Source organism: Candidatus Accumulibacter necessarius, assembly GCF_036625085.1.
Genome location: NZ_JAZKUM010000008.1, coordinates 170,252 through 226,372 on the forward strand (window position 1 = coordinate 170,252; position 56,121 = coordinate 226,372).

Below are 56,121 nucleotides of genomic sequence, written 5' to 3' on the forward strand. Positions count from 1 at the left end.
ACGCGTCAAGCAGGAACGGCGCAGCCCGGTAGCGAATGCCAAGATCATCATCGGCCTGGTACCGTGCAATGTCATCGCCGAGGAAATCCTCAGCGACCACCCGAAACGCTACCGTGCCATGCTGGTGCAAAGCGGAAACCCTGCGCATTCGCTGGCCGACAGCCAGAAGTTTCGCGAGGCGATGCGGACGCTGGAACTCTCCGTCGTGGTCGATGTGGCGATGACCGAAACCGCGCGCCAAGCCGACTACGTGCTGCCCGCGTGCAGTCAGTTTGAAAAGGCCGAGGCGACCTTTTTCAATCTGGAGTTCCCCGGCAACGTGTTTCACCTGCGCGCGCCACTGTTCACGCCGCTGGAAGGCACACTGCCCGAAGCAGAAATCTATGCGCGCCTGGTCGAGGCAATGGGTGAGACGGGCGAGGCCGACTACGCCCCACTGCGCCGCGCCCTGCGCCTGGGCAAGACTGCCTTCGCGCTGGCCTTCTTTGCCGCCGCCGCGCGCAAGCCCAAGGTGATGAAGTACGCGCCCGTCATTCTTTACCGCGTGCTCGGCGCGACCCTGCCCGAGGGTATGGCCGCTGCCGCCGGTTTGTGGGGCGTGGCGCAGCTGTATGTGCGCGCCAATCCCGGGGCAGCGGCGCGCGCGGGCTTCAGCGGCCTGTCCATCTTTGCGGGCGAGAAGCTGTTTCGCGCCCTGCTCGAACGTCACTCGGGCACCGTGTTCGGCATCGCCGACGAGCACGCCGCCTGGGCGGGCATACGCCACGCCGAACAACGCATCGCGCTCGCCATTCCCGAACTCATTTCCGAGCTGGACAAACTCGCCTCGGGCCCGCCCGCAACGGCAAGCGACTTCCCGCTCGTGCTCTCGGCAGGCGAGCGACGCACCGAGACTTCCAACACGGCAGTGCGCAATGCCGCTTGGCACCGCAAGGGCGTGCTCGGTGCCCTGCGCATCAGCCCACAGGACGCTGCCGCCCTAGGCTGCGCAGACGGCGAAGAGGTTCGCCTGAGCACCCGCCGCGCCAGCGTCAAGGTGCCGGTGGAAATCAGCGACGGCCTGCAACCCGGCCACATCTCGCTGCCCAATGGCCTGGGTGTCGACTACGCCGACAACCCGGGCAGCAATGCGGCGCAGTCGTCACTCCGACGTCGTGGCGTTGCCCCCAACGAACTCACCGACCTCCGCGAGCGTGACTTCCTCGCTGGCACGCCCTGGCACAAGTTCGTCCCCGCGCGGGTGGAGCGCATCACCGCTTCTTGAAGACGCGACAACCGCAAACGGCCTTGTCTTCATGCTTGCGCCGCCTGCCTGTGCGAGCACAGTCCCGGATGCAGCGCCTCGGCCCATATCGGAGCGGTCGCCTTCATCCACCGCTTCGGCTTATCTCGATGGCCGCTGTACTCCGATAAGCCCCCGCTGAATATCGATGCCTCACAATATCGCATTGGCATGGCTTTGATCACCGCCCGAGAAGCTTGAATGGCCGTTGTCAGTCTGTTGCTGACGTAGCCCATGAAAGCATGATCGACTGGTTGTGGCCGGCTGCCGACCCACACCATCCTAGACCCACTGACTGCTTTCCGGAGCGCAGCGGTCGGTCACCCGAGGACAGTGACATCCCCAGCCGAAGGGCCGCTTACCGCTGGTGGCTTCAGGTCCAGGTCGGCGTTGGAGAAGGGTCGCCACCGACAACGGCGCCCAGTTATCGACTGTTGCCGACAGATCCTCGGCACTCGGCGACGGGGGTTACTGCGTAACAGCGACGTGGTGACCAAGGGGTCCCCCTGTTGCTGGCGGCGGTCAGATCGGGATGAGGCAGCGCACTGCCGGCAGAGAGCCAGGCTTTCCTTGTTGGCTTGGATTCGGATTGCTGGCATCTGGCTACGGCTACATGGTGGCTACACAGACCCGAGCATACCTGTGACTTGTGGCTGGAATTCGCCAAGTCCTTGATTATCTGGTGCCCCCAGTCGGAATCGAACCAACGCCTGATGATTACAAATCAACTGCACGACCTTCATGCTACGGGGGCACGCTCTGTGTTGCACGGCTTGATTATAGCTCAAGCGCACGCATCGGTACCACCTTGCCGCCTTCCCGGCAAGAGCCACGGCGCACTTCCAGCAAACGCATCGCAGCAACAGGCTTCGGCAGGGCATGCCGCGGAATCATCCGGGAAAGGTCAACTGCTCTGCCACTGGCCAATCGGCGGCGCAGACCGTCCGGCGCATTCTTTCGCTGTGGTGGACCGCCTGTTAGAATCCCCCTGACTGTCATTTCGATGGAAAACCATGCCAAGCTTCTCGAACCCTTCGGAGATTGCCCGCGAAGCTCTGCGTCTGCTCGCTGTCAGGCGACTGTCGCCTTCACCCGCGAACTACCGGGCCTTGTATAACGAGATCGCGGGCATCGCAGGCGAACCCGCGGAAGCGTTTCCGGAGCAAGGGCTGAAGGCCGTGCTGGGACCGCTGCCCAAGGAAACGGCTGGTCAGCAAAAGCTCGCGAAGCGCTTCGAGCAGGCGCTCTCGGGCAGGAACTGGGAGGAACTCAGGGAGGGTGTGTCGGAGTTGGTCAGGCAGCTCGGCAAGGAACAGGACCTGCCATGGAGCGAACTTTTCAGCGACCTTCTCCGCCAATGGGAGAACAAGCAGGCCGGGCTGACCGTCGCGCGCAAGCGTGAGGCGTTTGAGCGCGTGCTCGCTGGCAGCTCGGGCAATAGCGAGTTGTTGTTCTCGCGATTGCAGGGATTGGTGAAATCGTGGTCTCTCAATGCGCCGGTGGCCGAGGAGGATCCCCTGACCGAGACCGGGGAAGCGGCCGCGGAAGCCGGCATGTTGCCGCTCAATGAAGTCGCAGCGCAAGGTGCCCTCCGCACGAGGGAATTGACGACCGAGCTACGCGATCTGTTCGCCTACACCCTTGAATCGGTTATCGCTACCCAGCTTGCCAATGAACCGGAACTCGCCGCCGACGCCAGGACGCTGGTACACAAGATTCGCACCGCCAGTTCACGCGACTCGCTGGAAGGCCTGTTGGCCGGTATCAAGCGCTTCGCATTCCGGCTGGAGATCCTCGCAGAAGATCGTGCCGAACTCCGCGCGGGTTTGCTCAACTTGCTGCAACTGCTGATCGAGAACGTCGGCGAACTGGTCATCGAGGACCGCTGGCTGGCTGGCCAGATCGAGATCGTCCGTGACATCGTCTCCGGCCCCTTGAACATCCGTTCGATTGGCGACGCCGAAACCCGGCTCAAGGAGGTGATTTTCAAGCAGAGCCAGCTCAAGCACAGCCTCAACGAAGCCAGGGAAAGCCTCAAGCAGATGCTGGCGGGCTTCGTGGACCATCTGGCCGAATTTGCCGATTCGACCTCGGATTATCACGACAAGATCGAAGTCTGTGCCGACAGGATCGGCAAGGCCGAGGACATCACCCAGCTCGAAGACGTACTCGCCGAGGTGATCCGGGAGACGAAAATCATCCAGCTCAATGCGCAGCGTTCGCGTGACGACCTGCGGGCCGCGAGAGCGCGCGTTGGCGAAACGGAGAAGCGCATTGCCGAGCTGCAGGTGGAACTGGACAAGGCCAGCACGCTGGTTCGGCACGACCAGTTGACCGGTGCGCTCAATCGCCGGGGTCTTGAGGAGGCGTTCGACAAGGAGTCCGCGCGTGCTCAGCGCCGCAAGTCTCCCCTCTGCGTTGCCCTGCTCGACATTGACAACTTCAAGAAGCTCAACGACTCCATGGGCCATGATGCGGGCGACGCAGCGCTGATTCACCTGGCGACGGTCATCCGCGAGACGATGCGTCCGCAGGATACGGTCGCCCGCTTTGGCGGCGAGGAGTTCATCATTCTGTTGCCGGAAACACCGGCCGAAGATGCGAAGACCGCCATCGTCCGCCTGCAGCGCGAACTGACCCGGCGCATCTTTTTGCACGACAACAACCGGCAACTGATCACCTTCAGCGCCGGCGTCACCGATTTGCGCCCCGGCGATACGCAGGCATCGGTCACCAAGCGGGCAGACGAGGCGATGTATGCGGCCAAACAGGCGGGGAAGAATCGGGTAACGATTGGCTAGAGCGAGAGGGGTCGCGGCATCGCGCGAACCGGATCCTTCCTCCCGACTCAGTCCGGATGGCCGGCCAGATGCCTGAGCACTTCACCGGCAGCCAGCAAACCGAAGACTGCCGTCACACACACCGACGAACCAAAGCCTGCACAGTTGAGGCCGGTCAGCGGCACGGGCTGCTGGCAAGCATTGGCGGGTGGCGGATAGCGTAATGGCTCGCCGGAAAACACGGCCGGGATACCGAATTTCTTCTTCGCTTCTCTGGTGAAACCGTAGTCCTTCCGCAACAAGGAACGCACTTTCGCGAGCAGCGGATCCTGGATGGTCAGAGCAAGGTCGGCAATCTGGATCCGGCTCCCGTCGATCTGGCCGCCGGCGCCACCGGCGGTGATCAAGGGGGTCGCAGATCGCTTCGACCAGGCGATCATCGCCGCCTTGGTGCGTACCTGGTCAATGGCGTCGATCACGTAATCGACTGCCCCGCCAAGAATCGCCTCGACGTTCTCCGGTGTCACGAAGTCCTCGATTTCTCTGACCTCGCACGCCGGGTTGATGGCCCGGATCCTGTGCGCCATGGCGCTCACCTTGGCCTTGCCGAACTCGCCGTCGAGGGCGTGTACCTGACGGTTGACATTGGACTCGGCGATCATGTCCAGATCGATGAGGGTGATCCTGCCGATCGCCGAACGCGCCAGTGCCTCGGCCGCCCAGCAACCGACTCCGCCAATCCCGACGACCGTGACGTGCGCCTGCTGGAAGCGCTGAAGCGCATCCGCTCCGTAGAGTCGTGCGATACCGCCAAAGCGACGCGCCAGGTCGGTAGAAGTTTCGCTCATGATGGTTTCAGGGTCCGCCTCTCCGGCAAGTGTTGCCGCACAGTTTAGCGGAAAGCCATGCGGCTGGCGGTCCAGCCGGGTGCCGCCAAGGCAACTCACGGGGAACCAGCCTGTTTGTGTCGAGGGGATCTTCCTTCAGGCATGGTCGTCGCGGCGTACCCACCCGATTCATGCCGCTGGCCGTTGGGCGCCATGCTGGGCTAAACTTCGCTTTTTTTGTTCACGAGGAGCTCCAATGCCCATTGTCACCACACCGAGCGGTCTGCAAATCGAAGACATCATTGCTGGTAGCGGTCCGACCGCCAGCGTTGGTCAGCACGTCATCGTGCATTACACGGGCTGGCTGGCCGATGGCAAGAAGTTCGATTCAAGCGTCGACCGCAATGAGCCCTTCCGCTTTCCGCTTGACGGACGACACGTCATCGCCGGCTGGGAAGAGGGTGTTCCCGGGATGAGCGTGGGTGGCGTCCGCAAGCTCACCATTCCCGCTGATCTGGCTTACGGCGCGCGTGGGGCCGGGAAAATGATTCCACCGCACGCAAAGCTGGTATTCGAGATCGAGTTGCTTGATATTGCCTGAGCGATGCCCGAGCGGCCACGCAAGACCCTGGGCCGGTCACCCGCGACACCGCTGGCCGACGCTGCAGTCGCTAGCGGTCGCTCGGCGGTCAGTGACCGGCTGACCAGGGCCAGGCCGGTCGCAGCTCCCGCTCCCGGCAATGCGCGGTCCTCGCTCGAGCTCGGAGCGGCGCCACCAGGGCGCCCCGCCGCGCGCAGTTTCCACGCGGCAACGGCGCCGACGCTGCGTGCTGGAACCTCGGCGGAAGCCGTCGGCCCGGCGAGCAGTGCAGCACCTGTCGGTGTACGTATTTCCAAGTTGATGGCCGAGCGTGGCCTTTGCTCGCGCCGCGATGCCGACGAGTACATTGCCCGTGGCTGGGTCTTCGTTGATGGGCAACGGGTCAGCGAACTCGGTACCCGTGCGGATCCGGCAGCGGTGATTGTGCTTGACCATCAAGCGCAAGCGAACCAGCAAAGCCGGATGACGATTCTGCTGCACAAGCCCGTTGGCTATGTCTCCGGTCAGCCAGAGCCCGGCTTCACGCCGGCGGTGACGCTGATCCAGCCGAACACGCAGCACCGTACGCCCGGCGCGCCGGTCTTCCATCCTTCCTGTCTGAAGGGGCTGGCACCTGCCGGCCGGCTCGACATTGACTCGACCGGCCTACTGGTACTGACGCAGGATGGGCGGGTGGCGCGCCAGCTGGTTGGAGAGAACTCGACGATTGACAAGGAATACCTGGTACGCGTTGAAGGCCACCTCGACGCCAGGGGTCTTGCTCTTCTCAACCACGGACTCAGCCTCGATGACCGCAAGCTGAAGCCGGCGAAGGTCGAGTGGCTCAACGACGATCAACTTCGCTTCGTTCTGCGTGAAGGGCGAAAGCGGCAGATCCGGCGAATGTGCGACCTGGTCGGGCTACGTGTCACCGGGCTCAAGCGGGTCCGCATTGGTGCGGTCCGGCTCGGCGACCTGCCGCTTGGCCAGTGGCGCTTCCTGCGCCCGGACGAGGCCTTCTGACGAACGCCAGGCCCGAAACGGTTCGCGTTCGTCGTCGGCGAGTCAGAGGATCACCGGCTCCGGCGTCAGTTCCACGCCAAAGCGCGCGCGAACATCGGCCTGAACAGCTCTGGCCAGGGCGATCACCTCAGCACCTTGCGCGCCACCGCGATTGACCAGCACCAGCGCCTGTTTCTCGTACATCCCGACACAGCCGAGGTCACGGCCTTTCCATCCACTCTGCTCGATCAGCCAGCCGGCAGCGAGCTTGACGCTGCCATCGGGCTGCGGGTAGCAGGGAAGATCGGGATGAGTCCTGCGTAGTCGCTCGGCGACTACTCCATCGACCAGAGGATTATGAAAGAAGCTGCCGGCGTTGGGGACGACCGCTGGATCCGGCAGCTTGCGGCTGCGAACCGCGATCACTGCTGCGGCAATCTGCTGCGCAGTCGGGCGGGTGGTCTGCTGGCGGTCGAGCTCGGCCGCCAGGTCAGTGTAAGCCGTCAGCGGGTGCCAGGCCTTCGGCAGGCGGAAGGTGACGCGGGTGATCACGCGGCAGGCGTCGAGGTGCCAGCCCTGCTGCTTGAAGACGCTGTCGCGATAGGCAAAACGGCAGGCTGTTCGATCCAGCCGCAGTAACCTGCCGCTTGGCATGTCGAGTGCTTCGAGGGACAGGAAGCGATCAGCAACTTCCAGTCCATAGGCGCCGATATTCTGGATGGGCGCTGCGCCGACTGTGCCGGGGATCAGCGCCAGGTTCTCGAGTCCCGGCCAGCCCTGCTCCAGCGTCCAGGTGACCAGCTGATGCCAGTTTTCACCGGCACCGGCGCGGACGTACCACGCGTCGTCGTCCTCGCCGATCAGTTCGCGGCCGCCGATCGCCATGTGCAGCAACAGGCCGTCAAAGTCGCCGCTGAACACCAGATTGCTGCCGGAACCGAGGACGAAGCGACGCAGGGCGCTGCTGCCGACGACCTGCCGGAGTTGATCGACGTTGCTGATCTCGGCCCAGAACGCCGCCTTGCCGGGCAGGGCCAGCGTCGTTCGCGAAGCCAGCTCGACGTCACGCCGCACGAATTCGGGAAGTTGCACGCCGGTCATTGTCTCTTCATGCGCTGGCTCAGAGCAGAGGCGCCAGCCAGCGCTGGGCCTCGGCAATACTGAAGCCGGCCCGCTGCGCCCAGTCTTCGAGCTGGTCACGAGCAATCTTGCTGACGGCGAAATAGCGTGCTTGCGGGTGCGCCAGATAGAAGCCGGAAACCGCTGCCGCCGGCGTCATGGCGAAGGACTCGGTCAAGCCCATGCCAGCGTTGCGCGGCGCCTCGAGCAACTCGAACAGCGCGCGCTTGGCCGTATGATCGGGGCAGGCCGGATAACCGGGCGCTGGCCTGATGCCGCGGTATTCCTCTCGGATCAGCGCCTTGCGCTCCAGTACTTCGTCGCTGGCGTAACCCCAGTAGTCTCGTCGTACCTGCGCGTGCAGCCACTCGGCACAGGCTTCGGCCAGGCGGTCGGCGATCGCTTTCAACATGATCGCATGGTAATCGTCATGGGCGGCGGCGAACTCCGCGAGCTTCGCCTCGATGCCAAAACCCGCGCCGACGGCAAAGGCACCGATCCAGTCCGGCGTACCGCGTTCGGCGATGAAATCGCTCAGGCAATAGTGCGGCTTGCCTGCCGGCCGCTCCTGTTGCTGGCGAAGGTTGTGCCAGATCATTAGCTGCTCGTTGCGGCTTTCCTCGGCGTAGATTTCGATGTCGTCACCGACGGCATTGGCCGGGAAGAGACCGAACACGGCGTTGGCGCTCAACCACGTCTCGCTGACCACTCTTTGCAGCATCGCCTGCGCGTCGCTGAACACGGAACGAGCAGTCGGACCGACAACGGCATCGTCGAGGATCTTCGGGTAACTGCCGGCAAGATCCCAGGTCTGGAAAAAAGGCCCCCAGTCGATGTATTCGGTCAGGGTCGCCAGATCAACCTCACGTAGCACATGGATGCCAGGCTTGCGCGGTGCGCTGGGTCGGTAGGCGGGATCGCCGTTCCAGGCAAAGCGGTTGCCCCGAGCAAGGGCGAGCGGCACGAGTGCGATGCCCTTCTTGTTTGCGTGTTGGGCGCGCACCTTCTCGTGATCGGCGGCCAACTCGGCCCGGAAACCATCGGCGTGGTCGATCGACAGCAGACGGGTGACGACGCCAACCGCCCGCGAGGCATCCGGGACATAGACCACCGGTCCGGAGTAGTTCGGCGCGATCTTGATCGCCGTATGGGCGCGGCTGGTTGTGGCGCCGCCGATCAGCAGGGGCACCGGCGGGCCGCCATCGGCGCCGCTGGCAAAGCCCAGACGTTCCATCTCGGCCGCCACGTGGCTCATTTCCTCCAGCGACGGCGTGATCAGGCCGGACAGGCCAACCGCCTGAGCGCCCTGTTCCCTCGCCGCCTGCAGAATCTTGTCACAAGCGACCATCACGCCCAGATCGATCACCTCGTAGCCGTTGCAGCCGAGCACCACGCCGACGATGTTCTTGCCGATATCGTGGACGTCGCCCTTGACTGTGGCGATGACGATCCGGCCCTTGCTGCTGACACCGGTACGCAGCTTCTCGGCCTCGATGAAAGGAATCAGGTGCGCCACGGCCTGCTTCATCACCCGTGCCGACTTGACCACCTGTGGCAGGAACATCTTGCCGGCGCCGAAGAGATCGCCAACGACGTTCATGCCGTTCATCAGTGGACCTTCAATCACCGACAGGGGCGGCTTGCCGGCCGTGGCCAACGCGGCGCGGCATTCCTCCGTATCGGCGACGACGAAGTCGGTGATTCCCTTGACCAGGGCATGCGTCAGGCGTTCCTCGACTGGCAGTTCGCGCCAGCTGAGATCGGGGCCGCTGTCCCTTGCCTTGCCCTCGCGGACGGTCTGGGCAAATTCGACCAGAGCTTCGCCGGCGTCGGGGCGGCGGTTGAGCACCACATCCTCGACCTTGTCGCGCAGGATCGGGTCCAGCTCGTCATAGACGCCGAGCATGCCGGCGTTGACGATGCCCATCGACAACCCTGCCTGTATCGCGTGGTAGAGGAACACGGTGTGAATTGCTTCGCGCACCGGATCGTTGCCGCGGAAGGAGAAGGAGACGTTGGAGACGCCACCGGAAATCTGCGTTTCCGGCAACCTGGCGCGGATCCAGGCACAGGCGTCAATGAAGTCGACCGCATAGTTGTTGTGCTCTTCGATGCCGGTGGCAATGGCGAAGATGTTCGGGTCGAAGATGATGTCCTCGGGTGGGAAAGCCGCCTGCTCCGTAAGCAACTGGTAGGCGCGCGCGCAGATCTCCGTCTTGCGGGCATAGGTATCGGCTTGGCCCGCCTCGTCAAAGGCCATCACCACTACCGCCGCACCATAGCGCCTCGCCAGCCTGGCCTGGCGAAGAAACTCGGCCTCGCCTTCCTTCATCGAAATCGAGTTCACGATGCCCTTGCCCTGGATGCACTTGAGGCCAGTCTCGATGATCTCCCACTTCGACGAGTCGATCATGATCGGCACCCGCGAGATGTCCGGCTCGCTGGCGATCAGCTTGAGGAAGCGATCCATCGCCGCCTTCGAATCGAGCATCGCCTCGTCCATGTTGATGTCGATCACCTGCGCGCCGTTTTCCACCTGCTGGCGGGCAACCGCCAGTGCATCGTCGAAGCGGCCTTCGAGAACCATCCGGGCGAAAGCCCGCGAGCCGGTGACGTTGGTCCGCTCGCCGACGTTGACGAACAGCGAGTCGCGGCCAACGTTGAACGGCTCGAGACCGGACAGACGCAGTTTCCTCTCCGGCAGCGGTACGCGGCGGGGCCTGACGCCGGCAACACCATCGGCAATGGCGGCGATGTGTGCCGGTGAGGTGCCACAACAGCCACCGACGATATTGACGAATCCCTTCCTTGCCCAGTCGGCGATTTCTGCCGCCAGTTGCTCCGGCGTTTCGTCGTAGCCGCCGAAAGCGTTGGGCAGGCCGGCATTCGGGTGTGCCGAGACAAAACAATCGCAGAGATGCGACAACTCCTCGACGTACTGGCGTAGTTCGCCGGCACCAAGGGCGCAGTTGAGGCCGAAGCTCAGCGGCCGGATGTGGTTCAGCGAGTTCCAGAAAGCTTCGGCGGTCTGCCCCGACAGCGTCCGTCCGGAGGCATCGGTGATCGTGCCGGAAATCATCACCGGCCAGCGCCGACCGACCGCCTCGAAATGCTGTGCGATGGCGAACAGCGCCGCCTTGGCGTTCAGCGTGTCGAAGACGGTTTCAACCAGCAGCATGTCGGCGCCGCCTTCGCAGAGCCCGCAGATGGCTTCGGCGTAGGTGGCAACCAGTTCGTCGAAACTCGTGTTGCGGTAGCCCGGGTCGTTGACGTCCGGTGAGATCGACGCGGTGCGCGAGGTCGGCCCGAGAACGCCGGCGACATAGCGGGGCTTGCCGGGATTGCGGGCGGTGAACTCATCGCAGACCGCCCGCGCCAGTTGGGCGCCGGCAAAGTTGAGTTCATGGACAATGGCCTCAAGGTGGTAATCGACCTGCGAAACCCTGGTCGAGTTGAAGGTGTTTGTTTCGATGATGTCCGCACCGGCTGCCAGATATTCGGCATGGATCGCCTGGATGATGTCGGGACGGGTCAGCAGCAATAGGTCGTTGTTGCCCTTGAGGTCATGCGCGTGGCTGGCGAAGCGGCTGCCGCGGTAATCGCGCTCCTGCAGACCACGGCGCTGGATCATCGTGCCCATTGCCCCGTCGAGCACCAGGATGTGTTGTTCGAGACGGTCTTTGAGTTCGGCGGTACGGTCAGGCTGCATGGATAGTCCTTTACTTCTACACTCGTCTGGTGTGGCTTTTGCAAAACAAAAAACCCGTCGGCGCAAAGCTCGACGGGTCTTGGTGGGGGCCTCGCTTTAGCGGAATTTCTAACGCGCCCGCAATCGTGATGTCAAATCGGCGCCCACCCCGGGCCAGTCCGGGGCAAGCGCGCGAATCTACTCGCCAGGGACTCCATTGTCAAGGCAGCCTGGCGTCTGGAGCGCCTCTACCGCCTTCGTCAATCGTGCGGCGCGTTGGCGTAGGCTGCGTCGCGGGTCTCGATGTGCCTGACCAGGAAGGCCAGCATGCTGCGTGCCTGCCCAGGAATAAGTTCCGTTCGGCCGACCCGATGGGTGTCGACCATGGCGGCAAGTGCGTCCAGCATGTCGGCGTGATCCTCGACGTGTTGGTCGAAACCATCGTAGCTGTCGAGCCGCATCAACAGTTCTTCGGACAGAAAATGCGCCTTGCTGTAATCCACCAGCCGCTCCAGGATCCGGCCAATCTCCTCGCCAGTGGCACGGTCCTCGACAACAGCGCACAGGGCATTGATCAAGGCCACCTGAACGCGGTGCTCGCCGTCCAGGGCGGGATTCGCACTGGGGGTGGGTGGGGCAAAAGGCGACATGACATCCTCCAGTCAAGAACGGCGCTGACAACCCTGACCGACAGCATAACACGGCGGCGAAAGCGCGCCTGCTCTCAGCCCTCGCCGATCACCAGGCGGCTGTCGCCCTCCAGCCGATACGCCGGTATCACCAGATTGGCTGGCGCCGGACCGGCTCGGAAAACGCGGCCGGCAAGGTCGAACTTCGAGGTGTGGCAGGGGCACAGGAACTCGCGGTGGGCCCCCGCCCCGCCTCGTAGCTGCGGGGTGCAGCCCTGGTGGGTGCATTGTCCGATGGCGACAAAGATGTCGGGACGCAGCGCACGATGACGGTTGCGACAGTTCTCCGGTTGCAGCGAATGCTCGGAGTGTGGATCGATGAGCCCGCTTTCGTGGTCAGCCAACGCCATCACTTCCTCGGCTGTTCGCCGCAGGATCCAAAGCGTGCGCCCCTGCCAATCGATGACACGGAGTTTTCCCGGCGGCAGGTCCGAGAACTCCGCGCTAACCGGATTGCCGGCCGGCGGCCCGGGACTTTCAGTCAGGTAGCGAGCGGCGCCGACGCCGGCGCCGAGCAGGCAGAGACCCACCAGCACCTGGCGGCGTCGCCGGTCTGGATCGCTGATCGAATCATCACTCATGATGGGTTCTCCTGGGCTCTGGACTCCGCGGGCGGCGCGGGTGTCGACCCCTGCCCTCTGACCATTCAGTCCGCTTTCCTCGGTATCGCTCCCGAGAAGCTGTGGCGAACGGCTGCCGCGCCGGGAACGATAACATCAGCACTCCCTGCTGCAAAATCGGCGCCTTGTCCTATGTGGGATGCGCCTGAGCGACGGGCGTGTTTCCACCAAGTCTGGAAACTCGAAAGCCCCGGCATGTGCCGGGGCTTTCTTGACCGAAGAAACTGGCTGACCTGATCAGAACTTCAATGTCAGGCCGATGTAAATCGAGCGACCCTGCATGGGGGACCGCGGTTCCCCATGCAGGGTTGCCTCTCCCCGGGTTAAGCTCCATTGTTGTTCCTTGACCCACGTAGGCGCCTCCCAGCGGCAGCGAATAGAACTTGTCGAACAGGTTGTCGACGCCAAGGTCGAATCGCACCTGCTTCCAGGTGTAGCTGCCGCGCAGGTTGATCAGCCCGTAACCCGCTGTCTTGGTTTCGTTGCGCACGTCGGACACGTCGTCTTTCGCCGCAACCGCGACCTCGCCTTTTCAGCCACCTAGCGCGAGCTTGCGATTGAGCGGCATGATGTTGTAGAGGTTGTCGCCGTGAGTGTAGGAGAGCACGCCAACGAGGCCGAAGTCGCCAAAGCCTGACGAGGCGCGCGGCATACGCGCGGAAACGTCCAGACCGTAAAGCTCGGCCGACTGGTTGGCGTACGGGAGCATGACGAACTGATTGGTCGTCGTCCGGTTGGCCGGCGCGCAGGATGCGCCCACCGGGCAGCGAATGGCATCGATGTGATCGGTAACGCGCGTGTAGTAGGGCGTGACGTGCAATTATTCCCAGCGGCGGTCGGCGGCATGCAGGTCCAAGGTGGCGGAAATCGTGTGCGCCTGTTCCGGTTTGAGATTGATATTGCCGAAGTAGCCATTGCCTTCACCGACCAAGTTTTTCATGACGGCCGCCATCGACCAGGTATAGCGCTCGTAGAGGTTGGGCGAGCGCTGTCAGCTCCCGGTTGTTGTCGGTACGTTCGCGGTCTTGGGCGTTGAACGCGGCGGCATCCTTCTTCTGGTTGTTCACCATCATTCCCATGCCATTCGTGCTCTGGTCGTAGCCCCGAACATTGCCAGCGTCCGTCTTGACCCGTTCACAGCGCGCACCGGGCAGGGTCAGCCATTGCGTGTTGATGCGCGACTCCCACTCGCCGAACAGCGCGAGGCGGTCGCGCGTGCCATCGTTGATGTTGTCGAAGGTGCCGGGCCACATCATCGCACCTGACGGTGGCCACCAGTCGTCGAAGTTATCGCTCTGATAGAGAGCGCCGGCGTGGCCCAGGTTCTGCTCGTCGAGATTGACCTCCGCCTCGACGTTCACGCCGGTGTTGCTGCTTTTGGTGTACATCGGCATGCCGGACGCGCATCCGACCATGGCGCCGTTCACCGTGCCGGCTCCGCAATCGGGGAACATGTCGAACAGTTGACCGCGTGGTCACCTCCGGAACCTGCCGGCAGCGCGCCAGGGCCGTACCAAAACCGCTTGTCGGGGCCGAAATCCATGAAAAGCGGCTTGACCTTCTCGTCATAGGCACGCGCCTCGAAAAGACCCCAGTCGTACTGGCCGAGATAGCGCAGGTTGAACGTCTTCTCAACGACTCGGGCTACGCGTTGAACTTGGTTTTGGAGACGCGGTACCATTGGGCATTACTGGCAGTTCCAGACAGGCCAGGTCCTTTTATCCAAGAGCCGAAAACCCTGTTTTCTAAACAGTTGTCGGGCAACGCCAACCAGCTGTTACCTCCAACATTGCACAAAGGATTGAGTCATGATCAAAACCAAAGCCTACGCAGCCCAAAGCTCGACGAGCGACCTTGCCCCTTTCGAACTGGACCGCCGAAGCCCCGGTGCGGAAGATGTGCAGATCGAGATCTTGTATTGCGGCGTTTGTCACTCGGATTTGCACACGGCTCGCGGGGAGTGGCGCAACACTTTGTATCCTTCAGTCCCTGGACACGAAATCGTTGGGCGAGTGGTCGCCGTGGGCGACAAGGTTCACAACTTCAAGGCAGGAGACCTGGCTGGCGTGGGCTGCATGGTCGACAGTTGTGGGCATTGCTATTCTTGCCATGCGGGCGAAGAGCAATACTGCGAGAGTGGTTTCACCGGAACTTACAATGGCCCGGTTTTTGGCGGTGAGAATACCTACGGCGGTTATTCCCAAACCATCGTCGTCAAAGAATCCTTTGTCTTGCACATCAAACACGCAGAAAAGGATCTGGCGAGTGTGGCGCCCTTGTTGTGTGCTGGAATCACCACGTACTCTCCGTTGCGTCATTGGGGTGCAGGGCCAGGCCAGACGGTTGGGATTGTCGGTCTTGGAGGCCTTGGACACATGGGCGTCAAGATCGCCCACGCCATGGGAGCCCACGTGGTGCTGTTCACCACCTCTTCAAGCAAGGTCGCAGACGGCAAGCGGCTTGGTGCTGATGAAGTATGTATTTCCACCAATCCCGAGCAAATGGCTGAGTATGCAAACCAGCTCGATTTCATCCTGAACACCGTGGCAGCCTCCCACAACCTGGATGCCTATCTCCAACTGCTCAAGCGCGACGGCACGATGACCCTGGTAGGCGCTCCTGCAGAGCCGCACCCGTCACCCAATGTCTTCAATCTGATCTTCAAGCGCCGCCAGATAGCGGGTTCGCTCATCGGCGGGATCCGTGAAACGCAGGACATGCTGGATTTTTGCGCCAAACATGACATCGTTTCTGACATTGAGATGATCCCCATGGATTACATCAATACTGCCTATGAGCGCATGCTGAAAAGCGATGTGAAATACAGATTCGTCATTGATATGGCGAGTCTCAGGTAAGGCACGCCGAACGAATGACCGCAACGATCGAAGTGTGGAGTTCGTGATGCGTTCGTGAGCGTCCGTCGACGTCATAGATTCTCCACAAAACGGTCGAGTTGCTGGTCAAGCGCTTCAATGTTGGCAAGATCGGGCAGGGGGGCGTAAATCGCTCCACCCAGGTCGGCGGGCATCTTCGCGCTTCTCTTCCCACCTGACTCCCGAATAACCAAGACGCGCCGGTGGCCCTTCGCATGTACGAAGTAACCCGCCTCGAAGACGACGTTGTCTCGTGGTGCAGCCATTCCCGTGTCGCCTTCCAGGGCGTCGTCCGCCGTAAACAAGAACACTCCGCCAGTGCAGCAGGCTGCCGCCTTCGTGATCTGTTCGAGGATCGTCCCGGGCCCGAAATCCTGCCAGTCGAGGACCCTCGCTCCCTTCGTCACGAACACTCGCTTCAGGTTCTTCGCGGTACCCTGTGACTGACTCGAATAGCCGAGAAATATGTCAAAGCGTGCGTCGACTTCGCGCTGCCAAGGACTGAAGCACTGTTCGAAGTACGAACTCGCCAGCCACGACTCATTGGCGTCTGTCGGTACCTCGCAGATCTGAGCAGAACTCTGATCGAAGGCGCCGCGCCATCGAATCCCCTGTTCGAGCACCATCAACATCGGAATTCCCGTGGTGTGGGCTACGCCGGCCTCGTAGTGCGTAAACTCGCTCGCATGAGCGTCGTCGCCGTACTTCCACCGCGGGTATCCGATCATCACGGCCCCAACCGCTCCACCTACAGCCTCCCTGACCTTGTCTGCCGTCCAGGGGACTTCGCGATGAACCGTTGCCGCAAAGCGAGAAGGGACGGCTGGGAAGAACATGTGGGGTTCGTAGCCGGCATCGATCACGCGCTGGACGATCCCCCATTTGACGCTGTTCTGCCGATCATCCAAGTACGTGTCGTGTGTCAGGCTGATGAACACCCTTCGCCTTACACTCATAGCGATATCTCCCATGTTCCGGAATGGACGCAACTCACGATTAGCGGATCCAGCCACGCTTTCGTTCGACGCCTAACGAATACCCTTCATTTGCCGCGCCGAAAGCGCCGGGCCCAACGCTGGCGCATGCGGGGCGAATAAGCCTCGTTCGACTGAAGCGCCTCGATGGCAGCACTTATGGGGATTGTAAGCGCCTCGCGCCTGCGGTCAAGCCGTGAGCACCAGTCAGACGGGATGGGAGGGGCTTCACCTGCGCCTTCCTGCCGGTCGTCGGGGTGTGACAGGAACGAACAAGGCGCTCTGGTAAGCCCAAGCCAGCGCGGGAGTCGTGACTTCGGCACGCAGCCGACGAGCCATCGCCTGGCGGTTTGAGCCCCCATGGCGTGCACTGGAAAGCCCCTCGCCAACCCCCGGCCCCGTTCTCACCGCGGCATTCAAACGCATGGCTCTGCAACATCGCTTGGCGTAACGACGGAATTGCCCGTCGGAACCAATTTTCCTGGATGGTAATGTGCGCAGAGCCCCCGCTCGGCGCGAACCCTGCGCTGCAGGACCTGCTCCACCATCGCTGAGATCACCGGACCGGGCTTTTGATGTGCATCTCTGCTCTCTTACTGTCGCCGAGTGCGCGGCGGCGCCACCCAGGCGGTCGTGCCCTTCCTGCTCAAGGGCATCGTGTTCGGCACGACGGGCGCGCCTTGTCCCCGTGGCACTTTACGAAGACGAGTAACGGGCGCCGCTACCGGTACTGCATCCCGATGCGCGATACCGAGGAGCAGGCGGGAGCGTCCGGTCTGCCACGCTTGCCGGCGGTAGAACTGGAATCGGCGGTGCTCGAACAACTGCGTGGCATCCTGCGCGCACCGGCCGTGCTCGGCGACCTGCTGTCGCAGGCGAGCAAGCTGGATCCGACTCTGGACGAGGCCAAGGTCATCGTCGCCATGACGCGCCTCGATGCGATCTGGGACCAGTTGTTTCCGGCAGAGCAGACCCGCATCGTCAGACTCCTGGTCGAGAAGGTGATCCTAGATTCCTCTGTTGGGCCTTGACCGGATCTGGTGAACGCCATGATTGGCAAAGGTTTTCGGCCGATTTTTGCGACTGCGCAACAGTTCCTTTTGGGTGTCCTGGAGACGTTCTAGAAATCCAATGTTCATAGCAACTTAGCCGCCACTCCTGGCTTCAACCGAGGAATCTAGGGTGATAGTTTCTCCCACCGATCTGGAGGTCCGCCTTCGCGCCAACGGCACCGAACAGGTGGTGCTGGATCTGCGTCCGGAGTCGGCCGAACGGCACCAGGAGGCATTGGCATGAACGCGGTCCGTATTCGCAGAAGCGGGGTGCCCGATGTCGTCGCCGCCAGCGACGGCAGGGTGACCCTGTCGGTGCCAATCCAGATCAAGCGCCGCAGCGGGCGGAAACTGCTCACGCTGCCGGGCGGTGAAGCCGCCCACCCCAGGCCCTGGAACTTGGTCGCCACGCCGATGCAACTGGCGCTTGCCGAGGGCTATCGCTGGCTGGCGATGCTGGAGTCTGGCGAAGCCACATCCATTACCGACCTGGCCGCCCGCGAGAAGATCGACAACAGCTACATGTGCCGCATGCTCAACCTGACCAAGCTGGCGCCCGACATTGTGGCGGCGATCCTGGATGAGACCTTGCCTCAGCACGTCACTGTGCATGAGCTGGCGATCAGTCCGCCGGCGGTGTGGGAGGAGCAGCGGGAGCGGATTGGGGCGGTTGGCGAGGAACTACGGCCGGCCGGACCTGCAGCATCCTGATCCATGCGAAGTGGTGCTCAAGGGCGTCTTGCTGGCAAATGCATCGCTCACTGCCAAAGGGATCTGAATTAAATCCGAATCATTCTGTACGGCAGCGCGCATAGAAGAAGAAGGACTGCGGGTATCATGGGGCCAACCAATCCCAGCGAGTGCGCCTCACGATGACTACTTCAACCGCCCCTCCCGTCGCAACACTGCCGGGCATCGACTGGGTCGAAATACCCGGTGGCGACTACATCTACCAGGACGGAAAGAGTCGCACGCTGCCGACTTTCTATATGGCACGACACCCAATCACCAATGTGCGTTACCAGGCCTTCATCGACGCCGGCGGCTATGATGACGAACGCTGGTGGCAAGGAATCGAGCGCACGAAGCCGGAAGAGTCGCGCTGGCCGCAAGCGACACGGCCGTGCACCAGCGTCAACTGGTACGAGGCCGTGGCGTTCAGTCGGTGGCTCAGCGACCAACTCGGTTACACCGTGCGGCTGCCGACCGAAGAGGAATGGGAACGTGCGGCCCGCGGCCGCGATGGCCGCGCCTTTCCCTGGGGCGACGATTACACGACGGGCTACGCCAACATCAACGAGACCTGGGACAACGCCGGGGAGTGCAAACGCGAACAGACGACGATCGTCGGCGCCTATCCGCAGGGCGCCTCGAGCGAAGGTGTGCTCGACCTGGCCGGCAACGTCTGGGAATGGTGTCTGAACAAACATGAACATCCCGAGGAAATCGAGCCCGATAGCAGCGGCGATGCGCGCGTACTGCGCGGGGGGTCGTGGTATGGCAATCCGGACGCCGTGCGCAGTGCCGTGCGTAACTGGAACGACCCCGGCGAGCGGGTCGACAACGCCGGCTTTCGTCTGGTGTCGTCTGGCCCAATGGCCGACGCCGTCGGCGGGTAGCATCGAAGCGATTTGGCCAACGATTCGACCCTCTAATCCTGGGGCCAGCAGAAGAACATGACGCCCCGGCGACCAGATTGTACAGCGGCAGCGTCAATGATTAACCCAAAATCTTGTCTTGGGTGCGTGCCGAGCCGGTATCGACGGCTAAGCCTGAGGCGACGCAGCAAGCGCCCTCAAATTAGGCGAGGCCACGTGGCCACCCTTGGTGACCAGCGATCGGGCATGCCTCGGCGTCACGATGGCGAAAGGAAACGGCGATGAATACCATGAGCAGCGCTCAGTGGTTCCTGCTCGTCGGCGGCCTGTTGCTCAGCATGGGGCTGAGCCGGCCCACCCTCGGTCGACTTCCGGTGACCTCGGCGATCATCTACCTGCTCGTCGGCCTGGTCGTCGGACCGACGGTGTTCAATGTCTTTCATTTCAATCCGCTCAAGCAGTCGGCGCTGCTCGAGGTTCTGACCGAGGCCGCGGTGCTGATCTCGCTCTACGCTGCCGGCGTCAAGATGCCGGTGCCGGTGAGGCGGCAGCGCTGGCTGACACCAATCCTGCTCGCCGTGCTGTCGATGACGGTGACGGTCGGCCTAGTTGCAGCGTTTGCCCACTATCTGCTCGGCTTGCCGCTGGGTGCCGCCGTGCTGCTCGGGGCGATCGTCGCGCCCACCGACCCGGTGCTCGCCACCGACGTGCAGATCCGCCATCCTGGCGACCGCGACCAACTCCGCTTCACGCTCACCTGCGAGGCCGGCATGAACGACGGTACGGCCTTCCCGCTGGTGATGCTCGGCCTCGGCCTGCTCGGCCTGCATCAGTTGGGCGACCTCGGGCTGCGCTGGCTCCTGGTTGATGTCCTGTGGGCCACGGCCGCGGGCATCCTTGTCGGCGTGCTGTGCGGCGTGACGCTGGCTCATCTAGTGTAGTGTTGCATTCTGTTTAGCGCTTAAGCGGCTGTTGGCGCGAATGACCTTCTGGAGGATGTCGCGAGCGCTCTTGGTCCAGATAAAGGGCTTGGGCTTGGTGTTGTGATGGGCGATGTAGTCGTCGATGGCAGAGACCAACGCGGGGACGCTGGTGAACACGCCACGGCGCAGTCGTTCGGTCGTGATATCGCGGAAGAAGCGCTCGACCATGTTCAGCCAGGAGGCCGAGGTGGGGGTGAAATGCATCTGAATCCGCGGATGCTTGGCCAACCATTCCTGTACAACGGGATGCTTGTGTGTGGCGTAGTTGTCGGCGATCAGGTGCAGCGCCTTGTCCTTCGGCGTTTCCCGGTCGATCTTGCGCAGAAACTTGAGCCACTCTGTGTGACGGTGCTGCTGTTCGCACTGTGCGATCACGCTGCCGTCCAGCACGTTGAGCGCGGCGAACAGCGTGGTCGTGCCGTTGCGCTTGTAATCGTGGGTCATGGTGGCTGCACGCCCTTTTTTCAGCGGCAGCCCGGGCTGCGTACGGTCGAGTGCCTGCACCTGGCTTTTCTCATCGCAGCACAACACCAGCGCATGCTCGGGTGGCGACATGTACAGACCGACGATGTCTTCGAGTTTCTCGACGAACCTGGGGTCACGAGAGACCTTGAAGCCACGTACCAGGTGAGGCTTCAAGCCGTTGGCGCGCCAGTGGCGCGAGATGCTGGCCGCACTGACGCCCAGTTCGGCGGCCATCTTGCGGGTACTCCAGTGCGTCGCTGCTTCGGGTGTGCTTTGCGTGGTCAGTTCCACCAGTCGCGCCACATCCACCTTCACCGGAGGGGCGCCGCGCGGCAAGTCGCGCTCGATTCCCGCCAGCCGCGACTTCGCATAACGCCCTCGCCAACGCGATACCTGTACGCGGCCAATCCCCAACTGATCCGCGATCTCATCGTTTCGCATCCCATCAGCGGCCAGCAGCACAATCCGCGCACGCTGTGCCAGCCGCACGCTGGCGCGCCTGGAACGAGAAAGCTTGGTCAACTCGCCACGCTCCTCTTCGGACAAGACAATCTTCGGGGCAACTCGCATCTGCATCTCCACTCCGCACACGACGTGCATTGGAGACGTGGTATCCAGACAAGTTCCCTCAAGAATGCAACACTACACTAGGAAAGCGACTGCGCGGCGAGGGGAACGAGCATCAGCTGATGGACGATTTCCTCGGGCTTGGCCTGATTGGGGTAGTTTACGGCCTGTGCCTTTTGCTGAGCGCCTGGGGTTTCCTGGCCGTGTTCTTCGCCGCGGTCGCCTTGCGCCAGACCGAGCAGAGGCTTGCCGAAGTTGCCGCGCCGGCTGCGGGAGTCGCCGAGCGGAAGGAGTGCGCCGACTCCATACGAGGAGCACCGCCTTCAGTGAGCGGCGGCTCGCTGATATTCAAGGAGCACCTCGAACGGCTGTCCGAGGTGTTGCTGATCCTGCTCATCGGCGGCTCCCTGTTCCTCGATTCGTGGAGTTGGCGGGCGGTCGGTCTCGCCACCTTCCTCTTCGTGGTCGCCCGCCCACTGAGCGTGCTCGTGGGACTGCTCGGCTCGGGCAACTCATGGCGAATATGCGGCTTGGCGGGCTGGTTCGGGGTCCGCGGTATCGGCTCGCTCTACTACCTGATGTACGCTATCGAGCACGGGCTGCCGGAGGGGATCGCACTCGAACTCATCCACATGACTCTGATTGTCGTGACGCTGTCGATCCTGGTCCACGGCATCAGCGTCAAACCGCTGATGGAACGTTTCTGGAGCCGGCGCGGGCGCAGCCACTGAGCAGCTTTTCCAGCGTCAGGCGGCCATCGGCGATCATCGACACCGGGGTTGTAAGCCCAAAGCCCACAAGATTCCGTGAACTCGCACGATGTTCAATGGGGCCAAGAAATTCTTGAAGCGCTCTGAAACCTGACCACGCTCGCGCCCGACATCGTGGAGGCCATCCTGGATGAGACCTTGCCTCCTCACGTCACCGTGCATGAGCTTGCGATCAGCCCGCCGGTGTTGTGGGAGGAGCAACGGGAGCGGATTGGTGTTGGTGGCGAGGAGAATCAGCCGGAGTGATTGGCCGAATGCCCATCCATGCTGGACGGCGGTCGTACCCAACCCCATGCTGCCTGTCGGTTCGTCCAGAATGTAGCAGGCCTTAGCCTTTCGCATACCGAACACACGAGGAGGCAAAAGGGAAGGCCTGGCGCTCCCCCGCTGGAGCGAGACGTTCAGGGTGGCGGTTCAGGCGTGTCACATTGCAACCGGTGGGGTCAGAGCACAACACGCTCAATTCGCCACAGTCAGTTTTCGATGGTGACAATGTGTGCCTGAATCTTGCCGTCAATAGCCCCTTGCCCGAACCTCTGTGCGATAGCTTCCGCAGCGGCGTTGGTCGCTTCGCCAGGTCGAGAGGCGTCACGTGCCTCGATCTCGTTTCGTAATGGTCTCCCCTGGCAGTACGCTACCGCCGGGATCAGGGAAGATGTTGCCCGACTGCGGGCGGCAACTGTGCTGGTTTGAGGCGAAGCAGTGAACCCGCCATTTGCAAGGTCTCCCTCGATAGTTGAGCGGTCGTAATAGCCATCGGGCGTGCGAGCCAAGAAGCGCGGCGGCTCCTTGGGCAAAAGGGACTCAAGTGCCGTCGTCACAGTGTCGGCAAATTCGTTTTCTTCGATCCGATCGCACACGGAAAAAATGAAAACGCCTCCCGACCGGGGTACTCGACGTGCCTCCGAAAAGGCCTTCGACTTTTCGGGAAAGAACATGACTCCAAACTGGCATACCACGGCGTCGAACATGCCGTCCTCGAAGGGCAGTTGCATGGCGTCTGCCTGACGCCTCTCCACGGGGTGCTTGGTTCCGATCGCAGCAGCTTGGTCCAGCATCGGCTGATTCAGGTCCGTGGCGACGATGGAAACGTTATCAGGCAGAACGGATGCCAAACTACGAGTAGCCACGCCCGTGCCGGCGGCAATCTCGAGCACACGGGTCAAGAGACGTGAAGCAAGCCGGCCCGCCAATTGCGCAGCATAGGGTTCGAAGATCACCGAAACCAAATGCTTCTCATAAAGCCTCGGAATTAAGCCAGTGAAGACTTTGTCGTTATCACGACTGCTCACACGGTTTGCCCTCGCCTTGTTTTCATCTCGCACTTCAGTCTTGCTGCAGAACATCGGCGCCTACCCCCTAACCGGTTGTTAACATCCCATACGCATATTTCCTACTTTTCAGGCGAGTCTCGATTCTAAGTCGTTGATTTTCCTGATGGTGGATTTTCTGGCGTTTTGTAGTGCCATAATCGTGTACTTTTTGGCCGATCCCCTTGCTTTTGTTGTACGATCGTGGGCATGTTCATACGACAGACGAGAACCGGCAACAAGGCGACGGGTGAAAGCTACGTCAGCTACCGACTGGTGCGCACCGAGCGCATCGGTGGCAAGGTCCGTCAGATCACGGTGTTGAACCTTGGCCGCCACTTTCCGATCAAGCCGGAAGACTGGCCGATTCTGTGCAGCCGCCTGGAGCAGTTGCTCAATCCGCAGGCGGTGATCCTGCCTGTGGAATGCTCTGAATCGATCGAGCGCACGGCGCAGCGTTACCATGCGCAGCTGGTTGCTCGCGCACCGGTCATCACGTCAGCGACGGAGGGTGGCGCCGGATCGGCCGGCGAACCTCGCCCGCCTGCGGACTTCCAGGAAGTCGATGTGGACTCGCTGCAGATGACGCAACCCCGGTCGGTGGGCGTCGAACACGTCGGTCTGCATGCGGCAAGCGAGCTGGGTTTGATCGAGACGCTGAACGACCTGGGCGTCAAAGGGGTGGTGCAGGCATCGATCCTGGGCAACCTGATCGGCCGAATGGGCCAGCCGGGGTCGGAACTGGCGACCTGGAACTGGTTGCAGCAGCACAGCGCCCTGGGTGAGTTGATCGACGTTGACTTCCTGTCGATGTCGCACCTGAGTCTGTACCGCGCCTCGGACGTCCTGATGAAACATCGGGAGGTGATCGAGACGCGTTTGTTCAGCACCGCCCGGACGCTCTTTGATCTGCCGGAGACGGTCACCCTGTACGACCTGGGCAACACCTATTTCGAAGGCGAAGCCGAGCTCAATCGCAAGGCCAAACGCGGGCGTTCGAAGGAGAAGCGCAGCGACTGCCCGTTGGTGACGCTCGGTCTGGTGCTCGACGGCAGCGGCTTCGTCCGGCGCTCACAGACCTTCGCCGGCAACGTCTCCGAGCCCGGCACGCTGGCGTCAATGCTGGCCGGCCTGGGGACGCCGGCGGGAGCGCTGGTGGTGATGGATGCCGGCATTGCCACCGACGCCAACGTCGCCTGGCTGGTCGAGCACGGCTACCGCTATCTGGTGGTGCGTCGAGGCGGGATGCGGCAGTCCGATGCCACACGCTCGGTGAGCATCGAGAGCGCTGGCGAGGCGTGGCTGCATCTCCAGAAGGCGCTGAGCCCGGATGGCCAGGAGCGCTGCCTGTATTGCCATTCGCCGAGCCGGCAACTCAAGGAAGAGGCCATGCTCGCGCTATCCGGTGGGCGTTTCGAGGCTGGCCTGCAGCAAATGCACGATGGGCTGCAAAAGCCCCGCAGCGAAAAGAATCACGACAAGCTGCTGGAACGTCTCGGCCGACTCAAGCAGAAGAGCCGCGGCGCCAGCCAGCACTACCAGGTCAATCTCGTCACCGAGGATAGCGGCAAGACGGTGACGGCGATCACCTGGCAGAAGGTGCCGGTTCCCGGCACGATGGCGACGCATCCCGGCGTCTATTGTCTGCGGACCAACGAACTCGCCTGGGATGAAGAGAAACTCTGGCGTACCTACACGATGCTGACCGACCTGGAGAGTGTGTTTCGCAGTCTGAAAAGCGAGTTCGGCTTGCGACCCATCTACCACCACAAGGAAGTGCGCTTGGACGGTCATCTGTTCATCACCGTGCTCGCCTACCAGTGTGTTCAGTTCCTGCGCGTGAAACTCAAGGCCGCGGGAATGACCGACAGCTGGGCGACCCTGCGTGACATCCTCTCGCTGCAGCGCCGGGTGACCGCGACTTTCAATCAGCGCGATGGCCGCTCCCTGCATGTGCGCAAAGCCACCGTCGCCGAACCCGATCTGCTGGCGATCTACCGCGCGCTCGGCATCAGCGCCGCACCCGGAGGAATCAGAAAACTGATCAGCTGAATCAGAAATCACCGGCTTGTAGTGCCACTCGACATCCTCTTGGCCCGCAAACGATTGATTCCGCAAGATGTTTTTTGGGACTCGTTAAACTTGGGCTAACGCAGAGCTGATCGGCGCCGTGCGGCTTTATCGCCCAGCGTCCAGCGAGCGCAGGGAGCGCGGTTGAATGCCATGTTGGAGCGCAGTTTGCCGTGGCTCGCAACGAACCTCGGTCTTGGCAGAATTGGCGATGAAGCACTCGTCGTGCGCCAAACGATGGAGCTCTTGAAGCTCGGCGTTCGTCGGCGTCTTTTCTCCCGAGAATCGTGCTTCAGGGCGAAGAGTGACGACCGTCATCATGAGCTTGCCTTCCGCATTTCTGGCCATCACACCCTCTGCCGCATCATGGTAGTCGTCCACTACGAAGCCATGCTTGACCGCGATGGAGAGAAACCAAAGCATGTGGCAACTGGACAGGGAGGCGACGAAGGCTTCCTCGGGATCGACGGCGTCGACTGCCGAATAGGGCAAAGGGACGACATACGGGGACGACGAGCCAGCGATTTCGATACCGCCGTCGAAGCGGAGAATGTGCTTTCGGCTGTAGCGATTGTCGATGAACTTCTGGTCGGACCTAGACCAGACTATTTCAGCAGTGTAGATGGCCATAGTGTGCGCTCCAACGTAGCGGTGAGGGGTGGCCGGAGCGCGAAGCGCGGGCGGAACCTGCAAGTGCAGCTTGCAAGCCGTCCCTCTCGACCGACATGTCAGCCCGCATTTTGCCACTTGCAAGTAATCGCAGTTTGACGAGATGGCAAAGTGAAACCATAATGGTTTCATTATGGTTGGAGAATGATATGCCTACTACCCTGACTTTAAAGAATATCCCGGACGTCGTATACGACCGTTTGAAGCTTTCTGCCGAAGCGCACCGCCGCAGCATGAATAGCGAAGCCATAGTCTGCCTTGAGGCGGCATTGCTACCGGCCAGGGTGACGCCCGCCGAACGATTGGCTCATGCTCGGGGACTTAGAGCGGCCTTGCCCAAGGGGCAATTTGAGGAGCGTGACATTGATGAACTGAAGCGCGCGGGCCGGCCATGATTGTGGTGGACTCCAACATCGTGGCGTACCTATACCTACCGGGTGAGCGCACCGCTGATGCTGAGGCGTTACTAGAGCAAGACCCGGAATGGGCAGCTCCTGTTCTGTGGCGTAGCGAGTTTCGTAACATTCTGGCTGGATATACGCGGCGGAAAATGCTTACGTTTGAACAGGCATGCAGCCTACAGAAGGAAGCAGAAGACCTTCTCTCTGGGTCAGAGTTTGAAGTTGACTCGCGAGCCGTCCTCGAACTGGTACGTGACAGCGATTGTTCGGCATACGACTGTGAATTCGTTGCGTTGGCAATCAAGCTCGACACAAAATTGGTGACAGCAGACAAAAAGGTGTTGGGAGCTTTCCCGAACAGAACCATGGCACTGGCTGCGGGCTAACGTTGAAATTCAGCGGTAAGCGAAGCGAGTCCGCTGCAATGCCAAGTTAGGCTCCGGTGGTGGACTGGCAGGAGCAGGAATGTCCGCCCTTCGGCTGCGTGTTTGTTCTGGCGCGCCTGCAGATCGGCAAGAATGCGATCGAGATCGAAACCAAAACTAGCGGCGTGTTGTTCGCGAATCGCTCGTACTTCGTGGATGATGCTATCAGTCATCTTCATCTCCCAAGCGCGCGCGAGCAGGGTCAAGTCTTTTCTTTTGCCCGACCGGTGATTTCTCAACCCGTGATTTCCAGCCGTCTTTCAATGCGGTCAATTCGCGCCTTGATCTGATCGATACTTGACTGTTGCCGGATGATTTCCTCGTAGTTGTGCGCGCTATCGCGTCGGCCAGCGGCAGTGCTCGCTTCCAGGCCGGTAAGCTGGGCGGCGACCGCCAGCAACTCGCTTTCGATGCGGTCCTGTCCACCCCGCAAGGCGCGCAAGTGCTCAAGGAACCAGATTGTCAACGTTGTCGCTCATGGTCGAGACTCCTTGCAGAGGATAGGAAATCCTACGGTACCATCAAGAGTGTATGAGCCTCCATCAAGGGGTGTCAATTTCGAATTTGGCCCCGGTGGCCCTTGAAAAGCTATCCAAATCCCGCCCCACTCAGTGCCATGGGTCATCCACCGGGCCGGACCGGCCGTCCGTGGCTGAAAGTCGGGGGTCTATCCTTTTTCCTCCGGGCGGGCTACGAGCGAATGCGCTGCAGTCTCGCTCGATTGCGGGAAGGAAGAAAGACCCTTGACTCTTGAAGGCGCTGGAGGCGCGTGGCGCAAGACTTTCCAACACAGCGCTGGCGCAAGCGCTTGGGGATGCCCGCGATGCGCATCAGCCGCTTCGTCAATGCTGCGAAGCACGTGTTCAACTTCGACCAAGCCGCGGTGCGGGTGCGTGACGAGACGGCGGGTACGGCGAAAACTGCCGGTCGTTCCAACCGCAAACGGGCCAGGGGTTCCGAAAAAGTTGACGGCTTTCTGTAACTGCTGGTCGCCACCTGTTGCATTCCTTTACAACGCTCGTTGGTGTTGTTAGGATTTACAACATGCCAGCGGCGCTGATCCTCGATGACCGATACCCACAAGGCGACCATGCTTTTGTCGCTGTGCGTGTCTTCCGGGTGCCGACCGAGGTACCCGAAAGCACGCACGATCTGAAGTACAGCTTGGCTTACGTGGTGGATGGGGTGTGCGTGCTCCGTTTCGACAACGAGGCCGGCAAGGGCGACCACTTCCACTGCGGCGAAGACGAGGCGCCTTACCTCTTCATCTCGCTGGAACAGCTCTTGGCAGACTTCTGGACAGCCGTCGACGATTGGAGCAAGTGACATGACAAACACCGTGACCATCGGCGTCGCGTCGCGCGAAGAGGTCAATGCTCGCTTCATGCGCGCCATGACCACCGGCGAGCGCGCGATGCCCTTCATCGGATTCGTCGATGAGCGCGCGCTATGGCGCACGCTGACGCCGCTACGCTGGGACATCCTCAAGGTGATGACGGGCGCGGGACCGCTCGCGCTAAGGGAAATTGCGCGGCGTGTGGGGCGCGATGTACGCGGCGTGCACACCGACGTGCATTCGTTGGTGGCCACTGGGCTGATCGAGCGCGAGCAAGCGGGGTTTTGTTTTCCTTACGATGCGGTGCATGTGGATTTCATTCTGACGGCGGCGTGATTATCGAAAACGCTGGCGCTGCGGGCAAGCATGGAAGCTGCTGGCCCAGGAACATCGTTCCATCGAGCCCACCCCCCGCACCGCCTGAGCCCACGGCAAGCTGCCCGTCTAGAAGCGCGCCAGCCGCACCCGATACAGACCACCGATCACCACGTACTCGTCCTCGCCGCCTAGCATGCCGGGCAGCAGCTGGCTGAAGAAGGCGAGCTTCGGCAACGGGACATCGACGGCCAGCAGGTCGTCGCCGAATTCGCCGGCGCGTTCGCGTGAACGCGAGAACGAGTTGATGTTGTTGAGCAGCAGCACCTTCTCCCCCTGCCTGTTGTCTTCGATGGTCTCGTGCTCGGCGAGCCGGTTGACGCCGCGGTACAGCCGCAGATGCGTGCGCTGCGGAAACTGCCGGGCCAGCTCGTACTGGGTATAGGCGTAGAGCAGGTCGAGCTGTGACTCCAGGGCATTGGTGCCGCGCAGTCCCTGCGCCCGGATTTCCACATAGCGCTGCCAGGCGGCGCTCCCCGGCTCGCGCAGCGGTTCGCCATGATGGCGCGGACTGAGCCCAAAGCGCGACTCGACCCAGCCCTTCAGCACTGCCGCCTCACGGCTCTCGCTGTCGAAGGCCCAGCCGCGCACGACGCGCAGGTAGCTGGCCCTGGCGCGCGTGCCGGACCGGCCGGCAGCAAGCCCCGCATCTTCCGGCTGCTTGAGGCGAAAGTGGCTCTCCAGGTAACCCGCGAAACGCCCGGCCCGCTCGTCGGTGTCCGGAATGTCGTTCAGCAGGGCCCACAGCGGTTTGTGCAGGTCGGCGACGCCGTCGATCTGCAGCGGTGTCGGATGTCGTTGATAGGTCAGGCCACCGAGGATGTCGGCCGGCAGGTTGCAGCGGTTGATCGGCAGCCGGGCAAGGCGCGGCAGCGTCGGCAAGCCTTCATCGGCCTTGTCGGGAGCGCGACAAACATCCACAGGAATGTCAGACATCGGCGTTTCGTCGGCCTTCGCCGGAATCCGTGAAAAATCGGTGAAAAGCTTGCCAGCTCAGGGTTTCAGCGATCTCGGCCGGAACTGGCACGCTCTGTGCACAAGCCTTGTCAGGAGCGCGGGATTTTTCCTTGCTTCAGATGATTTCAACGCAGAACTTCAACAAGGAGATTGCATCATGGCAAAACTTCGTCAGGCCGCCATCTACGGCAAGGGCGGTATCGGCAAGTCTACCACTACCCAGAACCTGGTCGCCGCGCTGGCCGAGATCGGCAAGAAGGTGATGATCGTCGGCTGCGACCCGAAGGCCGACTCGACCCGCCTGATCCTGCACAGCAAGGCGCAGAACTCGGTGATGGGTCTTGCCGCCGAGGCCGGTTCGGTCGAGGACCTCGAACTCGAGGATGTGATGTCAGTCGGTTACGGCGGCATCAAGTGCGTCGAATCCGGTGGCCCGGAACCAGGCGTTGGCTGTGCCGGTCGCGGCGTCATCACGGCGATCAACTTCCTGGAAGAAGAAGGTGCCTACGACGAGGACCTCGAGTTCGTCTTCTACGACGTGCTCGGTGACGTCGTCTGCGGTGGCTTCGCGATGCCGATCCGCGAGAACAAGGCGCAGGAAATCTACATCGTCTGCTCGGGCGAGATGATGGCCATGTACGCCGCCAACAATATCGCCAAGGGCATTGTGAAATACGCCAACTCCGGCGGCGTGCGCCTCGCCGGCCTGATCTGCAACAGCCGCAACACCGACCGCGAGGACGAGCTGATCATGGCGCTGGCGGCCAAGCTGGGCACCCAGATGATCCACTTCATCCCGCGTCACAACATCGTCCAGCACGCCGAGATTCGCCGCATGACGGTGATCGAGTACGACCCGACGGCGCCGCAGGCCGACGAGTACCGCACGCTGGCGAAGAAGATCGTCGACAACAAGAACTTCGTGATCCCGACGCCCGTGACCATGGACGAACTCGAGGAACTGCTGATGGAGTTCGGCATCCTGGAGGCGGACGACGAGTCGATCATCGGCAAGACCGCTGCGCAGCTTGCGGCCGAACAAGCCGAAGCACTCGCCGCTGCCTGAACCGCCCGGACTGCGCAATACCGTCTCAACCCGCGGCTGCCGCCCACACATGAGTGCCGGCAGCCAAAAAGGAGAAGCAGGATGTCTGAATTGACACGTGAAGAAACCGAGGCCCTGATTCAGGACGTGCTCGAGGTTTATCCCGAGAAGGCCAGGAAGGACCGCGCCAAGCACCTCGCGGTCAACGACCAGTCGGTCGAACAATCGAAGAAGTGCATCACTTCCAACCGCAAGTCGCTGCCCGGCGTGATGACCGTGCGTGGCTGTGCCTACGCCGGTTCCAAGGGGGTCGTCTGGGGTCCGATCAAGGACATGATCCACGTCTCGCATGGCCCGATCGGCTGCGGCCAGTATTCGCGCGCCGGCCGCCGCAACTACTACGTCGGCACCACCGGCGTCGACACCTTCGGCACCATGAACTTCACCTCCGACTTCCAGGAAAAGGACATCGTCTTCGGCGGCGACAAGAAGCTGGCCAAACTGATCGGCGAGATCGAAACGCTGTTTCCGCTGCACAAGGGGATTTCGGTGCAGTCCGAGTGCCCGATCGGGCTGATCGGCGACGACATCGAGGCGGTGTCGAAGAAAGCCGCCAAGGAAATGGACAAGCCGATCGTTCCGGTGCGCTGTGAAGGCTTCCGTGGCGTCTCGCAGTCGCTCGGGCACCACATCGCCAACGATTCGATCCGCGACTGGGTCCTCGACAAGCGCGATGGCCAGGCCTTCGAAGCAACCCCCTACGATGTTTCCATCATTGGCGACTACAACATCGGCGGCGATGCCTGGGCGTCGCGCATCCTGATCGAGGAGATGGGCCTGCGGGTGGTCTCGCAGTGGGCTGGCGACGGGACGCTGGCCGAGATCGAAAAGACGCCGAAGGTCAAGCTCAACCTGCTGCACTGCTACCGCTCGATGAATTACATCAGCCGCCACATGGAGGAGAAGTACGGCATTCCATGGCTGGAATACAACTTCTTCGGCCCGACCAAGATTGCCGAGTCGCTGCGGGCAATTGCCGCCCACTTCGATGACCACATCAAGGAAGGCGCCGAACGCGTCATTGCCAAGTACCAGCCGATGATGGAGGCGGTGATCGCCAAGTACAAGCCGCGCCTGCAGGGCAAGACGGTGATGCTCTACGTCGGTGGCCTGCGACCGCGGCACGTCATCGGCGCCTACGAGGATCTTGGCATGCAGGTCATCGGCACCGGTTACGAGTTCGGGCACAACGACGACTACGACCGCACGATCAAGGAAATGGGCAACGCCACGCTGCTCTACGACGACGCCACCGGCTTCGAACTGGAAGAGTTCATCAAGCGCATGAAGCCCGACCTGGTCGGTTCCGGCATCAAGGAAAAATACGTCTTCCAGAAGATGGGGATCCCGCTCCGCCAGATGCACTCCTGGGACTACTCGGGTCCCTACCACGGCTACGACGGCTTCGCCATCTTTGCCCGCGACATGGACATGGCGATTTCCAATCCGTGCTGGAGCAAGCAGACGCCGCCGTGGAAGAAGCAGCCGGCGTCGGGCGATGCGAGCGTGCCAGGTGAAGCAGGCGAGCTGAAGAAGGTTGCCTGAGAGAAATTTCCCTCAACTTGTGTCCGCGTCCACACATGGGTGGCGCGGCCAAAGGAGATGAAGATGCAAGCTGTAGATGATATCAAGCCCTGCTACCCGCTTTTCGGCGAACCCGACTATCAGGCCTCGTTGAAGAACAAGCGGGATGTCTTCGAAGAACGCCATCCCCCGGAGAAGGTGCAGGAGGTCTTCCTCTGGACCACCACCGCGGAATATCAGGAGCTGAACTTCAAGCGCGAGGCGCTGACCGTTGATCCGGCCAAGGCCTGCCAGCCGCTCGGCGCCGTGCTCTGTGCGCTGGGTTTCGAGAAGACGCTGCCCTACGTCCATGGCTCACAGGGGTGCGTCTCGTACTTCCGCACCTATTTCAATCGTCACTTCAAGGAGCCGATCTGCTGCGTCTCCGATTCGATGACCGAAGATGCGGCGGTGTTTGGCGGCCAGAAGAACATGTTCGACGGCCTCGAAAATGCGCGCGCGATCTACAAGCCGGAAATGATCGCGGTATCCACCACCTGCATGGCCGAAGTGATCGGTGACGACCTCAACGCCTTCATCAACAACGCCAAAAAGGAAGGGCATGTACCGGACGACTTCCCGGTCCCCTTTGCGCACACGCCGTCTTTCGTCGGCTCGCACGTGACCGGTTGGGACAACATGTTCGAAGGCATCATGCGCTCCTTCACGCTGAACCACATGGCCGACAAGACGCCAGGCCAGAACGGCAAGCTCAACTTCGTTCCCGGTTTCGAGACCTATCTCGGCAACTTCCGGGTCATCAAGCGGATGATGGCCGAGATGGACATCGAGGCGACGCTGCTCTCGGACCCGAGCGAGGTGCTCGACACGCCGGCCGACGGTGAGTTCCGGATGTACGCTGGCGGCACGACGCAGGACGAGATCAAGGACGCGCCGAACGCCATCAGCACCATCCTGCTGCAACCATTCCAGCTCGACAAGACGAAGAAGCTGGTCGAGAACACGTGGAACCATGAGGTGCCAAAGCTCAACATCCCGATGGGTGTGGATTGGACCGACGACTTTCTGATGAAGGTTTCCGAACTGACCGGCAAGCCGATCCCGGAATCGCTGGCCAAGGAACGCGGCCGCCTGGTCGACCTGATGTCCGATTCGCACGCCTGGCTGCACGGCAAGAAATTTGCCCTCTACGGCGACCCTGACTTCGTCATGGGGATGGTGAAGATCCTCTTCGAATGCGGTGCCGAACCGACCCACGTGGTCAGCCACAACGGCAGCAAGCGCTGGCTGAAGACGATGGAGAAAATGCTCTCGGAGAGCCCGTTCGGGGTCAACGCCAAGGCCTGGACCGGTCTCGACCTGTGGCACCTGCGCTCGCTCTGCTTTACCGACAAGCCGGATTTCCTGATCGGCAACAGCTACGGCAAGTTCATCCAGCGCGACACGCTGCACAAGGGCAAGGAATTCGAGGTGCCGTTGATTCGCATCGGCTTCCCGCTGTTCGATCGTCATCATCTGCATCGCCAGACGACGATCGGCTACGAGGGAGCCATGCAGGTGGTCACCACGCTGGTCAATGCGGTGCTCGAGCGGCTCGACCAGGAGACCATGGGCATGGGTACCACCGACTACAACTTCGATCTGGTGCGCTGAGTGCGCTGAACCAGCCCGACGGGGACGTTCGCCGTTCCCGTCGCCCACTGCAAAGGGAAGTTCCATGGCCAACATCATGGTCCGCAAGACGGCTGTCGGTACCTACTCGTTCTACCTGCCGAAGCGCGATCTCGAGGACGCCATCGTCTCGATGGAATACGACAGCGCCGACAAGTGGGGCGGCGAGATCCGGCTCAACAATGGCGGCGCCTATTACATTGAACCGCAGGCCCTGCCTGCACGCTTCCCGATCTCGCTGCGCGCCAGGCGACTGGATGCGGCGGAGTAAGTCCTTCAACGGAGAATAACCTCATGGCAATGAAAATCATCCAGGCCGAATGCACGTCGTGCGGCGACTGCAAGCCGGTCTGCCCGACCAGCTCGATCACCAGCAAGGCCGGCATGTACAAGATCAACGTCGACACCTGCACCGAGTGCGAAGGCGAGTTCGATTCGCCGCAGTGCCTCGATGCCTGTCCGGCAGGCGAATCCTGCATCGTCTTCATCTAGGCTCGAGGGAGGCTCTGATGGCGCAGTCGATTACCCGTGAAGCGGCTTTACGCGTCGCGCTCGCTGCTCGCGAGCTGGGCATCCTGTCGGCCAGGGAACTGGTCTCGGCTCTGGTTGAGCGACTGGAGTTGCCGCTGACCGAGGCCAAACTCGCCACCGTCACGGTGGCTGATCTGCAGCTCATGCTGCAGGGGGATGAAGTAATCGAAACCGACGTGCCGCGGGAGCAACTGAAGCAGGCCGTGCGCCTGCTTTGGGGCGAGGGCATCGTAAACAGCGAGCTCCCGCCGGTGACGAGCTACGCCGCCGGCGACATGCCGGGATCGATCCGCGTCGCCTGCGCTTCGAACCGCGAGCAGCTGCTCGATGGGCACTATGGATCGTGCGAGCGCTTCCTGGTCTATCAGGTCTCCCCGGACGAGGTACGGCTGATTGCCGTGCGGCCGACGCTCGCGGCCGATCACGCCGAAGATCGCAACGTCGCGCGTGCCGCACTGATCAGTGATTGCCAGATCGTCTATGTGCAGTCGATCGGTGGCCCGGCGACGGCCAAGGTCGTCCGCGCCGGTGTCCATCCGGTCAAGGTGGCGAGTCGCGAGAACGCGGGCGGCGAAGCCCTGCAGGCGCTTGCCCAGCTGCAGCGGGCTTTGCGCCACCCGCCGCCGTGGCTAGCCCGGATCATGGGCGTCGAAGCCGGTTCGCTGGCCCGCTTCGCGGCGGACCTTGTTGCCGAGGACGCATGAACACCACCGGCAATGAATAGCACCTCGGATTGGCAGGAACTGTCGCGCCAGGTCGCCGAACTGTGCGTACGAACGCCTGCCACCGCCGGGCCTGAGGTGCTGGCCAGGGAACTGGCGGTACTGGCTCCCGGGCTGACCTTTCGCCAGGTCCTGTCGCGCGGCGGCTGGTATCGCCTGGGCGGCGTCGTCGATGCGAATCATGTCCGCCTTTCGGACAATCTGGAGACCTGGGCCGAACAGCAGCTGGCGGCTCACGACGAGGACATGGCTGCCCTCTGCGACGACTACGCCGAGGACGGTTTGCGGGCGACCCGACTGACCGGCCGCACGCGTTACTTTGTCGCCGCGACCGGCGGCGGCGCCACGGATTTCGTGCAGATCGAAATCGAGGAGCTGCAGGAGGTCGTCTGTCATCCGCTGTTCGCGGCCGAGAGCCTGCCGTCGGGAATCGAGGAGCTGATCGATCCGCGCGGCGCGGACGTCACCTGCTGTGCCGGTGCCGAACCAATCGGCTCGTCGTTTCTGGTCTTGCGCCGGCTGACGCCGGTGGCCGCCTTCCTCGCCCGGATGCGCGTTCAGAAGCCGGAAGCGCAGCCGATTCATCGTTTCGTCGAAGCCTGGGAAGCCAGCAGCGCCAGCGCGGCGACGCAGTTTTCCAACCACTGGGTGGTTGTCGTGCGCGAGCATCTGGACCGCTACCGGCAGGCCGTACTGCACGCCACACCGGTCGCCGCACTGAACGGTGCCGCACCCAGGTTCGCCGCCACCTTCGGCATGCAGGGCCTGGCATTGCACCAGGCCATGGCCCGCTACGACAAGGCCGTTGGTTACCCGATGGCCTGGTTCTTTCACATGCTGACGGTCAGGAGCGCGCCGTACGCCCTCGCCAATGCCGTTATTGATGACGTCAATGCCGGCTTCCACTACCTGCCCGATCGAGACGTACAGGTCGTCAAGGAGTGGCTTTACCAGCCCTATGCCTTCTGACTGCACTGGACTACACTGCCGTTGATGGCTTGTCCAGTGGCAAAACGCAGGTGTTATCGTTCGCCTGGTGAGACCGCCGCCGAGTTGTTCAAGCTGCCGCGCAGCGCCGTCCCTGGGATGCCTTTTTCGTCGTGATCGTGCCGTTCGCCTGACCGGCCGAAGAGCCGACAGATGCCCTTCCGGGAAGCCCACAGGAATACTGCATGACCATCCTTCCGCCGTCTGAGCAGGCCGACTTCCTCGTCATCGGTGGCGGCATTGCCGGCGCATCCGTCGCCTGGCATCTTGCACCCGGCGGTCGCGTCATCGTGCTCGAACGTGAAGCGCAGCCGGGCTATCACTCGACCGGGCGATCGGCCGCCCTGTTTGCCGAGAGCTACGGGACTGCCCAGGTGCGTGCCCTCACCATGGCCAGCCGCACCTTCCTGGAATCCCCACCCCAGGGGTTTGCCGAGCATCCGCTGCTGACGCCGCGCGGCGCCCTGCTCGTTGCCACCCAGGGGCAGGAGGCGCTGTTGCAGCAGACCTGGCAGACCTTGCGCACGATCAGTGACCGAATGCAGTTCCTCGGCCCGACCCAGGCCTGCGCCATGGTGCCCGTTCTGCGGCGCGAACGGGTGGTCGGCGCAGTCTACGACCCCGGCGCCGCCGACGTCGATGTCAACGCCCTCCATCAGGGCTATCTGCGCGGTCTGCGTCAGCAAGGCGGGAGGGTCGTCTGTGACGCCGAGGTGACGACTCTCTCGCGTGCTGATGGCTGCTGGCGCGTGCGTGCCGGGGGCCGTGAGTACGCCGCGCCGACGGTGCTCAACGCGGCCGGCGCCTGGGCCGACCGGATCGCACAACTGGCCGGTGTCGCGCCAATCGGCCTGCAACCGCGACGTCGATCGGTCTTCATCTTTCCGCCACCCGGCAACGTCGATGTGTCGCCCTGGCCACTGACCATCGGCCTCGCTGAAGACTGGTACTTCAAGCCTGACGCGGGCCAGTTGCTCGGCTCGCCGGCCAATGCCGAGCCGGTCGAGCCGCAGGACGTGCTGCCGGAGGAACTGGACATTGCGACGGGCATCCACCGCCTGACGGAAATGACCACCCTGAGCATTCGCCGTCCGACCCATACCTGGGCCGGTTTGCGTTCCTTCGTCGCCGATGGCGACCTCGTTGGCGGCTTTGACCCGCTGGTCGCCGGCTTCTTCTGGGTGGCTGCACAGGGGGGCTACGGCATCCAGACGTCGCCGGCAATGGGCGCAACCTGTGCGGCGCTGGTCCGCGGGCTGCCCCTGCCGCCGCAGGTGGCGGCATATGGTCTGACCGCCGGGCTGCTGGGCCCGGCACGCCTCAAATCCTGAGCAGCCGGGGCGCTACGGCAACCGGCATCAGATGAACAGGGCGGATCCCCGCTTGCGTTGGAATGGCGGCAAGTTCCCGGTTGTCAGGGTGATTTTCACGACCTCGCGGCCGATCGGCCGGGCAGGAAGCCTGGCGCAGACAAGCGTGCTTGCCCCATTCTCGCAATAGCCGTTCGCAATCGCGCTTATATCCACAATCGATTGGACCAATCGTTCAGGCAATCCTAGAATCAGGTCGTCGGGCTTGCATGCGGTCATTCAGCAAGTTGGTCACTCTTCTCGCAAGGACGCCACGATGATTTCCCGGTACAGGCACGGTGCTCGGTAATCCCGGCGGCTCTCCGAGACGCCGGTAGAGAAGGGCTTGCCGCCTCTTCGGATACCATTGATCGAACAAAGAGGAGCAAAACATCTGGTTGGCAGCAACACGTCGCTGTCTTTCCGGGCAGCGCTACCGGCTTGTTGTAATTGGTCCGAACGCTGCCTGGCTTTGCCCTGATGATGGTACTGAAAACCACGCTGGGATGATCATTTCAACCGAGGAGAATGAACCATGAACGCCAAGAAAATCAGAACAGCCGCCGCCCCGTCGATCAACATCGGCATCAGCGCCGACGAGCGGGAGACGATTGCCAAGGGCCTTTCCGCCCTGCTCGCCGATAGCTACACGCTCTACCTGATGACGCACAACTTCCACTGGAATGTCACGGGGCCGATGTTCAACACCCTGCACCTGATGTTCATGGGGCAATACACGGAACAGTGGAACGCGCTCGACATCATTGCCGAGCGGATTCGCGCACTCGGTCACCCGGCTCCCGGCACCTACAAGGAGTTTGTCAAGATCGCCTCGGTCAAGGAGGTGACAGGGGTGCCCAGGGCAATGGACATGATCCGTCACCTGGTTGCCGCTCAGGAAGCGACGGCGCGCACTGCACGCGAGCTGTTTCCAGTGGTCAATGCCGCGAACGACCAGCCGACAGCCGATCTGCTCACTCAGCGCCTGGAAGTGCATGAGAAGACCGCCTGGATGCTGCGCAGCCTGCTCGAGGATTGAGCTGATTCCGACATCAGATCGCTGACCGTTCTCCGTCGCCGTCTACGAACCGCCGGCGACGTACCGGGCGACGATACCGTTATGGCGCGCTGGCCAGTCACGCAGCGCCGCGTCGCCGCCGCCGAACACCTTCTGCCAGAAGGCAAGCGAGAGTTCCCGGGTCGCTGCCTTCACCAGCGGGTTCAGGGTTACGCCGCCGGTGGCGGCACGATCGGTGAACATGCTGTGCGAGCCCCCCTCGAACACCGCCAGGACCTTGCGCGCGCCAGGCATGGCCTCGAAGACGGCGATGCGGTCCTCGGCGCCGGAGTAGTAGCCCGGAATGCGAATGATGTCCTCGGTGGCGGTGATGTGTAGCGTCGGCACGCTGATGCCCGAGAGTATCCTTGCGACATCGGTTTCACCGTAGAACGGTGGTGCCGATAGCAGCATCGCCGCCTTCAGGCGGGGTTCGGCGAGATCGATGATGCGGCCCTGCCGCTCGATCCGCGCACCCAGCGCCAGCAGGATGGTATTGGCGCCGTACGAGTGGCCAGCGGCAACGATGCGCTCGGGGTCAATCCGCTGGCCGACTTCGGGGTGGGAAAGTAGCTGATCAAGCGCGAAACGAAGGTCGGCGACGCGCGCGATCGCTTCCTCTTCCTGCGCAGCGCCCTGCAGGCGCCCCACCAGATTGAAGACGTTGCCAGCCCACAGCGAACGATCGCTGCCGACGTGCTGCAGGTGCAGGCTGGCGTACCCGTGGCTGGCCCAATAGGCACCAAGGTAGCTGTAGCCGCGGCGCGAACCACCGATGCCGTGTGAAAAAACGACCAGGGGCAACGTTCGCCTACCGGCAGTCGCGACCGGCAGATACAGGCGCACCGGCACGGCGCGGTCGCGCGACGCGTCGTGCCACTCGTAGTCGTGGCTGACGACCTCGGCGACGCCGGTTTCACGGGCTGTCTCGGTCGCAGCAACCACGACGGGTGAGTTCTGCTGCGCCTCAACGCCCTGCGCCGCGAGGCGAGCCGAAGCAAGAAGGAGCACCGCAAAGACGGCCGCCGCGGCAGCGGCGGTTGGCAAGAACCCCTGACGGGAAAGCAGACGCATGGGATCAGGCAACACGCCCGGCAGCAGAGGCTTGTACAGTTCCATTAAGCAACTCCAGGGTGGGATGGTGATTGGTGGCGCGGGCTTGCACGCTATTGACCACTGCTGCCGCCCGAAGGTTCGCTGCCGCCAGAACGAACACAGGAAGTGGCGAGCCCTCCCACCTTTGGCGACGGGCGCGCTCATGCGGACTTTGGAGGGGTGAGTGCCACGAGGTGGCGAAACTCACCGGATCAAACGACTCGGCGACGAACACGACGTTATGTGGCTGGCTCAACATCCACTCGCTGTCGCAAGTCGTCCAGGACTGGCTGCCGAACCGCCCTTGCGCCACCCGGCACCGAATCAGCTCACGAAGTACCTGGCGGCGATCCGTCCCGCCGGAAATGGCACGACCTGAAGGTAAGGAGTGGCTTGATGCCCTGCGCAAACACCCGGCCGAGCTGGACGCTGGCGCAGAGGAGGTGCGGGAAGCCAAGCTACCGGTTCTCGCCAACGGCCGCGTGGGGAAGCCGCAGACTTGCCGGCACCTGCGTCCGCCCGGAGCCGGGCACCATCGCGCCGGACGGAAGGATCATCAACGCCGTGGCGGCGATCATGAAGACGGTGTCGACGACGACAATGAAGGCCTGCATGAAACCCTGCGACGATGCTTGATTGCGGGTCAGGCGAGGCCGTTTTCCCTGTATTCGGCGCACTGTACCACCCGACTTCGTTCGAGAATAGCCGGTGCTTGACGCCGTTGGCCATGGTCACGGCAATCGACGGGGCGCTGCCTTGCCCAGGCCAAATGCGAAACCCGCGATATGCGCCAGGACCTCGCCAATTCATCGTGGTTCCGGGGACCTGCTGGTGATATCAAAAGGCCTGAGGCATGGCTTGAACTACGACGTGAATTCGAGCGATACTAAGCGCTTCTCCTACACAATTCAACCACGGCAAACAAATGAATAATCGAGGATCTGCAATTCGCATCGGCGCCCTCTGCGGCATGATTGCTGTAGCCATCTTGACCGGTTGCGAAAAGAAGGCCGACCCGATATCGGTCGCCAGTCAGGCCGACAAGAAAGCGGGCATTGCCGCTCCGGGTATCGCCGAAACCAAGGCCATCGCCGAGGAAGCGTTCATCTACGGCCTGCCGATCGTGATGAACTACGCGGTGATGCAGGAGTTCTCCGTGGACAAGAACTCCGGGCAGTACAAGGCGCCGTTCAACACGATCATGAACGAAGCCCGCGTTTTTACCTACAAGGACACCGCCGTAGTGACGCCCAACAGCGACACCCCGTATTCCATGCTCTGGCTGGATCTGCGGGCAGAGCCGATGGTGATCTCGGTGCCGGCGGTGCCCAGGGAGCGCTACTACTCGGTGCAGTTCATCGACAGCAATACCTACAACTACGGCTACATCGGCAGCCGTGCGACGGGTAATGAAGCCGGCGACTATCTGGTTGTCGGCCCCGACTGGCAAGGTGATAAGCCGGCGGGAATCAGGCAGGTCTTCCGCTCGACGACACCCTTCGCCCTGACCATTTTTCGCACCCAGCTTTTCAATGCCGCGGATATGGTGAACGTCGAGAAGGTGCAGGCGGGATACAAGGGGCAGCCGCTGTCCGCGTTTCTCAACCAGCCGGCGCCGCCCGCCGCGCCGAAGATCGATTTCCTGCCGGCCACGACGGCCGGGATCAAGGCAAACTTCTACGAGTATCTCGACGCCGCGCTCCAGTTCGTGCCGGTAACGCCCGAGAACAAGGAAATCCGCGCCAGGCTTGCCAGCATCGGCATCGGGCCCGGCAAGACCTTCGAGTTCAAGGACCTTTCGCTGGAACACAAGGCCGCCGTCCTGCTGGCGATGAAGGAGGGTGACGACAAGGTAAGCGCCTATCTGAACACCAGAACGGCAGATGTCAACGGCTGGAAGATCGCATCGATCTTCGGCGATGCTGCCTTCTACAAAGGCGACTGGCTGAAGCGTGCCGCGGCGGCCAAGGGCGGCATCTATGGCAACGATGCCGTCGAGGCCATGTATCCGATGACTCGCGTCGACGTCAAGGGCGAGACGCTCGATGGCAGCAAGCACAACTACACGCTCACTTTCCCCGCCGGGCAGCTTCCGCCGGTCAATTCCTTCTGGTCGGTGACGATGTACGACGGCAAGACGCAGCTGCTGATCGAGAACCCGATCAACCGGTACCTGATCAACTCGCCGATGCTGCCCGCCATGAAGAAGAATGCGGACGGGTCGCTCACCCTGTACATCCAGAAGGATTCACCGGGCAAGGCGAAGGAAGCGAACTGGCTGCCTGCACCGAACGACCCCATTTACCTGGTCATGCGCCTCTACTGGCCGAAGACGGAAGCGCCTTCCATTCTTCCGGCAGGTACCGGTACGTGGAGTCCGCCGGGTATCGTGCAGGCCAGCAATTGAAAGGCTGGACAAGCAGCGTGCGCATGTCTTACTGGCCTGGCAAGGGGGAAGGGGTTTCTCCCTTTACTTGCTGCCATCCCCGGTGCGAGTCATTTCGGCAGGTCTAACCCAGCAGTCGAACTCCGACTCGGTGACATACTGCAGCGCCAAGGCCGCCGTGCGCAGTGCGCTGCCCTCACGGTGCGCTTTCTTTGCAATTTCGGCGGCGCGATCATAGCCGATGTGTGGCGTCAGGGCGGTCACCAGCATCAACGATCGTTCCAGCAGCTCATGGATGCGCGCTCGATCAGGCTCGATACCACGGGCGCAATACGCCTCAAAATTGCTCATGCCATAGCTGATCAGGCGAATGCTCTGCAGGATGCTGTTGGCCATCAGCGGCTTGCAGACGTTGAGCTCGAAATTGCCCGAGGCGCCGCCGATCCCGATGGCGACATCATTACCCATGACCTGGCAACAGATCATGGTCAGCGCTTCACACTGAGTCGGATTGACCTTTCCCGGCATTATCGAACTGCCAGGCTCGTTTTCAGGAATCCGGATCTCGCCAAGCCCCGAGCGCGGCCCCGAGGCAAGCCAGCGAATATCGTTGGCGATCTTCATGAGAGCCACCGCCAGTGTCTTGAGCGCGCCATGCGCAGCGACGATCCCGTCGTGCGCGGCAAGCGCCGCAAACTTGTTGGTCGCGCTGACAAACGGCAGACCGCAGTCACGGGCCAGTTCGGCGGCGACGCGTTCACCAAACTCCGGATGGGTGTTCAGGCCGGTACCAACTGCTGTACCGCCGATGGCCAGTGGATATAAGGAAGCCATCGCGGCAACGATGAACGACGCGGCGTGGTCAAGTTGGGCGACGTAGCCGGAGAACTCCTGTCCCAGGGTCAGCGGCGTCGCGTCCTGCAGATGCGTTCGACCAATCTTGACGATATCCGCGAACGCTTCGGACTTGGCGGCGAGTGTTGTGCGGAGATGCCGCAGCGCGGGGAGCAGGTCGTTGGTCACGCCGAGCACCGCCGCGAGGTGCATCGCGGTAGGGAATACGTCATTTGACGACTGCCCCAGGTTCACTTCGTCATTGGCATGAACCAGGCGATTCTCGCCGCGCTCGCCCCCCAGCAACTCGGAAGCACGGTTGGCAAGCACCTCATTCATGTTCATGTTGGTCTGGGTGCCGGAGCCTGTTTGCCAGACCGACAAAGGAAACTCGAAGCGATGACGGTCCGCAAGGACTTCCCCGGCAGCCGCCACGATCGCCCTCGTCTTGTCTTCGGCAAGCAGCCCAAGTTCGCTGTTTACGCTTGCGCAGGCGAGTTTTATCCTGGCCAGGGCATGCACGATCGCTACGGGCATGCGCTCGCTGGAAATGTTGAAGTGCTCCAGGGAACGCTGTGTCTGGGCACCCCACAAATGCTCATCTGGAACCTCGACGGTCCCCAGCGAATCTCGCTCGTTTCGTTTGGCACTCATCGCGACTCGCGCTTGCTCGCCCTTTGGCCAGGCACGACGGACAAGGCTTAATGCAGCCTGCCGTTCAGTTCATCGATGACGCCGGCCCAATCAGCATCCTCGATGATCTCCTCCTTGAGGAAGGTTCTCTGCGCATGCGTCCAGAATGAGGCGCGGTAGAGGGCGACATCATTGCCGAGGGGGCGGTGACAACGGATGAATTCTTCAATGGCGGCCGGCGTGTCAGCCAGTCCGAGTTGGGCAAAAAGATTGCTCATGCTGTGTAGGTTGGCATCCATGCATTACCTCCAGATGGCGGGTCGCTAGTCCTTAACCCGATAAAAGTTCAGATGGCATTGGGATCAAATGGTTCCATTTCTGCCGGGGCGGGCGAGAAGCCTCTTGCCGGGTTCGGTGTTCGACACAGCTACCGTTGCTCCAGGCTCCTCGATGGGCGATTCAGAACGTCGGCGGGTGATGGGAATGACTTTTTTGCGGTACAGTTCCAGCAGCAGGATTTTCACCGCCTCGAGCGTGTCTCCTGAGGCCGGCGTGGTTCATGTTGTTCAACCCCACTCCCGGGGTCCTTTATTTCAGGTAGGAGAGGAATTGTGAAAGATATAGTTTGGGACGAGATACTCAGCGTTGGGGTTGACGAAATAGATGAAGATCACCGTAAGTTGGTGAATATTTTCAATATTCTCAATCATTCCGTGATGGCGGAGGAATCTTCGGATTATCTTGCGGCGACATTGGCGGAGCTGATCAATTGTACGGTCTGGCACTTCAGCCACGAGGAGCGGCTGATGCTGAAACATCGCTATGAGGGAATTGAAGAACACAAGGCGGAGCACCGGGAATTAATCAAGAGCGCCAAGGAACTGCAGCAGGAAATCCTTCAGGCGGACAAGCCCGTGGTGGACGAACATATTGAGTTTCTCGAGCGCTGGTTAACCGAGCATATACTCACCGCCGACTTGCGATTGGGTTCTTATCTTTCCCAGGTGATGTAGAGGTCGCTCACCAGGGGCGGCGACAAAAGTTGAATACGGACGGCAACGCCAACCGCATGATCTACGACGCGCAGGAAACAGACCTCGATTCTCAAGGGCATCAGCCAGTTGGCACTGAGCCAGAACGCCAGCATGCTGCAATGGACGACAAGCCATTTGACAGCGTACGGCGCCATACTTGCGAGTCGCTGGCGCGAGTTTTGCGTTAAAGTCCGCGCGGGGCTTGTGATAAGCTGATACACAGACACCTGAAGGGGGAAAAGGTCGTCGGAAGCGGCCCCGTTTGCCCGGCTCCGGCCACCCGAGATCGAGATGTTTCCAGTAGTGAAGCAATGACAGCCAAGCGGCGAATTGCGATTTCGCAGCTTGAGCACTAGCGGGCTTCCGCAGTGGGCGGAGCGCTTTGAATGATGCAGAGACAAGAAACAGTGATGGAGAGCCATATGTCTTTAACAATCGGAGTTCCAAGAGAGACTGCAGCCGGGGAAAAGCGGGTTGCGACCGTACCTGAAGTCGTTGAGAAGCTGATCAAGCTGGGCTTCGGCGTCGCCGTTGAATCGGGCGCTGGCGATGCAGCCAATATATCGGACGACGCCTATCGTGCTGCCGGCGCCGAGATTGTCGCCGATGCAGCCAGGCTATGGTCGTCGTCGGACATCATCTTCAAGGTACGCGGGCCGTCAGCAGCAGAAGTCGGCCTGATGCGCGAGGGGAGCACGCTGGTCAGCTTCATCTGGCCAGCCCAGAACCCCGAGCTTCTGCAGCAACTCGCTGCGCGCAAGGCGACCGTGCTGGCCATCGACTCGCTGCCGCGCACGCTCTCGCGCGCCCAGAAGATGGACGCGTTGACCTCCCAGGCTGGCGTCGCTGGCTACCGCGCTGTCATCGAGGCTGCCAACGCCTTCGGTCGCTTCTTCAACGGCCAGATCACGGCGGCTGGCAAGGTTCCGCCGGCCAAGGTCTTCATTGCCGGTGCTGGCGTCGCCGGCCTGGCGGCGATTGGCACTGCCGCCAACCTCGGCGCCATCGTTCGCGCCAACGACACGCGTGCCGAAGTGGCCGATCAGGTCGCGTCGCTGGGCGGTGAATTCGTCAAGGTTGATTACGAGGAAGAAGGTTCCGGCGGCGGCGGTTACGCGAAGGTGATGAGCGAGGGCTTCCAGAAAGCCCAGCGCGACATGTACGCCAAGCAAGCCCGGGAGGTGGACATCATCATCACCACCGCGCTGATTCCTGGCAAGCCGGCGCCCAGGCTGATCACCGCCGAGATGGTGCGCTCAATGAAAGCGGGCAGCGTAATCGTCGACATGGCCGCCGAACAGGGCGGCAACTGCGAGCTGACCGAGCCTGGCCAGGCGGTGGTGAAGCACGATGTCACCATCATCGGTTACACCGACCTGGTCAGCCGCTTGGCGCGGCAGTCGTCGACGCTTTACAGCACCAACCTGTTCCGCCTCGCGGAGGAACTGTGCAAGACCAAGGACGGCATCATCGACGTCAACATGGAAGACGAAGCCATCCGCGGCCTGACTGTAATCAAGGAAGGCAATGTCACTTGGCCACCCCCGGCGCCAAAGCCGTCGGCCGCACCAGCCGCGGCACCCGCAGCGGCCGCCAAACCGGTGGTTGCCGCCAAGAAGTCAGGCGGCCACGGCAAGGGCAGCGCACCCGCCTCAGCGACCGCCGTCGGTCTGCTGTTCGCCGCCGGCGCGCTGATCTTCTGGTTCATCGGGGCGGGCGCACCACCGGCTTTCCTCGGCCACTTCACGGTCTTCGTGCTGGCCTGCTTCGTCGGCTACATGGTGGTGTGGAATGTCACCCCGGCGCTGCATACGCCGCTCATGAGTGTCACCAATGCGATCAGCAGCATCATTGCTATTGGGGCACTGGTACAGATTGCGCCACCGCTTGAGGCGGGGCTCAGTCGCCCCGACGACTGGATACGCTGGCTAGCGGTAGGCGCCATCATCCTGGCGACGATCAACATGTTCGGCGGCTTCGCCGTGACCCAGCGCATGCTGGCAATGTTCCGCAAATAGGGAGGCGATGATCATGTCTGAAAGCCTGGCAACGGTCTCCTATCTCGGAGCAACCATCCTTTTCATTCTCTGCCTCGGCGGCCTGAGCAATCCGGAAACCTCCCGGCGCGGCAATCTGTACGGTATCGTCGGCATGACCATCGCCGTTCTGGCGACGGTCTTCGGCCCGCACGTAAGCAGCACCGGTTACGCGTGGATCATTGCTGCCATGGTGGTCGGCGCGAGCATCGGTGTTTACGCGGCACGCACCGTCCAGATGACGCAAATGCCCGAACTGGTCGCCCTGATGCACAGCATGGTTGGCCTCGCGGCGATGCTCGTCGGTTTTGCCAACTACATCGACCCGGCCGCTTCGGCGCAGATGAGCGGGGTCGAAAAGACCATCCACGAAGTCGAGATCTACCTCGGCATCCTGATCGGAGCGGTGACCTTCTCCGGCTCGGTCATTGCCTTCGGCAAGCTCTCCGGCAAGATTTCCGGCAATCCGCTGCTCCTGCCGGCCCGCCACTGGATCAATCTCGCCGGCCTGCTGATCGTCATCTATTTCGGGCGCGAGTTCCTCAACGCCCATTCGATCAGCGACGGCATGACGCCGCTGGTGGTGATGACGGTTATTGCGCTGCTCTTCGGCATCCACATGGTGATGGCGATTGGTGGCGCCGACATGCCGGTGGTGGTTTCGATGCTCAACAGCTACTCCGGCTGGGCAGCAGCGGCGACCGGCTTCATGCTCTCCAATGACCTGCTGATCGTCACCGGGGCACTGGTCGGATCGAGCGGCGCAATCCTCTCGTACATCATGTGTGCGGCCATGAACCGGCACTTCATCAGCGTCATCGCCGGCGGCTTCGGCACCACCGGCGGAACACCGGCGGCAGCCGGCGGTGCCCAGCCCGCCGGCGAGGTCGTGCCGATCATTGCGTCGGACACTGCCGAGTTGCTACGCGACGCCAAGAACGTGATCATCGTCCCGGGCTATGGCATGGCGGTAGCCCAGGCGCAGCACACGGTCTACGAGATCACCCGCCTGCTGCGCGAAAAGGGCGTCAACGTCCGCTTCGGAATCCATCCGGTGGCTGGCCGCATGCCGGGCCACATGAACGTGCTGCTCGCCGAAGCCAAGGTGCCGTACGACATCGTGCAGGAAATGGACGAACTCAACGATGATTTTCCACAGACCGACGTCGCGATGATCATCGGCGCCAACGACATCGTCAATCCAGCCGCACAGGATGACCCGAGCAGCCCGATCGCCGGCATGCCGGTACTCGAGGTCTGGAAGGCAAAAACGTCGATCGTCATGAAGCGCAGCATGGCGTCCGGCTATGCCGGGGTGGACAACCCGCTCTTTTACAAGGATAACAACCGCATGCTGTTCGGCGATGCGAAGAAGATGCTTGACGAAGTGCTGGTTGCTCTGAAGAGCTGATCCGCGGTTTGCCTTGTGGACCCTTGCGCCCGCTTCCTGCTGGCGCGAGGGTGTCCAACCGTCTGACGGAGGCAGATAAGCGCCCTGCTACCTGGCCGCGACTGCAGATCAACGGCGAGTCCCCGGATCAAAAGACGCCTTGCCGATTTTCGGATGTTGATGGACATCTGGTAGAATCGTTCCGATCAGTCAATGAGCGCATCAGCTCGCTATCCTATCTCTAGGGGGTGACATGGAGGTCAAAGAAGTTCTGCAGGTCAAAGATTCCGCGCTGTTCGCAGTACATCCCGACCAGCCGCTCTCGGAAGCCGTCATCATGATGTCGGAAAACGACATTGGCTCGGTGATCGTGATGGAAGGGGGCAAGCTGGCCGGGATGCTGACCTTTCGCGAGGTACTGTCCATATTGGCCAAACGCCAGACCGAGCGTCGGGTCGGGCCAACGCCACCCATTGCCGAGATCCTGGTCATCGAAGCGATGGACCCCAACCCCCCGACTACTGATCCCGATATGGACGTCGACGAGTTGCGTCGAATGATGGTAGACACGCATACGCGCTATGTGCCCGTGATGGAAGGAGACACCATCGTGGGGATCGTCTCCTTTCACGACGTCGCCAAAGCGGTGCTGGAGGAACGGAATCTGGAGAACAAGCTGCTCAAGGCATACATCAAGGATTGGCCGTCGCCTTAAGCCACCCGCTGAGCGGCGGGCGTTTTTCCCTCACCCCCATTGTCGCCGGCAGCTGAGCCACGCCGTCCCCGCGGTTAGGCCAAAGTCATCGGCGGTCGCGCTCCCGCTTTGCTTCTCCGGAGTTAGCCTCATAGCGTCTGCGTTATCCAGCGCGGGCAGGAGGTGATGGGGCAATGCTTTCAAGTCGCCAAAGCACGCACGCCTAATGGCTCAGCTTTCGCCAATGGCAAACAGGCGTCGATGCTCCTTGATGGCATAGCGATCGGTCATCCCGGCGATATAGTCAGCCACTCTGCGCGCCTGGTCGCCCTCGGCTGGCAGCTGGTATTGCGGCGGTAGCAAGCGCGGGTTGGCGGTGAAGGCGACGAACAAGTCGGCGATTATCCGCTGCGCTTTGCTGGCCATCCTCAGGACCTGGTAGTGCTGATAGAGGTGAGTGCGCAAGAAGCGCTTCATATGGCGCTGCGCTTGCCGCAGATCATCGGAAAACGCGACCAGCGGAGGTGCCAGGCGCACGCGGTAACATCTCGTGGCTGGTGGCGAGCAATGTTGGTAGCGGTTGTTTCGATCAGGTCGCAGACCAGGGCATTGATCATTCGCCTGATCGTTTCGTGGATCAGACGACGCCCGCCCAGTCCGGGATAAAGCCCGCGCACAGCTGCGACGTGCTGTGCGAACAGGCCAACTTCGGCGAGTTGCTCCAGCGTGATCAGACCGGCACGAAGTCCGTCGTCCACGTCGTGATTGTTGTAGGCGATTTCGTCGGCCAGATTGCAGATCTGTGCTTCGAGTGATGGCTGGGTACGATTGAGAAAGCGTTCCCCCAGTTCGCCAAGGCGGCGGGCGTTTTCCAGGGAACAGTGCTTGACGATGCCCTCGCGCGTTTCGAAACAAAGATTGAGCCCATCGAAGGCGGCATAGCGCTCCTCAAGCAGATCGACCGTCCGCAGACTCTGCAGGTTGTGCTCAAAGCCCCCGTGAGCATGCATGCAATTGTTGAGTGCCTCCTGTCCGGCATGGCCAAACGGCGTGTGGCCAAGGTCGTGAGCAAGCGATATCGCTTCCGCGAGATCCTCGTTGAGCCGCAGCGCGCGCGCGATTCCGCGTGCGATCTGGGCGACTTCGAGGCTGTGAGTCAAGCGGGTACGGAAGAGGTCGCCCTCGTGATTGACGAAGACCTGGGTCTTGTATTCGAGACGCCGAAAGGCCGTCGAGTGTACGATCCGGTCCCGGTCGCGCTGAAAGTCGCTGCGATGCGAAGGCTGCGCATCCGGGTAATGGCGACCGCGCGAGTTGATCGCGGATACCGCATAAGCGGCAAGCTCAGGCGTGTGCACAGCGGTCGGCAATGGCGCGGCAGATTTCCGCCAACGGAGCAGCGTCGGTCACGGCAGCCCGCCCGACTTGTTGCAGGAGGACCAGACGAAGCTTGCCGCCCTCCACCTTCTTGTCGTTCTGCATCAGCTCAAGATAGCGGTCGACGCCTAGCATCGGCCCGTACACCGGCAGACCCGCGCGCTGAAAAAGCCTGTCTATCCGAGCAAGGTCGTCCGCGTCGATCCAGCCAAGCTGTCGTGAAAGTGCTGCCGCCATCATGGTGCCCGCCGCGATCGCTTCGCCATGCAGCCATCCACCATAACCGACCCCGGTTTCGATGGCATGGCCGAAAGTATGGCCAAGGTTGAGCAGGGCGCGCTCGCCGGTCTCTCGTTCATCAGCGACAACGACTTCGCTCTTGTTCCGGCAAGAACGGCAGACCGCCTCGGCCAGCGCCGTTGGTTCGCGAGCCAGCAGGCGATCCAGGTTGCCCTCCAGCCATTCGAGGAAAGGCAGGTCCCTGATCAGACCATACTTGATGACCTCAGCCAACCCGGCCCGGAGCTCGCGCTCAGGCAGCGTGTCCAGGGTATCGGTGTCAGCCAGCACGAGCTTCGGCTGGTGGAAGGCCCCGATCATGTTCTTGCCCAAGGGGTGATTGATGGCGGTCTTTCCGCCCACCGACGAATCTACTTGTGCCAGCAAGGTCGTCGGCACCTGGATGAAAGGCATCCCGCGCTGGAAGCAGGCCGCGGCAAAGCCCGTTATATCGCCGACCACACCGCCACCGAGTGCAATGAGTGTGGTGGAGCGTTCGCAGTGGCGCTCGAGCAACACATCAAAGATCGAGTTGAGCGTTCGCCAGTCCTTGAACTGCTCGCCATCGGGCAGGACGATCTCGGCCACGTCAACCCCCGCACGCTGCAATGCATCCGCCAGACGCAGAAGATACAAGGGTGCAACGGTACTGTTGGTGACGATCGCAGCCTTTGGTCGGCGCAGAAACGGCAGCAGCAGTTCGCTGCGACCGATGAGGGCTTGCCCCACATGAATGGGATAGGAGCGATCCCCTAGTGCAACGGTCAGCGTTTCCATGGCTCTCCGAGTTCCTTGATCAGCAAATGCAGGACGGACTGTACAGTGATTCGACTGCCACTGACGATCAGATCCGCGATGTCACGGTAGAGCGGGTCTCGCTCCGCGTGGAGCTCCCTGAGCTTCCGCCGTGGGTCACTGACCTGCAACAGCGGTCGCTTCTTGTCATGCCGCGTTCGTTCGTACAGGGTTGGCAGGGGCACATCGAGGTAGATCACGAATCCGCTCGCTTCGAGGCTCTGCCGGTTCTCAGGCCGCAGGACGGCACCGCCCCCGGTAGCGACCACATGGGCATTGCGGCTGGCCAGTTCCGCAATGACCTGCGCTTCGCGTCTGCGAAAGCCGTCCTCCCCTTCGATTTCGAAGATCGTCGGCAAACTGACGCCTGTTCGAGCCTCGATCTCGTGGTCCGAATCGACGAACCGATAGCCAAGGCGCTTGGCCAGGGCTTTGCCGATCGTAGTCTTTCCCGCTCCCATCAAACCGATCAGGTAGACGTTCCGCTTGTCGTCTTCGATTCTCACAACCCTATTCTATCGCATGGTCAACAGGCATCATCTGCCCAACAAAAAGCCGGCTCAACGCCGGCCCTTTGCCTTTACCAGGCGCCGGTCAGCGCACGGCGAGATTCTCGGCAACGATTCTCGGCGTCACGAAAACCAGCAGTTCAGTCTTGTCGTCAATGGTTTCGCGGTTCTTGAACAGGAAACCGACATAGGGAAGATCACCGAAAAACGGGATCCGCTGCGTGTTGTTGCGCGTTGTCTGCGTGTAGATGCCGCCAATCACCACGGTGCCTCCGTTCTCGACCAGGACCTCGGTCTTGACGTGCCTGGTATCGATGGCTACCCCCGCACCGCCGGTCTGCAGAGGGCTCGGGGTGTCCTTGTTAACGTCCAATTGCATGAAGATTCTGCCATCCGGGGTAATCTGGGGCTTCACCTTCAACGAAAGGTTCGCTTTGCGGAAGGAGACGCTGGTAGCCCCCGAGCTGGTCGCCTGCTGATAGGGAATTTCAACGCCTTGCTCGATGATCGCTTCCACCTGATTCGCGGTCATGACCCGCGGACTGGAAATGACCTTACCGCGGCCATCGGCTTCCAGTGCCGAGATCTCGGTATTCAGAAACTGGGTCATCGCGCTGTTGTAGAGAACCAGCGAGAACAAGCCGGCGTTGCCCGTTCGAGGCTGCGCCGGAAGATTCACGTTGAACGCGTCGGTGTTGAAATCTGGAATGTCCTTGACTTGCCCGGTGTAATAACCAGGCACATTTGCTCTGGCGCCGCCCATGGCCTGACCGCTGAAACCCTGGCCGCCAAAACCATAGCCTGTTCTCTGATTCCAGCCCAAACGGACGCCCAGGTTTTTGGCAAAACTGTCGCCGGCTTCAACAATGCGTGCTTCGATCATCACCTGCCGGGCTGCGACGTCGACCTTGGCAATCATCGACCGCACATCATCGATGCGGCTCGGCGTGTCCTTGATGAACATCATGTTCGAGCGGGCATCAATGAGGGCACTGCCGCGCTTCGAGAGCAGGCTTTGCTTGGGGTCGACAAGCAGCTTCTGAATGTCTTCCGCCTTGATATAGTTCATCTGGAAACTCTCGGTCTGCAATGGCTCGAGGTCGCCGATCTGAGCTCTCGACTCAAACTCGAGCTTCTCCTTGGTGGCAATCTCCTCCCGCGGCGCAATGAGAATGACGTTTCCATTCTTGCGCATGTCGAGACCCTTTTGCTGCATGATGATATCCAGCGCCTGATCCCAGGGCACGTCCTTCAGAATCAGCGTGATCTGGCCGCCAACGGAGTCGCTGACGACCATGTTCATGCCAGTGAATTCGCCGATCACCTGCAGCAGACGGCGGACCTCGATATTCTGGAAATTGAGTGACAGCTTTTCCCCCTGGAAACCACCACGCGTTCCCTGTACCAACTTGTTTGGGTCCTCGACGATCTTCTTGACTTCAATCACGAATTGGGAGTCACTCTGGTAGGCGTTGTGCTCCCAAAGGCCGCGCGGGGTAATTGTCATGCGGGCGTTCGCGCCCTGCTGGACAGTATCCACGGTCAGCACCGGCGTCGCGAAGTCGGTCACATCAAGCCGCTTGCGCAGCGCTTCCGGAACGTTCACCTTGACGAAGTCGACCACCAGCTTTGATCCTTGTTGCTTGATGTCGATTCCCGCGTTGGGGTCGCTCAGGTCAACGGTGATCCGTCCCTCGCCATCCTTGCCCCGCCGGAAATTCACGTCGCGAATGCTGTTCGCCATCTCGGAGGCACGTGCTTTGGCGAAGTGCTCGACCAAGAGTGTGCTGTCGGGGGTAGCACTTGGTACCAGAGCGAGGAGGAGGCTGTTCCCGTCGATGGTCGCGTCGTAGGTCATGGGCTTGTTCAGGTTCAGGACGACGCGGGTGCGGTCTTCTGCCTGGACGATATTGGCACTTTTCAGGTCTCCTTCGTTATACGTCTGGCTCGACTTGCCGAGGCCGTTGGTCGTATTCGGAAAGTCAAAGGCTATGCGCGGGGGTTTGGCTACACTGAAAGCTGGAGGGAGAGCCTGCAAGGCTTCCTTGAACGTCAGCTTGACGTTCAAGACCGAGCCTTGCTGAACAACGTTGAAGGACTCGATGGAATTTGGCCTGACTTCCTGGGCCTGCGCGCTGGCGAGCGCCAGCAGCACACCACCCACAAGGCCGAGCAGGTATTGTTTGATCTGCTTCATTTAGTTCGCTCCCTTTTCCTGCAACAGCAAGGTGCTCGTCCTTTCCACCCAGTCACCCGCGGAATCCTGGATGAGTTCTCGCAATGTGACTTCCGACTCGGAGATATCCACCACCACGCCGAAGTTCTGTCCCATGTAGTTTCCGATCTTGACCTGGTACAAAGTCCCATCAACCTGGATGATGGCATACGATACCTTCTTCCTGGTCATCACGCCGACATATTTCAGGGTCTCCAGCGGATGCAGCTCCAGCGGCTCCTTTGGTCGATCCAGGTCAGGCCGGAACCCACCACCGCCTTTCTTCTCCTGCGGCCCCATCTTGGCTGCCTTGAAAGGGTCAAGGATATTGCCAGCGTCGTAGGGAACTGGCTCGTAGGGTTCCACCACTGGCAGGGGCGGGATCTTGGCCGTGACACCCTGGGCCGCCGTCTTCATCCACTCGCGCAACTCCTCCTGGTCGCCGCCAACGCAGGCGGCCAGGACAACGCAACCAAGCAAAACAAGGAGTCTCCTCATTGCTTTCCACCCTTCGCAGCGGCTTGGGCGGCCTTTCGCTTCGCCGCCAACTCTTCCTCGTCGAGATAGCGGAAGGTCTTGGTGGTCGCGTCCATGACCAGTGTGCCGTCCTTGCTCTGCTGGTTCGTGGTAATCGCGATATTGTTCAAGGTGACAATTCTGGACAACGCGCCGATGTCCCCGGCGAAGGAACCAAAGTCATGGTAAGTGCCAGTCAGGCGGACGGTAATCGGCAGTTCCGCGTAGAAATCCTTCACCTGTTCCGCCCCGGGCTTGAATAGATCGAACTGCAGGCCACGTCCCATTCCCGCTTGATTGATCTCGACCAGCAAGGATTCGACTTCGGATTTGTTGGGCAACTGCTTCAATAGTGTACCGAAAGAGCGCTCGATCTCGTTCAGGCGCTGGACGTACAAATCAAGGTTAAGCGCCTGAGCCTTCTTGGTGACGTACTCGTCCCTGAGCTTCAGCTCCGTCTCCTGCTTGACCTGCAGGGACTCCAGTTGTTCAGCCCATAGAAACCACCAGCCAGCTGCCAGGATCACCAAGCACAAACCAACGAGGACGGTCACGCGAGGTACTAGAGGCCATGCACCCAAATCCTTGGGGTTCAGATCCTGGAAATCGCTGAGGACGGCTCTGAAGTCAATGGTCGGAAGAGAGCTTGTCTTCACTTCTTCGGCCCTCCTTGCTCGGCGGCAGTTCGCTTGAGTGACGCAATCATGCTGAACTCATTGAGACGCCGCTTGTCAACAACCACCGCCTTGATCTCCAGCAGCTGCGGCTTCTCAAGCCATGGCGATGCTTCAATGTTGCGCATCAGCGTCGACACCCGAGCGCCGGACTGGGCGAAACCACCAAGATGGATCTTTTGCCCTTCCTGCTTCAGCGAGCGAAGGTAGACCCCCTCCGGCATCTGCTTGGCCAGGTCACTCAGCAAGCGTACTGCCTCCGCCCGATCACGCTGCAAGGATTCGATGATCCGCTTACGTTCCATCAAGGCGTCACTTTGCTCCTTGAGCCGCTTGATCTGATCAATCTCCTTGTCAAGGACGGCAATTTCCTTCTTGAGAAAGTCGTTTTTGGCGTCCTGATTGGAGATATAGCCGGCAATTACGGAGTAAACAAGGAAGACCATCAGCCCGGAAAGCAGCATGACCAGCCCAAGCAAGGCGTGGAACTGCTGGCGCCGTGCCCTGCGCTTTTCTTCACGGTGCGGAAGAAGATTGATATGTATCATTCGTCGAATCTCCGCAGCGCGAGACCGCAGGCGACCATCAATGACGAAGCATCTGTCAGCAAACTGTTGCTGCGAACCCGGTCGGAAAGCACCATATCGGCAAACGGGTTGGCAATGATAGTGTTGATCTGTGTTCGAGAAGCAACGACCTGGTCAACGCTGGGCAAGACTGCACATCCGCCCGCCAGAACAATATGATTGATCTGGTTGAACTGCGTCGAGGTAAAGAAAAATTGCAGAGCGCGCGACAGCTCAAGGGCCATAGCCTCAAGAAACGGGCGCAAGAGTTCGATTTCGTACTTTTCCGGTAGGTTATTGCGGCGCTTTTCGGTTTCCGCCTCCTCGAAGCTCATGCTGAAAAGGCGCGCGATATCCTGCGTCAGCTGATTTCCTCCGAATGCCTGCTCACGAACGTAGAGCTGCTGGCCATTGCGAAGAACCGTCAGGTTCATCACGTTGGCACCCACATCCACCAATGCGATGATCTGGCCCTTGCCAGCATCGGGCAGCTGCGCTTCGATCAGGTGAAAAGCCGCCAATACAGCGTAGGACTCGACATCGAGCACCCGGGGCTTGAGGCCGGCAGATTCGGCAACGGCGACGCGCTCTTCCACCTTCTCCTTGCGCGACGCAGCGATCAGAACCTCGATCTCATCAGGAGAAGAAGGAGCCGGTCCCACGACCTGAAAATCTAGGTTGACCTCATCGAGCGCAAACGGAATGTACTGGTTGGCTTCGGACTCAA

At 61.5% G+C, this 56,121-nt stretch carries 54 protein-coding genes, 1 tRNA gene and 5 pseudogenes (2 of these 60 only partly in view); 31 read left to right on the plus strand and 29 right to left on the minus strand.

Translation table 11 applies throughout. From position 1 onward, the window contains the following. On the plus strand, positions 1-1,264 hold the 3' portion of the coding sequence (locus tag V5B44_RS20595; RefSeq protein WP_332360924.1) for a molybdopterin-dependent oxidoreductase. Its footprint begins 1,061 nt before the window's first position; only the last 1,264 of its 2,325 coding nucleotides appear in the window; the start codon falls outside the window, past its left edge; its stop codon occupies positions 1,262-1,264. Between the two features lie 698 nt (positions 1,265-1,962). Here the strand turns inward: V5B44_RS20595 and V5B44_RS20600 are convergent. Beyond that, a tRNA-Thr gene (locus tag V5B44_RS20600) sits at positions 1,963-2,036 on the minus strand. A gap of 259 nt (positions 2,037-2,295) precedes the next feature. Between V5B44_RS20600 and V5B44_RS20605 the strand changes: the two genes are divergently transcribed. Then, the gene (locus tag V5B44_RS20605) at positions 2,296-4,083 is read left to right on the plus strand and encodes a type I-E CRISPR-associated protein Cse2/CasB (RefSeq protein WP_332360925.1); all 1,788 of its coding nucleotides are present in this window, start codon (positions 2,296-2,298) and stop codon (positions 4,081-4,083) included. A gap of 47 nt (positions 4,084-4,130) precedes the next feature. Here V5B44_RS20605 and tcdA read toward each other — a convergent pair whose 3' ends face one another. Beyond that, complete coding sequence (tcdA, locus tag V5B44_RS20610; protein WP_332360926.1) at positions 4,131-4,910, minus strand: tRNA cyclic N6-threonylcarbamoyladenosine(37) synthase TcdA; 780 nt, start codon at positions 4,908-4,910, stop codon at positions 4,131-4,133. Between the two features lie 235 nt (positions 4,911-5,145). Here tcdA and V5B44_RS20615 point away from each other — a divergent pair, with 235 nt between their 5' ends. Beyond that, on the plus strand, positions 5,146-5,490 hold the full coding sequence (locus tag V5B44_RS20615) for an FKBP-type peptidyl-prolyl cis-trans isomerase (protein ID WP_332360927.1): 345 nt from the start codon (positions 5,146-5,148) through the stop codon (positions 5,488-5,490). Positions 5,491-5,493: 3 nt separating this feature from the next. Next, positions 5,494-6,492: a pseudouridine synthase gene (locus V5B44_RS20620; protein WP_332360928.1), complete on the plus strand. Its 999-nt coding sequence runs from the start codon at positions 5,494-5,496 to the stop codon at positions 6,490-6,492. A gap of 42 nt (positions 6,493-6,534) precedes the next feature. Here the strand turns inward: V5B44_RS20620 and murB are convergent, their stop codons facing one another. From murB to V5B44_RS20655, 7 genes are all read right to left on the minus strand, one after another. Continuing rightward, positions 6,535-7,572: a UDP-N-acetylmuramate dehydrogenase gene (gene murB, locus V5B44_RS20625; RefSeq protein WP_332360929.1), complete on the minus strand. Its 1,038-nt coding sequence runs from the start codon at positions 7,570-7,572 to the stop codon at positions 6,535-6,537. 19 nt (positions 7,573-7,591) lie between these two features. Further along, entirely contained in the window at positions 7,592-11,299 is a 3,708-nt protein-coding gene (metH, locus tag V5B44_RS20630; protein ID WP_332360930.1) for a methionine synthase, read from the minus strand. A 239-nt stretch (positions 11,300-11,538) separates the two neighbouring features. Further along, positions 11,539-11,928, minus strand: a complete 390-nt coding sequence (locus V5B44_RS20635; protein WP_332360931.1) for a bacteriohemerythrin — start codon at positions 11,926-11,928, stop codon at positions 11,539-11,541. A 74-nt stretch (positions 11,929-12,002) separates the two neighbouring features. After that, positions 12,003-12,548, minus strand: coding sequence for a ubiquinol-cytochrome c reductase iron-sulfur subunit (gene petA, locus V5B44_RS20640; RefSeq protein WP_332360932.1), 546 nt, complete (start codon positions 12,546-12,548; stop codon positions 12,003-12,005). Positions 12,549-12,717: 169 nt separating this feature from the next. Next, the gene (locus tag V5B44_RS20645) at positions 12,718-13,086 is read right to left on the minus strand and encodes a hypothetical protein (protein WP_332360933.1); all 369 of its coding nucleotides are present in this window, start codon (positions 13,084-13,086) and stop codon (positions 12,718-12,720) included. 33 nt (positions 13,087-13,119) lie between these two features. Next, positions 13,120-13,407, minus strand: a complete 288-nt coding sequence (locus V5B44_RS20650; RefSeq protein WP_332360934.1) for a hypothetical protein — start codon at positions 13,405-13,407, stop codon at positions 13,120-13,122. A 100-nt stretch (positions 13,408-13,507) separates the two neighbouring features. Next, positions 13,508-14,014: a TonB-dependent receptor domain-containing protein gene (locus V5B44_RS20655; protein WP_332360935.1), complete on the minus strand. Its 507-nt coding sequence runs from the start codon at positions 14,012-14,014 to the stop codon at positions 13,508-13,510. A gap of 381 nt (positions 14,015-14,395) precedes the next feature. Between V5B44_RS20655 and V5B44_RS20660 the strand changes: the two genes are divergently transcribed. Continuing rightward, complete coding sequence (locus V5B44_RS20660) at positions 14,396-15,445, plus strand: NAD(P)-dependent alcohol dehydrogenase (protein WP_332360936.1); 1,050 nt, start codon at positions 14,396-14,398, stop codon at positions 15,443-15,445. 71 nt (positions 15,446-15,516) lie between these two features. Here the strand turns inward: V5B44_RS20660 and V5B44_RS20665 are convergent, their stop codons facing one another. Continuing rightward, positions 15,517-16,326 carry a TIR domain-containing protein gene (locus V5B44_RS20665; protein ID WP_332360937.1) on the minus strand — a complete coding sequence of 270 codons (810 nt, stop codon included), beginning with the start codon at positions 16,324-16,326 and terminating at the stop codon, positions 15,517-15,519. Positions 16,327-17,034: 708 nt separating this feature from the next. Between V5B44_RS20665 and V5B44_RS20670 the strand changes: the two are divergent. The 4 genes and pseudogenes from V5B44_RS20670 to V5B44_RS20685 form a co-directional block, all read left to right on the plus strand. Continuing rightward, positions 17,035-17,447 (plus strand): annotated as a pseudogene (locus V5B44_RS20670) (zinc ribbon domain-containing protein); the annotation flags it as partial. Positions 17,448-17,729: 282 nt separating this feature from the next. After that, positions 17,730-18,200, plus strand: a complete 471-nt coding sequence (locus tag V5B44_RS20675; protein WP_332360938.1) for a LacI family transcriptional regulator — start codon at positions 17,730-17,732, stop codon at positions 18,198-18,200. Positions 18,201-18,361: 161 nt separating this feature from the next. Next, positions 18,362-19,108: a formylglycine-generating enzyme family protein gene (locus tag V5B44_RS20680; protein ID WP_332360939.1), complete on the plus strand. Its 747-nt coding sequence runs from the start codon at positions 18,362-18,364 to the stop codon at positions 19,106-19,108. A gap of 269 nt (positions 19,109-19,377) precedes the next feature. Beyond that, positions 19,378-20,022 (plus strand): annotated as a pseudogene (locus V5B44_RS20685) (cation:proton antiporter domain-containing protein); the annotation flags it as partial. Here the strand turns inward: V5B44_RS20685 and V5B44_RS20690 are convergent. Then, positions 20,020-21,105: an IS630 family transposase gene (locus V5B44_RS20690; RefSeq protein ID WP_332360940.1), complete on the minus strand. Its 1,086-nt coding sequence runs from the start codon at positions 21,103-21,105 to the stop codon at positions 20,020-20,022. The pseudogene V5B44_RS20685 and the gene V5B44_RS20690 sit on opposite strands and share 3 nt — an antisense overlap. Positions 21,106-21,182: 77 nt before the next feature. Here V5B44_RS20690 and V5B44_RS20695 point away from each other — a divergent pair. Beyond that, positions 21,183-21,833: pseudogene (locus V5B44_RS20695) on the plus strand (cation:proton antiporter domain-containing protein); the annotation flags it as partial. Between the two features lie 126 nt (positions 21,834-21,959). Next, positions 21,960-22,118 (plus strand): annotated as a pseudogene (locus V5B44_RS20700) (LacI family transcriptional regulator); the annotation flags it as partial. Positions 22,119-22,345: 227 nt separating this feature from the next. On the opposite strand, the gene V5B44_RS20705 reads toward V5B44_RS20700, so the two are convergent. Beyond that, complete coding sequence (locus V5B44_RS20705) at positions 22,346-23,164, minus strand: class I SAM-dependent methyltransferase (RefSeq protein ID WP_332361015.1); 819 nt, start codon at positions 23,162-23,164, stop codon at positions 22,346-22,348. Between the two features lie 228 nt (positions 23,165-23,392). Here V5B44_RS20705 and V5B44_RS20710 point away from each other — a divergent pair, with 228 nt between their 5' ends. Beyond that, positions 23,393-25,234 (plus strand): IS1634 family transposase, encoded by a 1,842-nt coding sequence (locus V5B44_RS20710; protein ID WP_332360941.1) that lies wholly within the window; start codon positions 23,393-23,395, stop codon positions 25,232-25,234. A gap of 126 nt (positions 25,235-25,360) precedes the next feature. On the opposite strand, the gene V5B44_RS20715 is transcribed toward V5B44_RS20710, so the two are convergent. Next, complete coding sequence (locus tag V5B44_RS20715; protein WP_332360942.1) at positions 25,361-25,882, minus strand: OsmC family protein; 522 nt, start codon at positions 25,880-25,882, stop codon at positions 25,361-25,363. A gap of 188 nt (positions 25,883-26,070) precedes the next feature. On the opposite strand from V5B44_RS20715, the gene V5B44_RS20720 reads away from it, so the two are divergent. Together V5B44_RS20720 and V5B44_RS20725 are read left to right on the plus strand one after the other, a co-directional pair. Further along, entirely contained in the window at positions 26,071-26,316 is a 246-nt protein-coding gene (locus V5B44_RS20720) for a FitA-like ribbon-helix-helix domain-containing protein (RefSeq protein WP_332360943.1), read from the plus strand. Then, a complete protein-coding gene (locus V5B44_RS20725; RefSeq protein ID WP_332360944.1) occupies positions 26,313-26,708 on the plus strand; it encodes a type II toxin-antitoxin system VapC family toxin in 396 nt (131 codons plus the stop codon). Before V5B44_RS20720 ends, V5B44_RS20725 begins: the two co-directional genes overlap by 4 nt. On the opposite strand, the gene V5B44_RS20730 is transcribed toward V5B44_RS20725, so the two are convergent. Both V5B44_RS20730 and V5B44_RS20735 read right to left on the minus strand, forming a co-directional pair. Continuing rightward, positions 26,705-26,953, minus strand: coding sequence for a hypothetical protein (locus tag V5B44_RS20730; RefSeq protein ID WP_332360945.1), 249 nt, complete (start codon positions 26,951-26,953; stop codon positions 26,705-26,707). The genes V5B44_RS20725 and V5B44_RS20730 overlap by 4 nt on opposite strands. A 29-nt stretch (positions 26,954-26,982) precedes the next feature. Further along, positions 26,983-27,213 carry a hypothetical protein gene (locus V5B44_RS20735; RefSeq protein WP_332360946.1) on the minus strand — a complete coding sequence of 77 codons (231 nt, stop codon included), beginning with the start codon at positions 27,211-27,213 and terminating at the stop codon, positions 26,983-26,985. A gap of 303 nt (positions 27,214-27,516) precedes the next feature. On the opposite strand from V5B44_RS20735, the gene V5B44_RS20740 reads away from it, so the two are divergent. From V5B44_RS20740 to V5B44_RS20750, 3 genes are all read left to right on the plus strand, one after another. Then, positions 27,517-27,729, plus strand: coding sequence for a hypothetical protein (locus tag V5B44_RS20740; RefSeq protein ID WP_332360947.1), 213 nt, complete (start codon positions 27,517-27,519; stop codon positions 27,727-27,729). Between the two features lie 62 nt (positions 27,730-27,791). Next, a complete protein-coding gene (locus V5B44_RS20745) occupies positions 27,792-28,073 on the plus strand; it encodes a toxin-antitoxin system TumE family protein (protein WP_332360948.1) in 282 nt (93 codons plus the stop codon). Between the two features lies 1 nt (position 28,074). Further along, on the plus strand, positions 28,075-28,419 hold the full coding sequence (locus V5B44_RS20750; protein WP_332360949.1) for a transcriptional regulator: 345 nt from the start codon (positions 28,075-28,077) through the stop codon (positions 28,417-28,419). 108 nt (positions 28,420-28,527) lie between these two features. Here V5B44_RS20750 and V5B44_RS20755 read toward each other — a convergent pair whose 3' ends face one another. Continuing rightward, positions 28,528-29,394, minus strand: a complete 867-nt coding sequence (locus V5B44_RS20755; protein ID WP_332360950.1) for an NAD(+)--dinitrogen-reductase ADP-D-ribosyltransferase — start codon at positions 29,392-29,394, stop codon at positions 28,528-28,530. 178 nt (positions 29,395-29,572) lie between these two features. Here V5B44_RS20755 and nifH point away from each other — a divergent pair, with 178 nt between their 5' ends. The 9 genes from nifH to V5B44_RS20800 all read left to right on the plus strand — a co-directional run bounded on the left by nifH (position 29,573) and on the right by V5B44_RS20800 (position 38,343). Further along, on the plus strand, positions 29,573-30,481 hold the full coding sequence (nifH, locus tag V5B44_RS20760; RefSeq protein ID WP_332360951.1) for a nitrogenase iron protein: 909 nt from the start codon (positions 29,573-29,575) through the stop codon (positions 30,479-30,481). A gap of 81 nt (positions 30,482-30,562) precedes the next feature. Then, positions 30,563-32,065 carry a nitrogenase molybdenum-iron protein alpha chain gene (gene nifD / locus V5B44_RS20765; RefSeq protein WP_332360952.1) on the plus strand — a complete coding sequence of 501 codons (1,503 nt, stop codon included), beginning with the start codon at positions 30,563-30,565 and terminating at the stop codon, positions 32,063-32,065. Between the two features lie 63 nt (positions 32,066-32,128). Beyond that, positions 32,129-33,697, plus strand: coding sequence for a nitrogenase molybdenum-iron protein subunit beta (nifK, locus tag V5B44_RS20770; protein WP_332360953.1), 1,569 nt, complete (start codon positions 32,129-32,131; stop codon positions 33,695-33,697). 64 nt (positions 33,698-33,761) lie between these two features. Further along, positions 33,762-33,986 (plus strand): putative nitrogen fixation protein NifT, encoded by a 225-nt coding sequence (gene nifT, locus V5B44_RS20775; protein WP_324602207.1) that lies wholly within the window; start codon positions 33,762-33,764, stop codon positions 33,984-33,986. Positions 33,987-34,009: 23 nt separating this feature from the next. Next, on the plus strand, positions 34,010-34,207 hold the full coding sequence (locus tag V5B44_RS20780; RefSeq protein ID WP_015768828.1) for a 4Fe-4S dicluster domain-containing protein: 198 nt from the start codon (positions 34,010-34,012) through the stop codon (positions 34,205-34,207). A 17-nt stretch (positions 34,208-34,224) separates the two neighbouring features. Continuing rightward, positions 34,225-34,950: a dinitrogenase iron-molybdenum cofactor biosynthesis protein gene (locus tag V5B44_RS20785; RefSeq protein WP_332360954.1), complete on the plus strand. Its 726-nt coding sequence runs from the start codon at positions 34,225-34,227 to the stop codon at positions 34,948-34,950. A 12-nt stretch (positions 34,951-34,962) separates the two neighbouring features. Then, positions 34,963-35,937 carry a hypothetical protein gene (locus V5B44_RS20790; RefSeq protein WP_332360955.1) on the plus strand — a complete coding sequence of 325 codons (975 nt, stop codon included), beginning with the start codon at positions 34,963-34,965 and terminating at the stop codon, positions 35,935-35,937. Positions 35,938-36,140: 203 nt separating this feature from the next. Continuing rightward, positions 36,141-37,286 carry an NAD(P)/FAD-dependent oxidoreductase gene (locus V5B44_RS20795; RefSeq protein ID WP_332360956.1) on the plus strand — a complete coding sequence of 382 codons (1,146 nt, stop codon included), beginning with the start codon at positions 36,141-36,143 and terminating at the stop codon, positions 37,284-37,286. Between the two features lie 553 nt (positions 37,287-37,839). Beyond that, positions 37,840-38,343, plus strand: coding sequence for a Dps family protein (locus V5B44_RS20800; protein ID WP_332360957.1), 504 nt, complete (start codon positions 37,840-37,842; stop codon positions 38,341-38,343). A gap of 42 nt (positions 38,344-38,385) precedes the next feature. Here V5B44_RS20800 and V5B44_RS20805 read toward each other — a convergent pair whose 3' ends face one another. Further along, on the minus strand, positions 38,386-39,480 hold the full coding sequence (locus tag V5B44_RS20805; RefSeq protein WP_332360958.1) for an alpha/beta hydrolase family protein: 1,095 nt from the start codon (positions 39,478-39,480) through the stop codon (positions 38,386-38,388). 434 nt (positions 39,481-39,914) lie between these two features. Next, on the minus strand, positions 39,915-40,070 hold the full coding sequence (locus tag V5B44_RS20810; RefSeq protein WP_332360959.1) for a hypothetical protein: 156 nt from the start codon (positions 40,068-40,070) through the stop codon (positions 39,915-39,917). A 356-nt stretch (positions 40,071-40,426) separates the two neighbouring features. Here V5B44_RS20810 and V5B44_RS20815 point away from each other — a divergent pair, with 356 nt between their 5' ends. Next, positions 40,427-41,863: a DUF1254 domain-containing protein gene (locus V5B44_RS20815; RefSeq protein ID WP_332360960.1), complete on the plus strand. Its 1,437-nt coding sequence runs from the start codon at positions 40,427-40,429 to the stop codon at positions 41,861-41,863. Between the two features lie 63 nt (positions 41,864-41,926). Here the strand turns inward: V5B44_RS20815 and fumC are convergent, their stop codons facing one another. The 3 genes from fumC to V5B44_RS20830 form a co-directional block, all read right to left on the minus strand. Then, on the minus strand, positions 41,927-43,330 hold the full coding sequence (gene fumC, locus V5B44_RS20820) for a class II fumarate hydratase (RefSeq protein WP_332360961.1): 1,404 nt from the start codon (positions 43,328-43,330) through the stop codon (positions 41,927-41,929). Positions 43,331-43,377: 47 nt separating this feature from the next. After that, positions 43,378-43,608, minus strand: coding sequence for a DUF2789 domain-containing protein (locus tag V5B44_RS20825; protein ID WP_332360962.1), 231 nt, complete (start codon positions 43,606-43,608; stop codon positions 43,378-43,380). A 63-nt stretch (positions 43,609-43,671) separates the two neighbouring features. Then, on the minus strand, positions 43,672-43,833 hold the full coding sequence (locus tag V5B44_RS20830) for a hypothetical protein (RefSeq protein WP_332360963.1): 162 nt from the start codon (positions 43,831-43,833) through the stop codon (positions 43,672-43,674). An 87-nt stretch (positions 43,834-43,920) separates the two neighbouring features. On the opposite strand from V5B44_RS20830, the gene V5B44_RS20835 reads away from it, so the two are divergent. The 4 genes from V5B44_RS20835 to V5B44_RS20850 all read left to right on the plus strand — a co-directional run bounded on the left by V5B44_RS20835 (position 43,921) and on the right by V5B44_RS20850 (position 48,484). Beyond that, on the plus strand, positions 43,921-44,322 hold the full coding sequence (locus V5B44_RS20835) for a bacteriohemerythrin (RefSeq protein ID WP_332360964.1): 402 nt from the start codon (positions 43,921-43,923) through the stop codon (positions 44,320-44,322). Between the two features lie 443 nt (positions 44,323-44,765). Continuing rightward, the gene (locus V5B44_RS20840) at positions 44,766-46,361 is read left to right on the plus strand and encodes a Re/Si-specific NAD(P)(+) transhydrogenase subunit alpha (RefSeq protein WP_332360965.1); all 1,596 of its coding nucleotides are present in this window, start codon (positions 44,766-44,768) and stop codon (positions 46,359-46,361) included. 13 nt (positions 46,362-46,374) lie between these two features. Beyond that, on the plus strand, positions 46,375-47,790 hold the full coding sequence (gene pntB, locus V5B44_RS20845) for a Re/Si-specific NAD(P)(+) transhydrogenase subunit beta (protein WP_332360966.1): 1,416 nt from the start codon (positions 46,375-46,377) through the stop codon (positions 47,788-47,790). 232 nt (positions 47,791-48,022) lie between these two features. After that, the gene (locus tag V5B44_RS20850) at positions 48,023-48,484 is read left to right on the plus strand and encodes a CBS domain-containing protein (RefSeq protein ID WP_287631996.1); all 462 of its coding nucleotides are present in this window, start codon (positions 48,023-48,025) and stop codon (positions 48,482-48,484) included. A 210-nt stretch (positions 48,485-48,694) separates the two neighbouring features. Here V5B44_RS20850 and V5B44_RS20855 read toward each other — a convergent pair. The 8 genes and pseudogenes from V5B44_RS20855 to V5B44_RS20890 form a co-directional block, all read right to left on the minus strand. Continuing rightward, positions 48,695-49,863, minus strand: a pseudogene (locus tag V5B44_RS20855) (deoxyguanosinetriphosphate triphosphohydrolase). Beyond that, entirely contained in the window at positions 49,808-50,896 is a 1,089-nt protein-coding gene (gene aroB, locus V5B44_RS20860; RefSeq protein ID WP_332360967.1) for a 3-dehydroquinate synthase, read from the minus strand. The pseudogene V5B44_RS20855 and the gene aroB overlap by 56 nt, the downstream one beginning before the upstream one ends. After that, positions 50,884-51,420, minus strand: a complete 537-nt coding sequence (locus V5B44_RS20865; protein ID WP_332360968.1) for a shikimate kinase — start codon at positions 51,418-51,420, stop codon at positions 50,884-50,886. Before V5B44_RS20865 ends, aroB begins: the two co-directional genes overlap by 13 nt. 88 nt (positions 51,421-51,508) lie before the next feature. Beyond that, positions 51,509-53,620, minus strand: coding sequence for a type IV pilus secretin PilQ (gene pilQ / locus V5B44_RS20870; protein ID WP_332360969.1), 2,112 nt, complete (start codon positions 53,618-53,620; stop codon positions 51,509-51,511). Next, the gene (locus V5B44_RS20875) at positions 53,621-54,136 is read right to left on the minus strand and encodes a pilus assembly protein PilP (protein ID WP_332360970.1); all 516 of its coding nucleotides are present in this window, start codon (positions 54,134-54,136) and stop codon (positions 53,621-53,623) included. It lies immediately after the preceding gene. Beyond that, positions 54,133-54,810, minus strand: a complete 678-nt coding sequence (locus V5B44_RS20880) for a type 4a pilus biogenesis protein PilO (RefSeq protein ID WP_332360971.1) — start codon at positions 54,808-54,810, stop codon at positions 54,133-54,135. Before V5B44_RS20880 ends, V5B44_RS20875 begins: the two co-directional genes overlap by 4 nt. Next, the gene (locus tag V5B44_RS20885) at positions 54,807-55,376 is read right to left on the minus strand and encodes a PilN domain-containing protein (protein ID WP_332360972.1); all 570 of its coding nucleotides are present in this window, start codon (positions 55,374-55,376) and stop codon (positions 54,807-54,809) included. Before V5B44_RS20885 ends, V5B44_RS20880 begins: the two co-directional genes overlap by 4 nt. Next, positions 55,373-56,121 carry the 3' portion of a pilus assembly protein PilM gene (locus tag V5B44_RS20890; RefSeq protein WP_332360973.1) on the minus strand. The gene runs 331 nt beyond the window's last position, so the window shows 749 of its 1,080 coding nt (coding positions 332-1,080); its start codon lies beyond the right edge, outside the window; it ends in the stop codon at positions 55,373-55,375. The genes V5B44_RS20885 and V5B44_RS20890 overlap by 4 nt, the downstream gene beginning before the upstream one ends.

What these genes read in the sequence shown, in the direction of transcription:
- V5B44_RS20810 (WP_332360959.1), bottom strand. Translation starts at nt 40,070, where the DNA reads ATGCAGGCCTTCATTGTCGTCGTCGACACCGTCTTCATGATCGCCGCC.
- metH (WP_332360930.1), bottom strand. Translation starts at nt 11,299, where the DNA reads ATGCAGCCTGACCGTACCGCCGAACTCAAAGACCGTCTCGAACAACAC.
- V5B44_RS20690 (WP_332360940.1), bottom strand. Translation starts at nt 21,105, where the DNA reads ATGCGAGTTGCCCCGAAGATTGTCTTGTCCGAAGAGGAGCGTGGCGAG.
- aroB (WP_332360967.1), bottom strand. Translation starts at nt 50,896, where the DNA reads ATGGAAACGCTGACCGTTGCACTAGGGGATCGCTCCTATCCCATTCAT.
- V5B44_RS20755 (WP_332360950.1), bottom strand. Translation starts at nt 29,394, where the DNA reads ATGTCTGACATTCCTGTGGATGTTTGTCGCGCTCCCGACAAGGCCGAT.
- murB (WP_332360929.1), bottom strand. Translation starts at nt 7,572, where the DNA reads ATGACCGGCGTGCAACTTCCCGAATTCGTGCGGCGTGACGTCGAGCTG.
- V5B44_RS20885 (WP_332360972.1), bottom strand. Translation starts at nt 55,376, where the DNA reads ATGATACATATCAATCTTCTTCCGCACCGTGAAGAAAAGCGCAGGGCA.
- V5B44_RS20815 (WP_332360960.1), top strand. Translation starts at nt 40,427, where the DNA reads ATGATTGCTGTAGCCATCTTGACCGGTTGCGAAAAGAAGGCCGACCCG.
- tcdA (WP_332360926.1), bottom strand. Translation starts at nt 4,910, where the DNA reads ATGAGCGAAACTTCTACCGACCTGGCGCGTCGCTTTGGCGGTATCGCA.
- fumC (WP_332360961.1), bottom strand. Translation starts at nt 43,330, where the DNA reads ATGAGTGCCAAACGAAACGAGCGAGATTCGCTGGGGACCGTCGAGGTT.
- pntB (WP_332360966.1), top strand. Translation starts at nt 46,375, where the DNA reads ATGTCTGAAAGCCTGGCAACGGTCTCCTATCTCGGAGCAACCATCCTT.
- V5B44_RS20785 (WP_332360954.1), top strand. Translation starts at nt 34,225, where the DNA reads ATGGCGCAGTCGATTACCCGTGAAGCGGCTTTACGCGTCGCGCTCGCT.
- V5B44_RS20790 (WP_332360955.1), top strand. Translation starts at nt 34,963, where the DNA reads ATGAATAGCACCTCGGATTGGCAGGAACTGTCGCGCCAGGTCGCCGAA.
- V5B44_RS20850 (WP_287631996.1), top strand. Translation starts at nt 48,023, where the DNA reads ATGGAGGTCAAAGAAGTTCTGCAGGTCAAAGATTCCGCGCTGTTCGCA.
- V5B44_RS20675 (WP_332360938.1), top strand. Translation starts at nt 17,730, where the DNA reads ATGAACGCGGTCCGTATTCGCAGAAGCGGGGTGCCCGATGTCGTCGCC.
- nifK (WP_332360953.1), top strand. Translation starts at nt 32,129, where the DNA reads ATGCAAGCTGTAGATGATATCAAGCCCTGCTACCCGCTTTTCGGCGAA.
- V5B44_RS20715 (WP_332360942.1), bottom strand. Translation starts at nt 25,882, where the DNA reads ATGGCCATCTACACTGCTGAAATAGTCTGGTCTAGGTCCGACCAGAAG.
- V5B44_RS20825 (WP_332360962.1), bottom strand. Translation starts at nt 43,608, where the DNA reads ATGGATGCCAACCTACACAGCATGAGCAATCTTTTTGCCCAACTCGGA.
- pilQ (WP_332360969.1), bottom strand. Translation starts at nt 53,620, where the DNA reads ATGAAGCAGATCAAACAATACCTGCTCGGCCTTGTGGGTGGTGTGCTG.
- V5B44_RS20875 (WP_332360970.1), bottom strand. Translation starts at nt 54,136, where the DNA reads ATGAGGAGACTCCTTGTTTTGCTTGGTTGCGTTGTCCTGGCCGCCTGC.
- V5B44_RS20750 (WP_332360949.1), top strand. Translation starts at nt 28,075, where the DNA reads ATGACAAACACCGTGACCATCGGCGTCGCGTCGCGCGAAGAGGTCAAT.
- V5B44_RS20840 (WP_332360965.1), top strand. Translation starts at nt 44,766, where the DNA reads ATGTCTTTAACAATCGGAGTTCCAAGAGAGACTGCAGCCGGGGAAAAG.
- V5B44_RS20800 (WP_332360957.1), top strand. Translation starts at nt 37,840, where the DNA reads ATGAACGCCAAGAAAATCAGAACAGCCGCCGCCCCGTCGATCAACATC.
- nifT (WP_324602207.1), top strand. Translation starts at nt 33,762, where the DNA reads ATGGCCAACATCATGGTCCGCAAGACGGCTGTCGGTACCTACTCGTTC.
- nifD (WP_332360952.1), top strand. Translation starts at nt 30,563, where the DNA reads ATGTCTGAATTGACACGTGAAGAAACCGAGGCCCTGATTCAGGACGTG.
- petA (WP_332360932.1), bottom strand. Translation starts at nt 12,548, where the DNA reads ATGAGTGATGATTCGATCAGCGATCCAGACCGGCGACGCCGCCAGGTG.
- V5B44_RS20795 (WP_332360956.1), top strand. Translation starts at nt 36,141, where the DNA reads ATGACCATCCTTCCGCCGTCTGAGCAGGCCGACTTCCTCGTCATCGGT.
- V5B44_RS20805 (WP_332360958.1), bottom strand. Translation starts at nt 39,480, where the DNA reads ATGGAACTGTACAAGCCTCTGCTGCCGGGCGTGTTGCCTGATCCCATG.
- V5B44_RS20680 (WP_332360939.1), top strand. Translation starts at nt 18,362, where the DNA reads ATGACTACTTCAACCGCCCCTCCCGTCGCAACACTGCCGGGCATCGAC.
- nifH (WP_332360951.1), top strand. Translation starts at nt 29,573, where the DNA reads ATGGCAAAACTTCGTCAGGCCGCCATCTACGGCAAGGGCGGTATCGGC.
- V5B44_RS20620 (WP_332360928.1), top strand. Translation starts at nt 5,494, where the DNA reads ATGCCCGAGCGGCCACGCAAGACCCTGGGCCGGTCACCCGCGACACCG.
- V5B44_RS20615 (WP_332360927.1), top strand. Translation starts at nt 5,146, where the DNA reads ATGCCCATTGTCACCACACCGAGCGGTCTGCAAATCGAAGACATCATT.
- V5B44_RS20660 (WP_332360936.1), top strand. Translation starts at nt 14,396, where the DNA reads ATGATCAAAACCAAAGCCTACGCAGCCCAAAGCTCGACGAGCGACCTT.
- V5B44_RS20745 (WP_332360948.1), top strand. Translation starts at nt 27,792, where the DNA reads ATGCCAGCGGCGCTGATCCTCGATGACCGATACCCACAAGGCGACCAT.
- V5B44_RS20780 (WP_015768828.1), top strand. Translation starts at nt 34,010, where the DNA reads ATGGCAATGAAAATCATCCAGGCCGAATGCACGTCGTGCGGCGACTGC.
- V5B44_RS20720 (WP_332360943.1), top strand. Translation starts at nt 26,071, where the DNA reads ATGCCTACTACCCTGACTTTAAAGAATATCCCGGACGTCGTATACGAC.
- V5B44_RS20725 (WP_332360944.1), top strand. Translation starts at nt 26,313, where the DNA reads ATGATTGTGGTGGACTCCAACATCGTGGCGTACCTATACCTACCGGGT.
- V5B44_RS20605 (WP_332360925.1), top strand. Translation starts at nt 2,296, where the DNA reads ATGCCAAGCTTCTCGAACCCTTCGGAGATTGCCCGCGAAGCTCTGCGT.
- V5B44_RS20710 (WP_332360941.1), top strand. Translation starts at nt 23,393, where the DNA reads ATGTTCATACGACAGACGAGAACCGGCAACAAGGCGACGGGTGAAAGC.
- V5B44_RS20635 (WP_332360931.1), bottom strand. Translation starts at nt 11,928, where the DNA reads ATGTCGCCTTTTGCCCCACCCACCCCCAGTGCGAATCCCGCCCTGGAC.